Here is a 56,870-nt window from a genome sequence, read left to right as displayed (position 1 = left end):
GCATCACCAATGTCGCGGTGCTGGAGAAGGGCTGGCTCGGCTCCGGCAATGTCGGTCGCAACACCACGGCGGTCCGTTCCAATTATCTCCTGCCGGCCAACACGCGCTTTTACGAGCATTCGATGAAGCTGTGGGAGAACCTGGCCCACGACCTCAACTACAACGTCATGTTCTCGCAGCGCGGCTGCCTGAATCTCGCCCACACACCTGCCCAGCTCGACGACTATGCCCGGCGCGGCAACGCCATGCGCCATCTCGGCGTCGACGCCGAACTGATGACTACGGCGGAGATCGCCCGCCTGGTGCCGGCACTGGACGTCTCGGCCACCGCGCGCTTCCCGATTGTCGGCGGCCTGATGCAGCGGCGCGCCGGCACCGCCCGCCACGACGCCGTCGCCTGGGGTTATGCGCGCGGTGCAGATCGTCGCGGCGTCGACATCATCGAAAACTGCGAGGTCACCGGCTTCCTGCGCGACGGCGACCGTATCACCGGCGTCGCGACGACGCGCGGCGAAATCCGCGCCAAGAAGGTAGCCGTCGCAGTGGCCGGCAGCACTGGGCAAGTCATGCGGCTCGCCGGCATCGAGACGATGCCGATCGAGAGCCACGTGCTGCAGGCCTTCGTCACGGAATCGCTAAAGCCGTTCATCGATACGGTCCTGACCTTCGGCATGGGCCATTTTTATATGTCGCAATCGGACAAGGGCGGCCTTGTCTATGGCGGCGATCTCGACGGCTACAACAGCTACGCCCAACGCGGCAGCCTGCCGATCGTCGATGAGGTGATGAGCGAGATGCTGGCGCTGTTCCCTGGGCTGGCCCGTGTCCGCATGCTGCGCTCATGGGGCGGCGTCTGCGACATGTCTATGGACGGTTCGCCAATCATCACCACCGGTCCGCTGCCGGGCATGTATCTCAACTGCGGCTGGTGCTATGGCGGCTTCAAGGCGACGCCGGCTTCCGGCTGGTGCTTTGCCTGGACCATTGCCAAGGACGAGCCACACGATCTCAACGCGGCCTTCACGCTCGACCGCTTCTACCGTGGCCTGGTGATCGACGACAAGGGCCAGGGCGCCACGCCCCGGCTGCATTAGGCCATGATCCCGAACCGCAGGTCCGCGTCAGCAAAAGGTGGAAACCGGTTTTCGGACAAGATCATGGTCAAACGAGAAGTTTAAGAGATCCATGCTCATCACCTGCCCCTATTGCGGCCCGCGCGACGTGATCGAATTCACCTATCAGGGCGACGGCAATCGCCAGCGCCCACAGCCCGCCTCGCAGAATCTCGACGCCTGGAACGCTTATGTCTACGACCGGCTGAACCCGGCCGGTGACCACAATGAGATCTGGCAGCATTCCGGCGGCTGCCGCGCCCATCTCAGGGTCGTGCGCAACACGCTGACGCACGAGATCTCCAGCACCGCGTTCGCGCGCGGCGATCACAATTCGGTTGCGCGGCACCGGGCCGAGGACAAGCCATGAGCCCGCGCCGTACCGAGGCCGGCGGCCTCATAGACCGGCTGCGGACCATTCGTTTCACCTTCGACGGCGCGCCCTATACCGGCCACGCCGGCGACACGCTGGCTTCGGCGCTGCTGGCCAACGGCGTCACCCTGTTCGGGCGTTCGTTCAAATATCACCGTCCCCGCGGCGTGCTGACCGCCGGCGTCGAGGAGCCTAACGCGCTGGTCACCGTGTTGCGGGGCGAGGTTCGCGAGCCGAACATTCCCGCCACCATGGTCGAGATCTATGACGGGCTGACCGCAATCAGCCAGAACCGTTTCCCCTCACTTGCCTGGGACGTCAGTGCCGTGAACCAGCTCGGCGGCACGCTTTTGTCGGCCGGCTTCTACTACAAGACCTTCATGGGACCGGTGATCGGTCCGCTGAAGGGCACGCGCTTCTGGATGTTCTGTGAGCATTTCATCCGCCGTGCCGCCGGCCTGGGCAAGGCAGGCACGGCTCCCGATACGGCGCGCTACGAACGCATGAATGCGTTTTGCGATGTGTTGGTAGTCGGCTCCGGCCCGGCCGGGCTGATGGCCGCCAGGGCTGCTTCCGATCAGGGTGCACGCGTCATCCTGGCCGAGCTCGAGCCGCATTTCGGCGGCTCGGCCAATTGGTCGGGCGAGACGATCGATGGCATGCCGGCCGCCGACTGGGCGGGGCGCGCCGCTGGCCAGCTCGAAGGCCGTGACAATGTCCGCCTGCTGCCGCGCACCACGGTCTGGGGCTATTATGACGGCAACACGCTTGCTGCGCTCGAACGCGTCACCGACCACAAGGAAACGCCCGGCAAGGGCGAACCCCGCCATCGCTACTGGACAATCCGCGCCAAGTCGGTGGTGCTGGCCACCGGCTCCCTGGAGCGTCCGCTGGTCTTTCCGGGCAATGATCGACCAGGCGTGATGCTGGCGCATGCGGCCGAGCGTTTTGCCAATGAATATGGCGTGCTGCCCGGCGACAGGATCGGGCTGTTCACCAACAATGACAGCGCCTATCGCGCGGCCCTGGCGCTGAAGAAGGCCGGCGCCGTGGTCGTCGCCATCGTCGACGTACGCCCTGAGCTTTCGAGCGAGATGGGCAAGCTGGCCGGCGAAACCGAGGCCGAGATCTTTTCTGGCCACGCGGTGATCGCCACCGAGGGCGGCAAGGCGCTGTCCGGCTTCAAGGTGCAGCGCTTCGATATGGCGAGTGGCGCGCTTTCCGGCGATGCGCGCAGCATCCACGCCGATTGCCTGCTTATGTCGGGCGGCTGGTCGCCGACCATCCATCTGGCCAGCCAGGCCGGCGCCAAGGCGGAATGGAACGAAACGTTGCAAGCGTTCCTGCCGCCGAAACCTACAACACGGCAATGGATCGGCGCCGGCGCCTTCACCGGCAGTTTGTCCACCGCCGAGGCGATCGCCGAAGGCCGCGCCGCCGGTTTTTCCGCGACGGGCGGAACCGGCGCGCCGGCGGCCTTGCCGGTTGTCGAAGCCGCACCCGGCGATCCCGATCCGGCGCCGGTGTTCGAGATCAGGGCCAGTGGAAAGAGCTTCGTCGATTTCCAGCATGATGTGACGGCCGACGACGTGCGGCTGGCGCATCGGGAAGGCTTCGTCTCGGTCGAGCATCTGAAGCGCTACACCACGCTCGGCATGGCGACCGACCAGGGCAAGAGTTCCAACATACCAGGCCTGGCCATAATGGCCGAGGCGCTGGGCAAGCCGATCCCGCAGGTCGGCACGACGCGCTTTCGCCCGCCCTTTTCGGCGGTATCGATCGGCTCGCTTGCCGCCGAACGCTTCGGCGATCTGAAGCCCGAGCGGCTGACGCCGATGCATGACTGGCACGTCGCCAACGGCGCCACCATGTATTCGGCCGGCCTCTGGTACCGGCCGATGATCTACGGCCATCCCGGCGAGACGATCGAGCAGGCCTATGTGCGCGAAGCGAGAGCCACGCGCGAGAGCGCCGGCATCGTCGACGTCTCGACACTGGGCAAGATCGCCGTGCAAGGCCCGGACGCGGCGGAATTCCTTGACCGCGTCTACACCAACATGTTTTCGACGCTGGCCGTCGGCAAGGCGCGCTACGGGCTGATGCTGCGAGAGGACGGTCTCGCCTTCGACGACGGCACAACATGGCGGCTCGGCGAGCAGGATTTCCTGATGACCACCACCACCGCCAATGCCGGCAAGGTGATGCAGCATCTGGAGTATTTCCTCGACGTGATCTGGCCGGAGCTGAAGGTCCACGTCACCTCGGTAACCGATCAATGGGCCGGTGCCGCCATCGGCGGGCCGAAGGCAAGGCAGATATTGGCTGCTTGCGTCAGCGGCACCGCCGTCGACAATGCCGCCCTGCCCTTCATGGGCATCGTCCACGGCGAAATCGCCGGCGTGCCGGTGATGGTCTGCCGACTGTCCTTCTCCGGCGAAATGGCCTTCGAGGTCTATTCCGGCGCCGGTTACGGCACCCATGTCTGGGAGGCGCTCATCGAAGCCGGCAAGCCGTTCGGGCTGGTGACCTACGGGCTGGAGGCGCTGGGCACCATGCGCATCGAGAAAGGCCACGTCACCGGTGCCGAGATCGACGGCCGCACCACGGCACGCGACCTGCATCTCGACTGGATGCTGTCGAAGAAGAAGCCGTTCATCGGCTCGGCGATGATGGATCGCGAGGGGCTGATCGCACCCGACCGCCTGGAACTCGTCGGTATTGTTTCGCTCGACAACCGGACGCTCAATGGGGGCGCACACATCGTCGAGGAGCTTGACGAAGCCAATCCCCACGGCTCGCTTGGCCACATCACCGCCTGCTGCTATTCGCCGGCGCTCGGCAAATATATCGCGCTTGCCCTGGTCAAGGGCGGCAAGGCGCGGCGCGGCTCGCGTGCCTACGTTTCCGACCCGTTGCGCAACCGGTTCGGGCCGGTCGAGATCGTCTCCAACCATTTCTTCGATCCGGACGGGAGCCGCATGCATGGTTGAACGCCAATCACCGCTTGAGCCGGTGCTGCATCCGGGCTCGCATGGCGATTTCGAGCACGGCGGCGAAATCATCCTCTCCGAAACCAGGCCGGGGTCGATTCTGCAGCTCGCCGCCTGGCCCGGCGAGGAGAAGACGTTGATGGCCGGCATCCATACGGTCACCGGCCTGACTTTGCCCGACGGCGCCGGCGGCGGTGTGACGAACGGCGCCAGGTCGGTGTTCGGCTTTGCGCCGGGAAAATTTACGGTTGTCGATGAAGCCGAGGGATTGGCGACGGCCTTTGCCGATGTCGTCACTCCGGCCATCGGTACGGTCACCGACCTTTCGCACGGCCGCACCGCGATCCGTATCGCCGGGCCGAAGGCCGAGTGGGTGCTGGCGAAGTTCTTCGCCATCGACTTCGCGCTGCCGGCCTTCCCGATCGGCGCCGGCCGCTCGACCATGCATCACGACGTCTTCGCGCAGATCCAGCGCACCGCGGCCGATCAGTTCGATATCTATGTGTTCCGCTCGTTCGCACGCTCGTTCTGGAAGGCACTCTGCCACGCCAGCGAGGAAGTCGGCTACGACGTGCAATAACTCAGGCGGCGCGTCGCCACGTTAGCTGGCGAACGTCACCCACTCTTCCAGCGGCGCGCGGTCGGTGCGGAATGCGTTTTCGGGCTTGGACGTGTCCTCATGGCCGAGCGCCATGCCGCAGACGACGATCTCCTCGTCGGGAATGTTGAGCACCGGCCTGATCTGCCGGTGATAGGGCGCGAAGGCAGCTTGCGGACAGGTGTGCAGGCCCCTGCCCCGCGCCGCGACCATGATGTTTTGGAGGAACATGCCGTAGTCGATCCACGACCCCTTGTTCAGCCGCCGGTCGACGGTGAAGATCATGCCGACCGGCGCATCGAAGAAGATGAAGTTGCGGTCGTGCTGCGCGCGCATCCTGTCGACCTCGCGCCGGCCGATGCCGAGCACGCCGTAGAGACCGAAGCCGTTGGCCCGCCGCCGCGTCAGATAGGGTTCGAAGAATTGGTCGGGATAATAGCGATATTCGTCCCACTCCGCCTTTTCGGCGCGGATGCCCGAGCTGAGGATGGCATCGGTGATGCGCTGCTTGACCTCGCCCTTGGTCACATAGACCTTCCAGGGCTGCATGTTGGTGCCTGAGGGCGCGCGCGCGGCAACGGCGAGAATATCGCGGATGGTCTCGTCGTCGATCATATCGGGCAAGAAGGCGCGTACCGATCGGCGCGAGGTGATCGCGTCATCGACGATCGCCGCCGCAATCCGGGAGTTGTTTTCCAGCATGGCCGTCCCTTTGCGTATGATCCCGAACCCGATTCTCCGGAAGGATCATGCGCCGACTAGAAGTGATGGAGCATCCTTGCGCGTCTTTTTGAACGCCCGATAAGCCTATCCGCCTCGACCGGACGCCCCACTCGCCGCTCGTGCGCCGAGCCTTTGCCCGAACCGTCAAAATGGCGCAAGTAAATCTTGTGGGCGCATGAAAATCCTCTTGATTTTTTCACAAACGTGCCGTCACATGAAATTTGCTGGGAATTTTTCACCGAAACAGGGACAGCTTTGCCCTCAACCGCGGCCAGATCGGAACAAGACAGCGGCGAACGGCTGCTGGCCGGCGACATCCGCGCGTTGCGCAAGGCGCGCGGACTGACGCTTGCCGAGACCGGCCTCAAGCTCGGCCGCTCCGTCGGCTGGGTCAGCCAGGTCGAGCGCGGCCTGTCGATCCCGTCGCTCGGCGACCTCAGAGCCTTCGCCGAATTGTTCGGCGTGCCGGTCAGCCTGTTCTTCAGCCATGACGTGCCTGTCGAGACCGAGCGCGGCGTGGTCGTGCGCGCCGGCAGCCGACGCGTGCTTGGCACAAGCGATTCCGGCCTGGTGGAGGAGCTGCTGTCGCCAGATCTCGGCGGTAGCTTCGAGATGCTGCGTTCGGCCTTCGCCCCGGGTGCCGAGATGAAGACCGAGGCGCGCCGGCCGACCGAGGAAGCCGGCTACGTCGCTTCCGGCAGCTTCGACATCGAAATTGCTGGCGTCTGGCACCGGCTTGGCGAAGGCGACTCCTTCCGCTTCGACGGCAAGCCGTTCCGCTGGCGCAATCCTGGAGCCGAGCCGGCTGTCGTCATCTGGGTGGTTTCGCCGCCTGTCTACTGAACGAATGCATGTCGCCCAAAAGTGCGTGGCGGTTTGGGACAACGACATGCATCAAAACAAATAGTCGGAGAAGAACATGGCCGGTTTGCCGACCACGGCACGCGTTGTGATCATCGGAGGCGGTGTCGTCGGCGCCTCCTCGCTCTATCATCTCGCCAAAGCGGGCTGGATCGACTGCGTGCTTCTGGAGAAGAACGAGCTGACTTCCGGCTCGACCTGGCATGCCGCCGGCAACGTGCCGACTTTCTCCTCGTCATGGTCGCTGATGAACATGCAGCGATATTCGACCGAACTCTATCGCCGGCTGGGCGACGAGGTCGGCTATCCAATGAACTACCACGTCACCGGCTCGCTCAGGCTAGCCCATAGCGCGGAGCGCATGCAGGAATTCCAGCGCGCCAAGGGCATGGGCCGCTACCAGGGCATGGACATCGATGTCGTCGGGCTCGACGAGATCAAGCGTCGTTACCCCTTCATCGAGACGCATGAGCTGAAAGGCGCGCTCTACGATCCGAATGACGGCGACATCGACCCGGCGCAATTGACCCAGGCGCTGGCTAAAGGTGCCCGCGACATGGGCGCGAAGATCATCCGCTTCTGCCCGGTCACCGGCGTGCGCCGAGAAAACGACGAGTGGGTGGTCGAGACGGCGCAAGGCGAGATCCGCTGCGAGATCGTCGTCAACGCCGCCGGATACCGCGCCGCCGAGATCGGCAGGATGTTCGGCCGCGAGGTGCCGATGATGGTGATGAGCCATCAATATATCCTGTTCGAGGAAATCCCCGAACTGGCGGCGTGGTCGAAGGAACAGGGCAAGAAGCTGCCGCTGCTGCGCGACGTCGATACGTCCTATTATCTGCGCCAGGAAAAGAACGGCATGAATCTCGGCCCTTATGAGCGCAATTGCCGCGCCCACTGGGTCGGCCACAACGACCCGATGCCCGACGACTTTTCGTTCCAGCTGTTTCCCGACGATCTCGATCGGCTGGAAGATTACCTGGCCGATGCTGTCGCCCGCGTTCCGATCCTCGGCACCGCCGGCCTATCCAAGGTCATCAACGGGCCGATCCCCTACGCTCCGGACGGCAACCCGCTGATCGGGCCGATGCCCGGCGTGCCCAATGCCTTCGAGGCCTGCGTCTTCACCTTCGGCATCGCCCAGGGCGGCGGCGCCGGCAAGGTGCTGGCCGAATGGGTGACCGAGGGCCAGACCGAATGGGATATGTGGTCCTGCGATCCGCGCCGTTTCACCGCCTTCGCCTCGGCTCCGGATTATTGCGTTGCCAAGGGCATGGAAATCTACGGCAACGAATACGCCATCCAGTTCCCGCGCCATGCCTGGCCGGCCGGACGCGACCGCAAGCTGTCGCCGCTCCACGGCCGCATCAAGGCACTCGGCGCCCAGTTCGATGCTTATAATGGCTGGGAACGCGCCACCTGGTATGCGCAGCCCGGCGACGACGTCGCCGAAGAATCCACGCTGACTTTCCGCCGCGACGGGCCGTGGCAGCATCGTGTGCGCCAAGAATGCCTCGCCGTCCGCGATGCCGCCGGCATTCTGGACCTGCCGGGCTTTTCCCGTTTCAATCTCGATGGTCCAGGTGCGGCCGAATGGCTCAGCCTCCAGGTCACAGGCCTGGTGCCGAAACCCGGCCGCATCGGCCTCGTCTATTTTGCCGACGACAAGGGCCGCATCGTCACCGAAATGTCGGTGGTCCGGCACGACGAGAACCTGATGACGCTGATCACCGCCGCGGTGGCTCAGTGGCATGATTTCGAATGGCTGAAATCGCGCATCCCAAAGGACGCCACATTCAAGCTGACCGACCGGACGGAGGAATACTCTACCCAGATCCTCGCCGGCCCCAACTCGCGAAAAATCCTGGCCGAACTCTGCGCGGCCGACCTCACCCTGCCCTGGCTGACGCATCAGGAGACCAGTATCGCCGGACGTTGGGCAAAGCTGGTGCGCGTGTCCTTCGCGGGCGAGCTCGGCTGGGAAATCCACAGCAAGATCGATGATACCGCAGCGATCTTCGACACCGTCTGGGCAGCTGGCCGGAAGCACGGCCTGAAACCGTTCGGCATGTACGCGCTGGATTCGCTGCGGCTCGAAAAAGGTTACCGCACCTGGAAGGGCGACCTGTCGACCGCCTATTCGATCCTGCAGGGCGGGCTGGAGCGCTTCGTCAAATGGGACAAGACTGACTTCCGCGGCAAGGCAGCGCTGCAGAACGAGAAGCAGCAGGGCGTCAAGAAACGCTTCGTCACGCTTGTCGTCGAAAACCCCGGTGACTGCGATGCGCCTTATATGTCGACGCTGTGGCGTGACGGCCGGATCGTCGGCGAGACGACGTCCGGCGGCTGGGGTCATCGTATCGACAAATCGATCGCGCTCGGCATGCTGCGCGCCGACCTGACCGAGCCGGGAACGGCGGTCGAGGTCGAGATCTTCGGCGAACGTTTTCGGGCGGTCGTGCAGGAGGATGAGCCGTTATGGGATCCAAAGAACGAGAGGCTCAGAGCATGAAGAAAGTGATCCTCACCGATGGCGGCATGGGCCAAGAGCTGGTCCGCCGCAGCAGCTCCGAGCCGACGCCGCTGTGGTCGGCCAGGGTGCTCATCGACGAACCGGATCTGGTGCGCGACCTGCATGCCGAATTTATCCGCGCCGGCGCCCGCGTCATCACCATCAACACTTATTCCGCAACGCCGGAGCGGCTGGCGCGCGAAGGCGCGGAAGAGCTGTTCAAGCCGTTGCAGAAGCTCGGCATAGAACTGGCAAGGCAAGCACGCGACCAGGCCGGCGACGCGGCGATCGCCGGCTGCCTGTCGCCGCTGTTCGGCAGCTATGCGCCAGCGCTGACGATATCCTTCCAGGATACGCTCGACGTCTATCGCCGTATCGTTGCCGAGCAGGCGGACGGCGTCGATCTGTTTCTGTGCGAAACCATGGCGTCGGCCGAAGAGGCGCGCGCCGCCGTCACCGCAGCGTCGGAAAGCGGCAAGCCTGTATGGGTGTCGTGGACGCTCGCCGACCACGGCGCACCGCGCCTGCGCAGCGGCGAAGCCATTGCGGCGGCGGCAAGCGCTCTCGACGGCCTGCCCGTCACGGCCCGGCTGATCAATTGCTGCCGGCCCGAGGCGATCGCTGCAGCGCTCCCCGAACTGATCGCCCTCGGCGGGCCGGTCGGCGCCTATGCCAACGGCTTCACCTCGGTCGAGGCACTCAAGCATGGCGGCACAGTGGAAGTGCTGCACGCCCGCCACGACCTCGATCCGGATGCCTATGCCGGCCAGGCGATCGGCTGGGTCGAGGCTGGCGCCGGCATCGTCGGCGGCTGCTGCGAAGTCGGACGGGCCCACATCGCCGCGCTGCGCGACCGGCTCGAACAGGCCGGCTACGAAATTTCGGGAGTAGCATAATGCCGAGGCCATCATCGCGCATTTCCGGCATCGTGCCTTCGGGCAAGGATGGCTGGGAGGTTCATTCCGCTGCCTGGGCGCGCAAGCAGGCTGGCGAGGACATCATCATGCTGTCGGTCGGCGACCATGATTTCGACACGCCGGGCGAGACGATCGAAGCCTGTGTGACGGCCGTCCGCGCCAGCAATCACCACTACACCCCGCTTGCCGGCGTTCCACGCCTGCGCAAGGCGATGGCGGCGGCCTCGACGCAGTGCACCGGGGTTGCGACCAGCCCCGACCAGGTCATCGCCACGCCGGGGGGGCAGGCCGCGCTTTACGCGGCAATTCAAGCGGTTCTCGACCAGGGCGACCATGCCATCGTCGTTGCGCCCTATTACGCCACCTATCCGAATACCTTCAGTGCGGCGGGCGCCGAGTTCAGCGTCGTCGAGACCCCCGCGGAAGACAGCTTTCAGCCGCGCGCCGCCGACATCCGCGCCGCCCTTCGGCCGAACACCCGCGCCATCCTGATCAACACGCCGAACAATCCCACGGGCGCCGTCTATTCGCGCGAGCGCCTGGAAGAGCTGGCGCAGATCTGCCGCGAGCATGACCTCTGGCTCCTGTCGGACGAGGTCTACTGGACGCTCGGCGGCGGCGAGCACGTCTCACCACGCTCGCTGCCTGGCATGACGGAACGCACGCTAGTCATCAATTCGATGTCCAAGAGCCACGGCATGACCGGCTGGCGCATGGGCTGGCTGACCGGGCCCGAGGAGATGATCTCGCTGCTGACCGACCTCAATCTGGTGATGACCTACGGCCTGCCAGCCTTCATCAGCCTCGCCTGCGCCGAGGCGCTCGAAAACGGCTACGGCGTCGAGGAGATCGCCGAGCGCTATGCCGCGAGGCGCGCCGTCGTTCTCGATGCCATGCGCGGGATGAACAACGTCACCGTGCGCGGCTCCGAAGGCGGCATGTATGTGATGCTCGACATATCGGCGATTGAGCCGGACGACGAAAAATTCGCCTGGGCTTTCCTCGACCAGGAGAAGGTCGGCGTCATGCCCGGCTCGAGCTTCGGCGCGGCCGCAGCAGGCCACATCCGCTTCAGCCTCTGCCAGCCTGAGCCGGTGCTGATGGAGGCTGCCACACGCCTGCGCCGCTTCGCATCCAGCTATCGCCGTGAGGCCGCATGAGCGCCCCGCCCACCAAAACCATTCCGACCAAGGCTATTCCTCCCAAAGCAAGGGCGGTTATCATCGGCGGCGGCGTCTCCGGTTGTTCGATCGCCTACCATCTGGCCAAACTCGGCTGGACCGATATCGTGCTGCTCGAGCGCAAGCAGCTGACGTCAGGCACGACATGGCACGCTGCCGGCCTGATCGGCCAATTGCGCGGCTCGCAGAATATGACGCGGCTGGCGAAATATTCGGCCGACCTCTACGTCAAGCTCGAGGCCGAGACCGATGTCGGCACCGGCATGCGCCAGGTCGGCTCGATCACCGTGGCGCTGACCGAGGAGCGCAAGCACGAGATCTATCGGCAGGCGTCTCTCGCCCGCGCCTTCGAAGTCGACGTGCGCGAGATTTCGCCACGTGAAGTCAAGCAGATGTACCCGCATCTCAATGTATCCGATGTGGTCGGCGCCGTGCATCTGCCGCTCGACGGCCAGTGCGACCCCGCCAACATCGCCATGGCCTTGGCCAAGGGCGCGCGCCAGCGTGGTGCGACGATCGTCGAGAATGTGAAGGTGACCAAGGTCCATACCAGGGCCGGCCGCGTCACCGGGGTGTCCTGGGCGCAGGGCGACGAGCAAGGCACGATCGATACCGACATCGTCGTCAACTGCGCCGGCATGTGGGCACGCGAGCTTGGCGCCCAGAACGGCGTCACCATCCCGCTGCACGCCTGCGAACATTTCTATCTCGTCACCGAGCCGATCGCCGGGCTTTCCCGCCTGCCGGTGCTGCGCGTCCCGGACGAGTGCGCCTACTACAAGGAAGATGCCGGCAAGATGATGCTCGGCGCCTTCGAACCGGTAGCCAAGCCGTGGGGCATGAACGGCATAAGCGAGGATTTCTGCTTCGACCAGTTGCCCGCGGACATGGATCACTTCGAGCCGATCCTCGAAATGGGCGTCAACCGCATGCCGATGCTGGCCACCGCCGGCATCCACACCTTCTTCAACGGCCCCGAAAGCTTCACGCCCGACGATCGCTACTATCTCGGCGAGGCGCCGGAGCTTTCCGGCTACTGGATGGCGACCGGCTACAATTCGATCGGCATCGTCTCCTCCGGTGGCGCCGGCATGGCGCTGGCGCAATGGATCAATGACGGCGAGGCGCCTTTCGATCTCTGGGAGGTCGACATCCGCCGCGCCCAGCCGTTCCAGAAGAACCGCCGGTATCTCAAGGAGCGCGTCTCCGAAACGCTCGGCCTGCTCTACGCCGATCATTTCCCCTACCGGCAGATGGCGACTTCGCGGAACATAAGGCGCTCGCCGCTGCATGAGCATCTGCAGGGGCGCGGTGCGGTGTTCGGCGAGGTCGCCGGCTGGGAGCGCGCCAACTGGTTCGCCAGGCCCGGCCAGGAGCGCGAATACCGCTATTCCTGGAAACGGCAGAACTGGTTCGACAACCAGCGCGAGGAGCATCTGGCAGTCAGGAACGGCGTCGGCCTGTTCGACATGACCTCGTTCGGCAAGATCCGCGTCGAAGGCCGCGACGCCTGCGCCTTCCTGCAAAGGCTCTGCGCCAACGACATGGATGTGGCGCCGGGCAAGATCGTCTATACCCAGATGCTCAACCAGCGCGGTGGCATCGAGAGCGACCTCACCGTCTCACGGCTGTCTGAAACAGCCTTCTTCCTCGTCGTGCCCGGTGCGACGCTGCAGCGCGATCTGGCCTGGCTGCGAAAACACCTTGCCGACGAGTTCGTCGTCATCACCGATGTGACCGCTGCCGAAGCCGTGCTCTGCCTGATGGGCCCGGATGCGAGAAAGCTGATTCAAAGGGTGAGCCCCAACGATTTTTCAAACGAAAACAACCCGTTCGGCACGTTTCAGGAGATCGAAATCGGCATGGGGCTGGCCCGCGCCCACCGCGTCACCTATGTCGGCGAGCTCGGCTGGGAGCTTTATGTCTCGACCGACCAGGCTGCCCACGTCTTCGAGGCGATAGAAGAAGCCGGCGCCGACGTCGGCCTGAAGCTATGCGGCCTGCACACATTGGATTCCTGCCGCATCGAAAAGGCCTTCAGGCATTTCGGCCACGACATCACCGACGAAGACAATGTGCTGGAGGCCGGCCTCGGCTTTGCCGTGAAGACGGCCAAGGGAGACTTCCTCGGCCGCGATGCGGTGCTGAAGAAGAAAGAAACCGGCCTGTCGCGCCGGCTGGTGCAGTTTCGCCTGAACGACACCGAGCCGCTGCTCTTCCATAACGAGGCGATCCTGCGCGACGGCAAGATCGTCGGCCCGATTACCTCGGGCAATTACGGCCATCATCTCGGCGGCGCTATCGGGCTTGGTTACGTGCCTTGCAAGGGCGAGAGCGAGGCGGATGTCCTGTCGTCGTCCTACGAGATCGAGATCGCGGGCGAGCGCTTTGCGGCGGAGGCGTCGCTTAAACCGATGTACGATCCGAAGGCGGAACGGGTGCGGATGTAGCGCACCTCAGAACGCGTCGATCCTGGCCGCGACTTTCGCCACGAACCTCGTCCGACTACCCTCGGTCGACAGGTTCATCGAGTAATGCGCAAGGTAGGAAACCGACCCGCCGGGCTTGATCGTCGCACGTAGCACCCGATTGACCAGCTTGCGCGGCGGGTCACCCATCAGCATGGCTCGGAACCGGCTGCCGCCATAGGTCGTGACCGCGACCACCTTGCGAATATTGTGCAGTGACGGCTGCACCTTGCCGGCGACCAGCTTGAACGACACGCCGGGCAGGAAGACGCGATCGAAAAAGCCCTTCAGAATGGCCGGATAGCCGAAGTTCCACACCGGAAACGACAGCACTAGCGCCTCGGCCCGCAGCAAGCGCTCGACATAAGGCGACGCCGGATCGCCGTCGCTGCGTTCGTCGTGATAGGACATCCGTTCGGCGCGCGTCAGCCTGGGATCGAAATTCTCGGCATAGAGGTCGCAGTCGTCGACCAGATGGCCGGCCGACTTCAGGCGCTCGACGATGGTCCGGTGCAGGCCGGCATTGAAGCTGGTCTCCACCGGATGAGCGTAGAGGACGAGGACGTTCAACCCGCGTTCTCCAGCCCCTTGAAAAGGAACGACTTGCCCGAGCGATAATCATAGTCCGGGTTTTCCCAGGCGATCATCTTGCCCGGATTGAGCAGCCCTTGCGGGTCGGTTTCGCGCTTGAAGGCGAGCTGCACCTCGTCGGTGCGCTTCATGCCGCCTTCTTCCAGCGTGTAGCGGTGCGGGTTGAAGATCCAGCAGCCATTGTCCTCGTGGATGCGGATGATCTCGTCGAGCCGCTCCGCCGTGGTGAAGCGCACCAGCGGCAGCCCTGCGATGCCGATGGCGCCGTCGAAGCGGATGAATTCGAGATGCGCCGGCACCTCGTCGCCGAAGCGATCGACCATCGCCTTGACGTGGCCGAGGTGGTCCGGCGACGGGTAGCGGGTCTGCAGGTAGGTGATCGTCGGATCGACCCGGATGGCACGCAGTGTCGTGTGGTTCCAGGTCAGCTCATAAGCTGGCGGCAACCCCTTGAGATCGGCCTCCTTGTCCGCGCGGAAGACGATCTCGCCCTTGCTGCGCGCCGTGAAGGCGAGGAAGGCATCCATCGCATGCGGTGCGATCATCAGGACGACGATGCTTTGGCCGCGCCGGAAAAACCGCTGGTGGCGCTTGAAATAATCGTAGGGGATCGGTGCTGCGATCGGCGTGATCAGTTTCGCCAGTATGCCGTCCTGGATGGCGAGGTCGTTGCCGAAGCCGGCCGCATCCATGAAATCGTCGAAGCCGACGATGACGTCGATCCAGTCATAGCTGGCGGTCAGCGGCATCTCGACTTCAGTGATGATGCCGTTGGTGCCGTAGGCATGCATCACCTTCAGCACGTCCTCGCCGGCGAGTTCCATGACACGCGGCTCAGCCTCCATCGTCACGGTCCTCAGCCGGATGACATTGCCGAGGTCGCGCAGTCCGCCCCAGCGGATCGAGCCGATACCGCCGGAGCCGCCGGCGACGAAGCCGCCGATCGATGCCGTGTTGTAGGTCGACGGCGACATGCGGAGCTCCTGGCCGGAATGCGCCCGCGTCGCTCTGTCGATGTCGGCGAGCACGGCGCCGGGGCCAGTGACGACACGGCCGGGGGCGATCGTCTTGACCGCGTTCATCTCGGCGAGATTGAGCACGACGCCGCCGGACAAGGGCATCGCTTGGCCGTAGTTCCCGGTACCGCTGCCGCGCGGCGTCACCGGCACGCCATGCCGGTGACAGGCGGCGAGAATGCGGACGACCTCGTCTTCGGTTTTCGGCGTCACGATCAGGTCGCCGGTGACGTGATCGAGCTGCTGCTTCAGCACCGGGCTGTACCAGTAGAAGTCGCGGCTCTTCTGCTGGACGATCGCCGGATGGTCGTCGATCTTCAAACCGTGCAGGTCGCGCTTGAGCGCTGCAATATCCATCATTCCACCATCAGATCATCGAGTTCGGCATAATCGGGCAACTGGCGCTCGATCGCCAGGCCGTCGCGTACAACGATGCGATCCGATTCGGGCCGTGACAGCAATTCCGTCCAGCTCCGCCCCTTGAAGACGACGAAATCGGCCGGCGCTCCGGCGGCAAGCGTGCCGAAACCGTCGAGCCGCATCACCTTGGCCGGCGTCGAAGTCACCGCTTGCGGCCAGTCGGCGACGGGATGGTCGAGATGCAGGATGCGCGTCGCCATCCGGTAAACCTCAAGCATGTCGAGATCGCCATAGGCGTAGAACGGGTCGCGCGTATTGTCGGAGGCGACGGCCACGGCAATGCCGCGCGCCTTCATCTCGTGCAGCAACGTCACCCCGCGCCAGCGCGGCGTGGTATTGTCGCCGCGCCGGTCCTGCAGATAGAGATTGCACATCGGCAGCGACACCACCGCCAAGCCGGCCTTGGCGACCTTGTCTAGCGTGTCGAGCACGTCGAGATCGGGCTGGCGCGCCAGCGAGCAGCAATGGCCGACCAGGATGTTCCCCTCGAAACCGTTCCAAAGGGCGGCTTCGGCGATTTTCTTCAACGAGATCGCCGCGATATCGTCGGTCTCGTCGGCATGGAAATCGAGGTCGAGGCCGTGCTTGATCGCCTGCGCAAATACCTGGTCGAGCAGTTCTTCGAGATCCGGTACCATATAGGTGACGACGCCGAGCACGCCGTTGGCCGCAGCCACTCGCTTGGCCAGCCTCTCGAACCATTTCCTGTCGCGCACGCCCTCGATGCCGAGCAGGCAGGCCGCCTGCAGCTCGATGCGGCCGCGCCATTCATCCCGCATCGTCTCGAACACCGGCCAGGAGATCTCTTCCTGCGGCGCAACGCTGTCGAGATGCGTGCGCAGTGCCCTGGTACCATGCGCATAGGCCGAGCGCAGCGAAAAATCCATGCGGCGGGCGACGTCGTCGGCGCTCCAGCGCGCCGCCCGGTCGGCGCCCGTTGCGTTCAGCGCGCCCATGAAGGTGCCGTCCGGGTTGGGCTTTCGAGGCCAGATATGGCCCTTGTCGATATGGGTGTGGCAGTCGACGAAGCAGGGCAAGACGATCCGGCCGCCGAGGTCGATGGCGCCTGCCGGTGCATTGGATCGCTGATGTGCTGCAATGCTGGAGATTTTTCCGTTGGCGACGGCGATATCCGCAAGCGCAAAGCCGTCGGCATCGAATGCTGCGGCCAGTCTTGGCGTCAGCGACTGATGAACACGAACGTTTGCAAGATGATAAGGACCAGAGGCTGGTATCAAGCCGCACTCCCCTCTGTCCTGCTGGACATCTCCCACTCAAGGGGGGAGATCGGCAGCTTCAACCGGGGCACACGCCTTGCCACGTCAGTAATTGGCGAAATCCGAAATGAGGTCCAATCTCTCCCCTTGGGGGGGAGATGTCCGGCAGGACAGAGGGGGGTAACGGCGCCAACCATGCCTACCGCTCCTGCCTCAGCGCGCTCTCGTGCCAGCGCCGCAAAATGAGATGCGAAACCAGCGACAGCACCAGGAAGATCAGGATGCCGGTGAGCGAGATCAGGATCAGCGCGGCGAACAGCCTTGGCGCGTTGAGCCGGTAGCCGGCCTCGATGATGCGCGAGGCGAGGCCGGACGACTGGCCGGTGGCGCCGGCGACGAACTCGGCCACCACCGCGCCGATCAGCGACAGCCCGCCGGCGATCTTCAGCCCGCCGAGGAAATAAGGCATCGCCGCCGGCAGCCGCAGGTAGCGCAACTGCTGCCAGCGGGTCGCACCGTTGAGCTTGAACATGTCGCGCAGATTGCGGTCGACCGAATTGAGGCCGAGCGTGGTGTTGGAGAGGATTGGGAAGAAGGCGACGATCCAGGCGCAAAGCAAAAGCTTTGTCGTCTGGTTGTCGACATAGATGTTGATCAGCGGAAAGATCGCGACGATCGGCGTCACCTGCAGCACGATGGCGAACGGAAAGAACGACATCTCCACCCATTTCGACTGAGCGAACAGCACCGCCAGCCCGACGCCGCCGATGACGGCGAGAAGCAGGCTCAAGAAGGTGATCCTGAGTGTCACCAGCAGCGAGGAGAACAGCAGCCCGGCATCGTCATGCAACGTCTGCAGCACCACGCCGGGACGCGGCAGGATGTATTTCGGGATGTCGTTCCAGACGCAGACACGGTCCCACAGCCAGATCGCCAGGATCATGATGGCCAGCGGCAGCAGCCATCTGCCGATGCGCTCGAAGCGCTCCTGGCGGACGCGGCGCGCCTCCTCCGGGTCGAGCGCCAGGACTGGTTCTTCAATGGCCGTCATGATGCGGTCCGGCAGTTGAGTTGATGGCGCCGATCAGCACGTCGGATGCCTGGCGGCAGAGCGCGGCATAGTCGGGCGAGGTGCGAAACGCCTCGTCGCGCGGATAGGGCGCGTCGACGGCAAGCTCCGCGAACACTCGGCCCGGCCGCGCCGCCATGACGACGACGCGGTTGGAGAGGAAAACGCTTTCGAAGACGCTGTGGGTGACGAAAACGACGGTGAAACGCTGATCCTGCCATAGCTCCAGAAGGTCATTGTTGAGCTTGAAGCGGGTGATCTCGTCGAGTGCCGCGAACGGCTCGTCCATCAACAGAATCCGCGGCTTGGTCACCATGGCGCGGGCGATCGAGACGCGCATCTTCATGCCGCCCGACAGTTCGCGCGGCACCGCCTTCTCGAAGCCGGTCAGGTGAACCCGCGCCAGCATCTCCATCACCGTCGGTGCCGCCTTGGCCCGCGACACGCCCCTCAGCCGCAGCGGCAGCCAGACATTGTCGAAGACGTCGGCCCAGGGCAGCAGCGTCGGCTCCTGGAAGACGAAGCCGATATTCGAGCGGTCGCCGATATTCGAACGATCGCGGGCGCCGCTGCCGCGCCAGTCGAGCAGGCCCGAGGTCGGCGTCGACAGGCCGGCAATCAGCCGCAGCGCCGTCGATTTGCCGCAGCCGGACGGCCCGAGCAGGCTGAGGAAATCGCCTTCCCGGATCGTCAGCTCGACATTGCTGAGCGCGGTGACGCCGTTGGAAAAAACCTTGCCGACGCCACGCAGCGCCAACAGCGTCGGCCCCGGTACACTTCCTGGCTGTTGCGCCACTTTCTCCAGCTTCACGGTCTACTTCTTCAGGTCGAGCCCGACGCCCTTGTTGACGAAGGAAAGCGTGTAGGCCTTCTTGATGTCGATGCCCGCCGGCGCGACTTTGGCCTTGACCATCTTGTCGTAAAAACTCTGGATGCGCGCGTCGGTCATGGCGCCGATGCCGAGCTTTTCGCTGTCGCCGGAATCGACGACGCCGAACTTCTTCAACTGCTCGATCGAGAAGGCGATCTGCTCATCCGTCATGTCCGGATTTTCCTTCTTGATCATTTCGTTGGCGGCCTTGTTGTCGCCGTAGAGATAATTGTACCAGCCCTTGGCCGAACCATCGACGAAGCACTGGACCACCTCGGGCCGCTTGTCGATCGTCTCCTGCATGGTCTCGACCGTCGTTGCATATGTGTCCCAGCCATAGTCGGCCAGCAGGAACTGGTTCGGCGTGAAACCGCCCTGCTTTTGAACGGCGAATGGCTCCGAGGTGACGTAACCCTGCTGGATCGACTTCTTGTTGGCGATGAACGGCGCAGGGTTGAAGGTGTATGGCACGCGCTTGGCGGCATCGAAGCCAAGGTCGGTGACCATCCACTGGAAGAAGGTCTGCGCACCTTCGTCGCCGAGGATGTACTGGTCGGCGTTCTTCAGGTCTTCCCATTTGTCCAGCCCCTGGCCGGGATGGGACATGATGACCTGCGGGTCCTTCTGGAAGTCGGCGGCGACGACGCGCATCGGTATGCCTTGCTGCACGGCATCGAAGGCCGACAGCAAATTGCCGCCCATGTAGAAATCGATCTTGCCGGCCAGCAGCAGCGGCCGGCCGCTGACCTGTGGGCCGCCCTGCATGATCGTCACGTCGATGCCGCAGGCCGCATAGGTGCCATCCGCCACCGCCTGGTAGTAACCGCCATGCTCCGGCTCGGCCAGCCAATTGGTGCCGAAGGTGACTTTTTCGTTCGCTGCCGCAGCAAGCGTGCCTGCGCCAAGCAGCACGATCGCGCCGGCCGAAATCTTCAGTTTTCCGTACATCCACACCACCCTTTGTTCGCTCCGGCGCGTCACGCGGCGGGCTCGACACCGTTGTTTCAAGAAGCAAGACACATGCCACCGGCGCGTTACGCCGGGACCGCCCGCTTGTGCAATGCCCGCCTGTGCAATGGCGGCGCGAAGGCCGGACGGGTCATGCTGTACGAAAGGCATCGTGCCTATTTTTTGATCGCCTGTCCACAATCGCCCTCGTGACATGCACCGCCATCTTGATGCCCGCATCGATCCCGCATTAGAGCGACGTGCGTCCACTTGGACGCACAAAGTACGTTCTAAACTTCGTATCCTGTCGCATCGTGCTTTCCGAAAATCGATCTCGATTTTCGGGCCGATGCGATAGGCTGCCGTGAACGGAGATTGCCATGTTCAAATTTCTCACGCCGAAGTCGATCAAGCCGCCCTTCGCCCGCTACAGCCACGGCGTCGAGCTGCCGCCCGGCAAGCGGCTGGTGCTGTGTTCGGGCCAGGTTGCGATCACAGCGGACGACCAGATCCCGGAAGACGCCGGCGCACAGGCCGAGCTCTGTTTCCAGAACATATCGGCGATTCTCGGCGAGGCCGGGCTCAGCCTGTCCGACATCGTCCGCATCAACGCCTACGTCACCGACCGCGCCTTCCTGCGCCCCTATATGGAGGTTCGCGACCGGCTGTTCGCCAGCCCTGCGCCCGCCTCGACGCTGATGATCGTTTCAGGTTTTGCCCGGCCAGAATTCAAGGTCGAGATCGAGGTTATCGCGGCGGGTTGAGCAGCGCTGGCCAGCGGCTGGAATCGACAGGCCGATGATCTCAAGTTACACGACAAAGGTTGGCGCTGCCCCTCATCCGCGTGCCGGCACCTTCTCCCCGTGTAGTGACGGGGAGAAGAGCGAGCCGGAAGGCTGGCGATCCCCCTCCCCCGTCCTTCACGGGGAGAGGCTAAGGGTGAGGGGCAGCGCAAACGCCCATTCAGTCTCTTCGAGGTTCAAAATGGCCGGAACAAAAAAGCGCGTATGGTGGGGTGACTACCGGACCACCGAATACGCGACCATTGATCCTGAGGCGACCATTGCCGTTCTGCCGCTGGCAGCGATCGAGCAGCACGGGCCGCATCTGCCGGTTTCGACCGACACCTCGATCATGAACGGCATGCTGGAAACGGTGATCGCCCGCCTGCCCGGCGATCTCGACATCCGCATCCTGCCGGTGCAGGCGGTAGGCAAGTCGAACGAGCACCTGCATGCGCCCGGCACCCTCACCCTGCCGGCGACGACCTTGGTCGAGGCATGGACCGAACTCGGCCTGTCGGTCGCGCGCGCCGGCGTCCGAAAACTGATTGTCGTCAACTCGCATGGCGGCAATGAAGAGATCATGGGCATCATCACCCGCGAATTGCGCGTGCGGGCAAAGATGCTGGCGGTAAAGACCAGCTGGCAGCGCTTTGGCCGGCCGGCCGGTATGTACACCGATCTCGAAGACCGCCTCGGCATTCATGGCGGCGACGTCGAGACCTCGCTGATGCTGCATTTCCGGTCCGACCTCGTCGATATGGCCAAGGCCGACAATTTCGTGTCCAAGGTTGCCCGGGCCGAAAAGGAATTTTCGCTGCTGCGCCACACCGGAACGCACGCCTTCGCCTGGGTCGCCAGCGATCTCAACCCGAATGGCGTGGTCGGCGACGCCAGCATTGCCACCGCCGAAAAAGGCCGGCTCACCGCCGAGCATCAGGCCGACGGCTTCATCGGCTTGGTGAGGGACATGCGCAAGGCCAAGCTGGCGGATTGGCTGGCGTAGGTGTTCGATCCCACCAGCTCAGGCCTCCTCACGAGGGGCGATTCCATTCGCGCGAGGATCCTCACTTCCCCTCTTGAAGCGGCGACACCGTGTAGATTTCGTCCAGTATCTTCACCATCAAGGTGTTGGCGGTCGCCTGGCCGTCGAGCGCGAGAGTCAGGTTGGTCCATATGACCAGGGTGACGTCATTGGCCGGATCGTAGCCCATGAAGGACTGGTAACCGGGCATCTCGCCTTCGTGATAGTAGATTACGTTAGGCCCGAAGGTCAGCGTTAGGATGCCATAGCCGTATTTTTGCATGGCGGGTTCGCCCGGCTCCGGCGCCACAGGGCTTGCAAGCCACTGCCGCTGGAAGTCGGCATTGAAGAGCTTGCCCCCGACCAGCGCGCGCATCCAGGTCGCGAGGTCATCGGCGGTGGAGATGACTCCGCCAGCCGCAAAGTAGGCGGACGGGTTCTGCCATGTGTCGTCGTTGGGCTTGAGCGTTCCGGCCCTGGCCGCGGCCTGGAGGTCGTCCGGATAGGGCGCATCAGCCAGGGCGTACGAAGTACTGCCGTAGAGGTAACCGTTTGAGTATGGCTCGGGGATGGCGTTCGACGTGCTCGGCGGCAACGCCGTGTTCTTCATCCCGAGCGGCCCGAAAAGGCGGTCCCGGAAGATGGTCGAGAGCGGCTTGCCGTCGATCTTCTCGGCAACAAGGCCGAGCAGGTAGTAGTTGGTGTTGTTGTACTCGAATTCGGCACCCGGCGCGAAGTCCGGCGGCCGTTTGAACGCCATGCCGAGTACTTCATCGGCGGTCCATACCCTGTAAGGATACTTGTCCAGGCTTTCGGCAAGTTCCGGCGCATTTGTGAAGTTTGGGAGGCCGCTCCGCATCGTTATGAGCTGCCGAATGGTTATCTCGTCGCCGTTGGGAACGCGCTGGACGTATTTCGAGATCAGATCGGCGAAGCTCAGTTTCCCTTCCTGCACGAGTTGCACGATAACAGCGGCGGTCATCGTCTTGGTGTTCGAGGCCGCACGGAAGTGGGTATCGGCGCGCGGCGGGTTCGTGGCACCCAGTTCAGTCGTACCGTAGCCGAAGACGAGGTTGCCTCGCGGAGTCTTGAGCAAAACCATAGCACCGGGCAGCATAAGTTCCTTGGCCAAACCCTCGACAGAGGCCTGGAGCGCTGCCGGGTCGATCGACTTGAGAGCCGGCATGGAGGCGGCCATGGCGCTGCCTGTCGTGCAGACCACGCCAACAACGATGGCCAAAATTCTCCCGATCATCATTCGCGCCTTGGCCGTGTCCTAGAACTCCTGCGCACTTTCCTGGAACTTGTTTTTAGGCTCAGATTTTCAATTCGAACGGTGTGCCTTCGAAAGCATCCGCGCCGCGCCCGATCGCCTGGATCGCTTCGATCATCCGGCCCCTGCGATCGAGCAGCGTGTCGGCGATCGCGATCAGCCGCGGATTGGGTGTCGCCGTCGGCGACAGCCTGCGCAGAGTCTCGGCCAACTCGGCCTCGTCGCGCTTCGGCGCCAGCGCTGCCGCGATGATATAGGCCGAGGCGGTCGAGCGGCTGATGCCGGCATAGCAATGCACCACCAGCGGCCGCGAGCGGTCCCATTGGCGGGCGAAATCGAGCAGGGTCACAACGTGCTCCTCGCCCGGCATGGTCATGCCCTCCTGCGCCACCGCAATGTCGTGCATGACCAGATGCAGATGGTTTTCCCTGGTGATCGAGGCCGGTCGCACCACCTCCGTTCCGGCGGCGAGCAGCGAAAGCAGCCGCCCGGCGCCGGTCTTCGTTACCGTTTCCTCGACTTTGGACAGCGAGCAGACATGGATCATTGGGTCGTTTCTCCCTTGGCATCATCGTCGCGCCGCGAGGCCCAGCCGGCAAGCGCCGATTCGAGCCGCCGCCATTCTTCGTCGGCTCCCGGCAGGCCGGCGCGCAGCACATCCGGCCGGCCGGCGAAATGCCGAAGCAGGATGCCGCGCTGGCCGAGCACCGAAAACAGGCCGGCGGCGCCCGCCAGCCTGAGATAACGGAACAGCGTGGTGCCACCGGCGACAGGCACGCCGAAGCGGCCGAACAGCGTGTCGAGCCGTGCGGCGTCCTCGGCCAGACGGCGCCGCATCCCGGCCTGCCAGCCGGTGTCGGCAAGCGCCCTTATGCCATATTCGAGCGCCGGCCCGGCAACTGCCCATGGCCCGAATTGCGCCTCCAGCCGCTCGACCATCAGCGCGTCGGCCAATCCAAACCCAAGCCGCAGGCCGGCCAGGCCGAAGAACTTGCCGAACGAGCGCAGCACGACGATGCCGCCCTGGTCGACGTCGCCGGCCAGGCTCTCGCTGCGCGGGCCGACATCCATGAAGGCCTCGTCGACGACCAGCAGCCCGCCTCTGGCGCGTAATGCCCCGGCAAGTCGAAGCAATCTTTCGCGCTCGACGACGCGCCCGTCCGGGTTGTTTGGATTGACGACGATCGCAAGGTTGGCCGCCGCCAGGGCTTCGAAATCATCGACTTCAGCCGCCGCGTGGCCGGCGATCGCTGCTGCCCGCCGATGCTCGGCATAAGTCGGCCCGAGCACCAGCGCCTTGCCCGGGCTGACCAGCGAAGCGACGCGCGGCAACAGGATTTGCGTGCCGGGCGCCGCCACGACGTTCGCCGCCGACGGCGCGCCATAGGCGCTTGCCGCGAGTTCAGCCAAGTCGCGGCTGCGCGCCGTTTCCGGCAATCGCGACAAGGCGGTGGCGGGCAAATCGAAAAGCGGGTAGGAGTGCGGATTGATCCCGGTCGAGAGGTCGACGAAAGGCAGCGGCGCGTGAGGGAAAAGCGCCCTCGCCCGGCCAAGGCTTCCGCCGTGGTCCACCGCCGCCGTCACTCCATCAAGAGACTTCATGTCGATCCTGATCACTTCCCTGTCGCTGGCCATCGAACTTGTACTCGGCTACCCGGCCCGGCTCTTCGATGCCATTGGCCATCCCGTCACCTGGTTCGGCAGGCTGATATCCTTTCTCGACCGCAGGCTCAACCGCGCCACTGATTCCGACGCCGACCGTCGCCGCTGGGGCGTCGTCGCGCTGCTGGTGATCGTGCTGGTGCCGGCCGGCCTCGCCTTCTGGATCGAAGCCATGCTTTGGAGCATTCCCTTCGGCTTGTTGGTCACCGCAATCCTGGCGACGTCGCTGCTGTCGCAGAAGAGCCTGGCCGAGCACGTCGAAGCGGTGGCCGACGCACTCGACAGCGGCGGACTGGACATGGGCCGCATTGCCGTCTCCAGGATCGTCGGCCGCGATCCGGAAAAGCTCGACAGGGCCGCTGTCTGCCGCGCAGCGATCGAAAGTCTTGCCGAGAATTTCTCCGACGGTGTCGTCGCGCCGGCCTTCTGGATCGGTATTGGCGGGCTCGCCGGCGGCGTCGCCTACAAGGCCGCAAACACCGCCGATTCGATGATCGGCCACCGCACGCCGCGCCACGAAGCCTTCGGCTGGGCGGCTGCGCGCTTCGACGACTGGATCAACCTGCCGGCGTCGCGACTGACGGCGCTGCTGATCGTGCTTGCGGCTTTCCTGGTAAAGGGCGCCGACGCCAAAGCCGCCTGGCACGCCGTGCGGCGCGATGCGAAAAAACACCGCTCGCCCAATGCCGGCTGGCCGGAGGCAGCGATGGCCGGCGCGCTCGGCCTGGCGCTCGCCGGCCCCCGTTCCTACGACGGCGTGATGGTCGAAGACGCGTTGATGGGCGAGGGCGGCCGCCGCGACGATGTCGAGAGCACCGACGTCCGACGGGCGCTGAAACTCTACCAGGTCGCCGACTTGCTGCTGATTGCGCTGTTCGGGGTGGTCGCAGTGGTTGTTATCTTGGCGTGACCTGCGCTCGAGATCGAGCGCAAACAAAAAACCCGCCAAGCGGCGGGTCGTTGGAGCCAATTAGCACCATAGCGGAATTAGTAGCATAGCTGCCGGCACAAAGCAAGAACAAAATAGGGCAACGCCTCAAATAATCGGTTCAGGTCGGCGCTGCCCCTCAGCCTTACCTCCCCGTGAAAAGACAGGGAGAGGGAGATCGCCAGCGTTGCGGCTAGCTCCTTCTCCCCGTCCTTCACGGGGAGAAGTCGCCGGCAGGCGATGAGGGGCAGCGCTGACCTTGACAAACCAGCAACACCCCTCAGAACTCAATCCCCTGCTGCGCCTTCACGCCGGCGGAGAAGTGGTGCTTGGTCACGGCCATCTCGGTGACCAGGTCGGCCGCCTCGACCAGTGCCGGCTTGGCGTTGCGGCCGGTGACGATGATATGCAGGCCTTCGCGGCGTGACTTCAGCGCCGCGACCACCTTTTCGAGGTCGAGATAGTCGTAACGCAGCGCGATGTTCAACTCGTCGAGCACCACCAGGCTGATCGACGGCTCGGCCATCAGCTCGAGCGCCTTCGCCCAGGCGGCCTCGGCCGCCGCGATGTCGCGTTTCAGGTCCTGCGTCTCCCACGTAAAGCCCTCGCCCATGGCGTGCCAGAGGACACGGTCGCCGAAGGCGGCAAAGGCGTCCTTCTCGCCGGTGTGCCATTTGCCCTTGATGAACTGGACGACGCCGACACGCTTGCCGTAGCCGAGCATCCTGAGCGCCAGACCGAAGGCGGCCGTGGTCTTGCCCTTGCCCGGCCCGGTGTTGACGATCAACAGCCCCTTCTCGACCGTCTTGGCTGCAACCTCGGCGTCCTGCACCGCCTTGCGCTTGGCCATCTTGGCGCGGTGGCGTTCCTCGTCCCCCTGTTCAATGGTCTTGGGATCGATAGTATCAGCCATGTCATTTCACCTTGAGCGGCAGCCCCGCCACCATCAAAAGCACGGTGCCGGCGACCGCCGCGACGTCCTGGTTCAGCCGGCCGGCGGCATCGCGAAACCGTCTTGCCAGCGCATTGTCCGGCACGATGCCCTGGCCGACCTCGTTGGACACCACGAACCACGGGCCGCGCGGCCGCGACAGCACATCGGCCAGCCTTCGGCATTCGGCCTCGACATCATGGTCGGCCAGCATATGGTTGGTCAGCCACAGCGTCAGGCAGTCGATCAGCACCGGCTGGCCGTCGGGCAGTGCCTCGATCGCGCCGGTAAGGTCGAGCGGCGCCTCGATGGTCGTCCAGCCATCGCCTCGCCGCGAGCGGTGCAGCGCGATGCGCTGACGCATCTCCTCGTCATAGGCTTGCGCTGTGGCGATATAGCTCCACGGCGCCGGACAGGCGCTCACCAGCCTCTCGGCATGCGCGCTCTTGCCGGAGCGCGCACCGCCGATGACCAGGGTCAGCGCCCCGGCAGCGCGGTCAGGCAAAGCTGTCGCGCAGGCTGGTTGCCGCGCCGGTGAAGCGTCCGCGCACCAGCCCGACGACCATACCGAGCACCAGCCAGAACACCAGATTGGTCAGCGTCACCGCCACCACGAACTGATGATGCAGGCCTTCCGGGATCGCCGTCTCGAAACTGTCGGGCTGCGGCGCGCCGACAATATGCGGCGCAACGATCAACGCCACGGCAAGGATCGCCAGCGGCAGCGATCTGCGGAAGGCGATAAGGCCGAGACCGGCCGCTGTCGCCACCACTGTTGCCCACCACCAGATCTGGCGTTGGACAAGGTCGGCCGCCGGCATCGCCGGCAGTTCCGGCGGCAGGCCGAGGCCGGGCGCCAGCGTGAACACGGCAAAGCCGGCCAGCCCCCAGAACAGGCCCTGGCGCCAATTGCCGATGCCGCCGGCGAACTCCGAAACCGCGACCAGGACCAGTGCGAAGCCAATGCCGGTGACGATATTGGCAACGACGCTGAAGCCAAAGCGCTCGAAGCCGTCGGCCGGCGCCCAGCCTTCGTCTTCAGCCGGAGCCATTGCTTCAGCCGGTGCCGGCGCGGCGCTGCTCATAGCCATCGTGCCCGCTGCGTTTTCGGCCGGTGCCGCAGGTGCCGCGGCATGGTCATGGCCGCCGCCGGCCTGTTCGTAGACTTCCGCTTTCAGGATGAGCGGCACGGTGGCGTAGGCCTGCATGCAGGCGAGAACGACGCCGGCCACAAGCCCTGCGATCGCCGCGATGAACACGACGTTGCGAAACAGTGTCATGATGTCAGCCCCTTGTCAGTGGCAGGGAAAGCCCATCGAGTGGCGATAGTCGTGCGCGGCATTGTGGACCGCATCGATATGCGAAAAGCCGACAAAGCCCATGACGAAAATGCCGAGGAATGCAGCAAGCGCCAGCTGCATGAGACGCGACTGCGAGGAGGCGGAAGCGCCGAGCGAAACGGAAGCGGTATTCATGTCTTGTCCTTTCGCCCTCCACCCGAGGGCATAGAAGTCAGTTTCCTGTCGCCGGCAGGTCTCCTGGCTCGCGGATCAGCACCCTTCCCCACCTTCCCGAAGGCGAACCTTCAGTGGCATATGGAGAGGACTACCGCACACAGTTGCGGGGGCAGCCACGGCATTGGGCAAACAATTTCGCCCGCACCGCATTCCCTCTTGGTTCCAAACGGAACCGACGACATCAGCGACTATAGGCAGAATCGCCGCGCCCGGCAAACCAAATTCCGCCGGATCGTGTGGCGAATGCGCCGCCTCGCCAAACCGGAGAACTGGCGCCGCAGACGTCGCGATCTGCGCGGTCGAACAGAACGGCCTGCGTTCGATGCGGCACTGCACCGCTTCCACAATTGGGGTGCGCGAGCGCCATGTGGCGCTCGAACATCAAAGCGATTTGGGCAGATAGCGCCAGGTGCCGAAGCCGCAGATCGCCGCCAGCAGGCCGAGTGTCGCGAAAACCGCGCCCAGGCCGAAGAACGCCAGCACCACGGAATAGACCAGAGGCGGCGTCAGCTCGGAAAAGTCGAGATAGGTGCGGTAGACCGCCGCCATCTGTGCCCGCTCATACGAGCGCACCGAGCGCATGAAGGCGGTCGAGCCCAGCGCATCCAGCGCGATGGTGAAGAAAGCACCGCAAAGCAGCAAGGCGCCGGTGATGAGCGGCGCGGCCTCGCCGACGGCGCCGGCCGCCAGCAGCGTTGCCGACATCGCGAAATAGGCGAACGTCATGGTGCGCCGGCCGCCGAAACGCTTTCCTGCCCTGCCCCAGAAGATTGCCATGAACAAAAGCGCATTGCCGGCCGAAACCAAGAGGCCGCCGGCGAGCTTGCCCTCGCCGGTGATCACCATGAACAGCGGCCCGTAGACGAAGAACGTCGTCCAGAAGCAGGAGCGGCCGAAGGCGATCAGCCAGGCCAGCCTCAGCCTTGGCTGCGCGACGAAGCGGCCGATATTGGCCAGCGGATTGACCGGCCGCGTCTTGCCGGGGCGGATCGACGGGTTATCGCCAAGCCGGTAAGTCCAGAACAGCGCCAGCAAAGCCATGGCGAAGACGGCCACCGCGCCATGCGCGGCATAGATGCCGAAACGCGTGTAGAGGTAAATTCCGAGGGTCGGCCCGGCGGTCCAGGCAAGCATCGACCACGCCATGCGCAGCGACTCGGCCTGCATGAAATCGGTCTTGCGGATATGGTCCATGATGTAGAGGTTGAGCGTGATCGCCAGCGCCCCGGCGCCGACGACGCGGCAGAGCATGCCCACCACCTGGCCGTATGGGTGACGAAGAACAGCGAGCCGACGGCCAGCAGGCAGGCGCCGGCGGTATAGACCCAGCGCCGGGCAAAGCGGGCGATCAGCATCGGCATGAACAGCGTCGCCGACAGGCCGAGCATCGCCACGATCGTGTAGAGGATCGAAACGATCTGCTCGTTGTGCAGTATCTCATAGGCCTGGATCGGGATGACGCTGGACACGGTGGCGCGCGCGAAGGATTCGACCGCATAGAGCGAGGCGAAGGTGCGGGCATCCGCCGGCCGCAAGGCCGCAAGCCAGATCGGATGGCGCACATGGGTAGCCATTGTGTTCCCCGAAGCCGAATCGCCCGAAGCAGGGTTGGAGCACAAATCTGCCGCGGCGATTCCTGGCCGGGTAACAGGAAACCGACGCCTTCACGGCAAAAAGCGAAGCCGGCCAAAGGCTTTCCGGCTCTGGCCTAAAGCAGCCCTGATGCCGACCGTCACCAACGCGACGCAAGGCCCTGCTTCTTTTGACGGTGGCAACCGTGATAGTCGTCTTGCCGGGGCTGGAACCAAGACAGCGAGACCAATGAGCATCGACACGCCGAGCGCAGCCGTTCAGGATCAACCGAAGTCGAAGCGCATCGCCGCTATCGACATTGCACGCGGCATCGCATTGCTTGCCATGGCGAGCTATCATTTCACCTGGGACCTCGAATTCTTCGGCTACACCGATCCCGGCCTCACCGCCTTCGGCTGGTGGAAAATCTACGCGCGCTGCATCGCCTCGAGCTTCCTGTTCCTGGTCGGCATCAGCCTCTATCTCGCCCATGGCAAAAAAATCCGCTGGACCGGCTTCTGGAAGCGCTTCGCCATGGTTGCCGGGGCAGCGCTCTCAATATCGCTGGTCACCCGCATCGCCACGCCCGACGGCTTCATCTTCTTCGGCATATTGCACGAGATCGCGCTCGCCAGCTTGCTCGGCCTGGCGTTCCTGCGGCTGCCGGCGCTGCTGACGCTTGCCGTGGCGGCCCTCGTTATCGCCGCGCCTTTCTACTTGCGATCCGAGCTTTTCGATCATCCGGCTTTGTGGTGGGTCGGCCTGTCGGCGACCAACCCGCGCTCCAATGACTACGTTCCGCTGCTGCCCTGGTTCGGCGCCGTGCTTGCCGGCATCGCGGTTACCAAGCGCGCCGCCACCTCTGGCGCACTGACGCGGCTGTCGGCCTTGGCGCCCGGCCGCTGGGCAAACCCGCTGGTCTTCATCGGCCGGCACAGCCTTGCCTTCTATTTGATCCATCAGCCGGTGCTGATCGGCTCGGTCTGGCTGTTTTCGCAATTCATGCCGGCGCAGGCCGAAACCAGGGAGGTGAGTTTTCTGAAGTCCTGCCAGATATCCTGCGAGCAGGCACGCGACACCGAGTTCTGCTCCAGCTATTGTGCCTGCATGCTGGACACTCTCCAGGGCGAAGCCTCGCTTGACCGGCTCTACAGCAACGACCAGTCCCTGGAGTGGAAGGCGCATATTGGCGAGCTCGCCGGCACCTGCACCGCCCAAACCGAGGCGGCGGAACCGGGAACGCGCTAATCGAGGGAGGACAATAATGAGCGACAGTCACCCGAAACCCGTGCAGCAAAATCCTGGGCAGCCGAAGCTGGGGCACATCCCATGGCCGCCGCTGATCTATATCGCCGCCATCATCGTCAGCGTCGCGCTAGGGCTGTTCTATCCGCTGCCGTGGATCGGCGATCTTCTCGGCGACATCCTGTTCGCCGCCGGCCTTGTGGGGTTGGTGGCGGTTGCGGCGCTCTGGTTCACGGCAATCCGCACCATGATCCGCGCCAAGACGACGCTCAACCCGAACGGCGTGCCTGACCATCTGGTCACCACCGGACCCTTCGCCGTCAGCCGCAACCCGATCTACCTCGCCAACACATTGCTGCTGGTCAGCCTCGCCTTTGTCACGGGGATCGCCTGGTTCCTGCCGCTGGCGGTCATCGCGGCGTTCCTGACGCAGAAGCTGACGATCGAGAGCGAGGAGAAGGTGCTGACCGCCAAATTTGGCAAAAAGTACCGGGACTACGCCAAAAGGGTGCGGCGCTGGGTTTGAGCCGAGGCTGACACCGCGCCTATGTGGTGACGCCGAGTTCCACCAGCCGCTCGACGCAGGATTCCTCGGCCTGGTCGAGTTCGGCCAGGGTCTCTTCGAGGTCGCGGCGTTTCTGGCGCAAATGCTCCCGCTTTTCCTCGATTCGCTTGATCATCAATTTGAGTTGGCCGACCTCGCCGGGCGGCTCCCTGTACATCTGGATGATTTCGCGGATCTCGTTGATCGAGAAGCCGAGCCTCTTTCCCCGCATGATCTGGCGGATCAGATGCCGGTCCGACGGGCGGAACAGCCGGGTGCGGCCGCGCCGTACCGGCTGCACCAGCCCTTCGTCCTCGTAGAAGCGCAACGTCCGCGTCGACACGTCGAATTCGCGGGTCAGTTCCGTGATCGAATAATATTCCCGCATCGTCACTCCAATGCCCCGGCCACGCCGCGAGTTCCAACTGGCCGGCGCAGCCGGCGCCCAGGCGCGTAACCAGAATCGGCGGACAAGGCACCTTCCAAAGCCTCGCACGGCATTTACGTAAAAGTCAATTGAGGTGCCGTTCAGCGCACGCCGAACCACCATGTGGCGAGCCCGAGAAAGGCAAAGAAACCGACGACATCGGTGACCGTGGTGACGAAAACCGCCGAAGCCACAGCCGGGTCGATCTTGAAGCGGTCGAGCAGCAGCGGGATAAGGATGCCCGCCAGAGCCGCCACGAACATGTTGATGATCATCGCAGCCGCGATGATGCCGCCGAGATTGCGATCGTGGAACCAGGCAGCAGCCACCAGGCCGATCAGTATGGCGAAAATGATGCCGTTGATGAAGCCCACCCCGATCTCGCGGCGGATGATGCGGCCGGCATTGTAGATGTCGAGGTCCCTGGTCGCCAGCGCCCGCACCGTGACGGTCATGGTCTGCGAGCCGGCGTTGCCGCCCATGCCGGCGACGATCGGCATCAGCACCGCCAGCGCCACGATATGCTCGATGGTGCGGTCGAACAGGCCGATCACCGAAGCCGCCAGGAAAGCCGTCAAAAGATTGACCAGCAGCCAGGGCACGCGCGAGCGCGAGGTCGAAAAGATGCTGTCCGAGAGTTCTTCGTCGCCGACGCCGCCCATGCGCAGCAGATCTTCCTCGGCCTCCTGCTGGATGACGTCGACGACATCGTCGATGGTCAGCACGCCGACCAGCCGCTCGTTCTCGTCGACGACGGCGGCGGACAGAAGATCGTATTGTTCGAATTCGCGCGCCGCCTCCTCCTGGTCCATGGTGGCCGGGATGGCATGCCTGGTCTCATGCATGACCTCTTCGACCTTGACCGAGCGCTTGGTACGCAGGATCTGGTCGAGGTCGATGGCGCCGAGCAGCTTGAAGCTCGGATCGATGACGAAGATCTGGCTGAAACGGTCGGGAAGATTGTTGTCCTCGCGCATGTAGTCGATCGTCTGGCCGATCGTCCAGAAGGGCGGCACCGCGACGAACTCCGTCTGCATGCGGCGGCCGGCGGTCTCTTCGGGATAATCGAGCGAGCGCCGCAGCCTGATCCGCTCGGTGAACGGCAGTTGCGACAGGATCTCGTCCTGGTCCTCCTGGTCGAGGTCTTCGAGAATGTAGACGGCATCGTCGGAATCGAGATCCTGCACCGCCTGGGCGATCTGCGCATTGGGCAGACTGTCGACGATGTCGCGGCGGATCGCCTCGTCGACCTCGGTCAGCGCGGAAAAATCGAAATCCTTGCCCAGCAATTCGACCAGCGCGCGGCGCTGTTCCGGATGCAGCGCCTCGAGCAGGTGGCCGAGTTCCGACTGGTGCAGATCGTCGACTTCACGCTTCAGCGTCAGCGTATCGCGATCGGCGATCGCGGCCCCGATCTGGGCGAGGAACGACGACAGGATGACGCCGTCCTCGTCATAGATGTCGGCGCGGCGCTCCTCGACGGCCCTGGCGCCGGTCATCTGTTCGTCCTGGCCTTCCACCAGCGCCTCCCGCCATCGGATTTCCGGATAAGGTGCCTGTCAGGTCTAACGCATGACCCTGACAATCGGAATCGATTTTGCGAAAGGACCATGCGCAACGGCAAATTGCTACAGCGCCGTTCGCGCGTCCAAACGACGCAACGCATACCGGATGGTAGGAGAAGAGGACGTTCTACAAACCTGCGGCGCTGCAAACCTTCGCGGCGGCAGGTAAAGGGCAGCGTATCTCCCCGCCCCGGTCAACCAGATGGGGAGATCGACACTGATTCAAAACGGCGAGGCCGACAGTGCGAGGGCCTCGCTGGTATTGGAATGGAAGGCTTCCCGATCAGGCGGCGTGGCGCTTCGCCTCGGCCGCATAGCGGTCCAGGAGACCGCTCCAGCCACCCTCGGATTCGAAGGCCTCGCGCATCGCCTCTGCGGTTTCGCCCATGTTCTCCAGAAGTCTGTGCTCGAGTTCCACACGCGTCGCGTTCTCGCCGAGCGCGACAAAGCGGATCTCGACTTCGGTCAGCAGTGCCGGATCGTAGCGCCAGCCGGCTCCAATGCGCCAGGCGAGCGTCAGCCTGGACGGCGGATCCCAGGCGAGAACCTCGCCCCAATCGCATTGTGACCCATCCTCGCCAATCTCGTACCAGCGGCCGCCGGCTTTCGGTTCGATCACCGCGGTCGTCAGGGCGGATTTGCCGATCGAGTGCGAAGTCGGCCACCAGCGCCCGAATCCTGTGGTGAACACATCGAATGCCTTGTCGAGCGGCACCTCCACGGTCACCGACTTCCTGACCGGCGCGGGCTTGATCATGGTCGTCATTTCCTCTTCTCCTTGCTGTTGTCGACTTCCCGTTTGAAGGCGTCGAGCGCATCGCCCCATATGCGGTCGAGCCAGGCGCGCATCTCGCCAAGTCCATGCGGGTCGAGATGATAGATGTTGCTGGCACCTTTCGGCTCTGCGCGGACCAGCCGGGCTTCCTTCAAAACCTTGAGGTGCTGCGATACCGCCGGCTGCGAGACCGGAAGCACTCGCGTCAGATCGATGACCGAGCGTGGCCGATCGGCGATGAGCTCGAACACCTTGCGGCGTGTCGGATCGGCCAAGGCCACCATGCCTGCGTAATCATAAATCATGACTTATGATAAGCTAAAACTTATGATACGTCAACAGGAGGCGGCAGGCCGCGTTAAGCACCGGCCAGTTCGGTTTCCAGCCCCCGGGGCAATCCCTTCACGCAGGGGCTTGGACAGCAAATGCTGACGCAAGATTACAGGGAAACAATCCGCCGCATGCGAGCCGGCGGCAAATGTCGACCACCGGGGAAAAGTAAACCTGGCGGCAAGGTTTTTACCTTATCGGTGTATGTGTCTCTCCGGCGAAACGTTAAGAACGGGTAAATTGGTTTGGCTCTAACCACGGAAGCCTCTCGCTACAGGCCCTCCGCCATATGGCAATTGCGCCTCTCCTTGTTCATGGCGACATATGTTTTAGGCGCATCCGCACTATACCCAGAAGTATTCTATACGTCGGCCTTAATCTATTCTCACAAGTTTCTTGTTGGCATCCCGGTATTGTTTATCGGTGGCGTCTGCTGTGCCGCGCTAATCCATGGCCGGCGGCAACCGGTTCGCTACGCGCTGGATTTGGCTCAAGGGCGCTGGCGTGGTTGTCTGCTGGTGCTGCTGTTCTTCTTTGCCAGCTTGACCGCGTTCTCTACCTACAAGATCGCCATCCCGTCCGTCGTCCCATACTATGCCGACAACTGGTTGGCCGACGCTGATGAATGGCTGCACGGGATGCCGCCATGGGAGATCGTCCATAAGCTCGACAGCAACAATTGGTCGTCCGTCGTCTTCAACAGCTATGAAGTCATTTGGTTTTACCAGTGGTTCGGCACCATCCTTTTCGTGTCGCTCTGGTCGGACGAGATTGCCCGCATCCGCTATCTCTGCGCAGCAGCGCTGACGTTGTCCGTCCTCGGAACGGTCTTGGCCCTGGCGCTGGCATCGGTCGGACCGGTTTACTACCACCACTTCGTCGGCGTGGATCGCTTCCACGGATTGAATGCGGCCCTGGACAGGCTGGACCATAGTTACATGGTGAGGGAACCCGCGGCATATCTCCTGAAGGCTTACCAGAGCGGCCGGCCAAGTCTTGGCGGCGGCATCTCGGCCATGCCAAGCATGCATGTCGCCTTTGCCGTATTGAACGCCTATTTGCTGTCATCGATCAATCGCTGGCTTGGCGTTCTGGGTTGGACCTTTGCAGCCTTGATCCTGTACGGATCGGTGTTCACTGGCTGGCACTATGCCGTGGACGGCTACGCATCGATCGTTGTTGTATCGGTGATCTGGTGGACAACCGGACGCCTGGTGCGCGAATAGTTATGTGCGCTTGTCGATAGATGGCCAGTGCCCGCCGATGGCCACTTCGCATAAGCCAAACTCGCGACCGCAGTCAGGCAAAAAGCACGTGCCCCGACAAGGACGCTCCCTGCCGTGCTCGAATTCGACGAGCAAGAGATTCCGCTTTCGAATTTAATGGTGCGGTCGAGATGCAGCGCCGCAACGCCTGCCGCGTTGATTTTAAAGCATTTCTCTACGATTCCGCGGCGATTTGTATTGAGGGCGGTTCGGCAGCGGCAGAGCATGTAGTTCCAGCCAGCCACCGTCGGCGGGCAATTGGCCGCCCTGGCAGCGCATCCTCCTCCTGACGAACACCTAGTGCGGTCAACCCTTAGGCGCCGCGCCGCGCCGCTCGAGCGCGGTTTTGCGAATGATTTCTGCGATCTCCGGGCTGCTGCTGCACAGCATCTGGAAATCCGCCGAGTGTAGCGACAGGAGTGAGACCACCGTTGTGGCGCTGACGGTCGCCGAGCGCGGTTCGCCGGTGATCAGCGCCATCTCGCCGAAGAAGGCGCCAGGGCCCAGATCCACCGGGTTCGGCGTCGCGACGCTGACGCGCCCCTCCACGACGAAGAACATCTGATCACCGGTCTCGCCCTTGCGGCAGATCACAGCGCCTGCCGGCACGGTGCGAGGTCGTAATGCGCGCACGATCTCGACTAGTGTGGCCGGGCCGAGCTTCTGAAACAACGGCACGGCGGCGACCAATTGCCAATTGCGGACGAAATCCTCGCGACGGACTTCTTGATAAAAGCCGGTGGCAAGAATGCCAGCCCAGAGCGCGAAGATGCCGATGCCACTCATCATGACCGCCCCGGCAAGGACGCGGCCGGCGAAGCTTTCCGGAATAGCGTCGCCATAGCCGGTGGTGGACAGCGTGACCACCGCCCACCACATTGCCTGGGGGATGCTGCCGAACTTTTGCGGTTGGACGTCGCGCTCGATCACATAGGCTGCGAGCGCAACACCGAACAGAACGATGCCGAAGACCGTGGCGACGCCGATCAGGTTGCGCGCTTCGTTGGTCAGGATTCTGCCCAGCAGCGGGAAGAAAGTTGAATCGCGCAGCGGTTTCAGCAGCCAGACAGCGCAGTAGAGGCTCCGGTCGGGCGTGCCGACGAGCAGAAATGCGGCGAGTGGAACCAAAACCGCGAGCACATCAATGGCGATTGCCGGCGTCCTGTCCCGAAGGTCTCCCGCCCGGCGCTTGAGCAGTTTCTCGGCCAATTCCAGGAGATAGATGCCCCAAATGACCGCGAGCACGGCAGCCAAAGCCAGTCTGCTTCGCCCGGACATGTCCGGTGTCGTGAGCGCAGCCACCGCCACAAGCCCAGTCGCAGCCAGCACCGCGTTGAGCGGCGCGTAAATTCTTAAGAAAGGCAGTACCGACATTCTATGCCCACGAGCGGATGCTACCCTCCAGAATAGGATGCCTTCAAGGCAAGCGCAAAGGTGCTTGCTTTCGCTGCGATGCCCATCACCAACCGTGAACTCAGATGTCCGGGAAAGTGAACAGACGGCATAGGACGCGAATTAACAAATTACGGTGACAGTGCACTTTTTGCCGTATTTGCACGGCTGTGCGACAAGCCTGAAAAGTCGCAATAACTTCCACAGCCAAAAGACTGATTGGTGCGGTCGAGAAGACTCGAACTTCCACGGGTTGCCCCACAGCGACCTCAACGCTGCGCGTCTACCAATTCCGCCACGACCGCACGTGGTAGGAGCCGGAACCAACCGGCCCGCGGCGTGTAGCAAATCGTTTCCGGTGAAACAAGTGCGCGGCTAGCAATAATCGGCCGGACATCTGCACAACTCTTCAAGGGGCCGAACGTGCCGGAACTGGACGTTTGTAACGATTGCCGCCATATGAGTGGCGAGACGAGATATCATGACAGAACGCAGCCAGATCGCCACGTCGTTCCTGCCCTTGCCCGGCTCGGCGCCGGTCGAATGGCGCATCGAGCCTGGGCTCACCGCCTATCCCGATGCGCTCGCCGTGATGGAGGCGCGCGCCGAGGCAATCCGCAGCGGCGCCGCCGGCGAGATGGTCTGGCTGGTCGAGCACCCGCCGCTCTACACCGCCGGCACCAGCGCCCGCGTCGAGGACCTGATCGAGCCGGACCGCTTCCCGGTCTTTGCCGCCGGGCGTGGCGGCGAATACACCTATCATGGGCCGGGCCAGCGGGTCGCCTACGTCATGCTCGACCTGAAGCGGCGGCGCGAGGATGTCCGCGCCTTCGTCGCCGCTCTCGAACAATGGATCATCGGCTCGCTGGCCGCCTTCAACGTACGCGGCGAACGCCGCGAGGACCGCGTCGGCGTCTGGGTGGTTCGGCCGGACCGCCCCGCTTTGCCCGACGGCTCGGCGGCCGAGGACAAGATCGCCGCCATCGGCATAAGGCTGAGGCGCTGGGTGAGCTTTCACGGCATCGCCATCAATGTCGAGCCGGACCTTAGCCATTTCAGCGGCATCGTACCGTGCGGCGTCCAGGATCACGGCGTTACCAGCCTTGTCGATCTCGGCCTTCCCGTGACCATGGCCGACCTCGACCTGGCGCTGAAATCCGCTTTCGAGGACGTGTTCGGGCCCGCCGCGGTGTCGCCTGTCGAAGTGTCCCGCAAGGCCGGCTGAAACACTCGCCCAATGCCTGCGCCAATATGCGAAGGCGGCCCTCGCTCATCAGCATCGAGCCCGCCTTGAGCTCAAGCCTCACATCGCGCCGATCCAGATTGCCATGGAAATGAGGAACGTGCTCATGCACACCAGCGAAACGACATCCTGAACAAGATCGGTCATAACTCTCTCCTGTTGTTAGTATGTTCGTATTTTGTTCTAATTTTGTTCGAATGTCAACGATCGCAGTCCGGGCGTCACCGGAATTGCGCTCGGTCATTTCGACAGGGTTAAGAAAGGGTTGAGAGGGAGATGCCAAGCGTTTCGGGCCAACAGGCGCGCGAAAGCGGCGGTACGGCGCACGGCAGCTCGCAGGCCGGCATCGCCTCAATAGCAGCGCACCCCTAAAGCGGCACGACCTTGCCGTCGGCCAGCGTCACGCGGCGATCCATGCGCGAGGCGAGCTCATGATTATGAGTGGCGATCAGCGCCGCCAGGCCCGATTGCCGGACCAGCGCTGCCAGCGCCTCGAACACATAGGAAGCAGTCACCGGGTCGAGATTGCCGGTCGGCTCGTCGGCCAAAAGCACCAGCGGCGCATTGGCGACGGCACGCGCAATGGCGACCCGCTGCTGCTCGCCGCCGGAGAGCTCGGAGGGGCGATGCTGTGCCCGCTTGCCGATCTGCATATAGTCGAGCAATTGCGCCGCCCGCTCGGCCGCCTCCTTGCGCGGCAGCCCTTTTATCAGCTGCGGCATCATGATGTTTTCCAGCGCCGAGAATTCAGGCAGCAAATGATGGAACTGATAGACGAAGCCGACGTCGTTGCGGCGGATCGCCGTGCGCTCGTCGTCGGAAAGCCGGCCGCAGGCGCGCCCCGCAAGGATCACGTCGCCGGCGTCCGGTCGCTCCAGCAGCCCGGCGGTGTGTAGCAGCGTCGACTTGCCGGTGCCCGACGGCGCCACAAGCGCCACCATCTCGCCACGCTTCAGCGAAAAATCGGCGCCGTTCAGGATGGTCAGCTTGCGCGGTCCCTGCACATAGTGCCGTTCGACGCTCTTCAGCTCGATAATGGCTTCGGCCATCACTCGTACCTCAGCGCTTCGACCGGATCGAGCCTGGCCGCGCGCCACGCTGGAAACAGCGTCGCCAGGAACGACAGCGCCAGCGCCATGAGAACGACGGAGATCGTCTCGCCGGCATCCATGCGGGCCGGCAATTGGCTCAGGAAATAAAGCTCGGGATTGAACAGCCGCTCGTTGGCCAGCCAGGAGAAGAACTGGCGGATGCGCTCGACGTTGAGGCAGATCACGATGCCGAGCAGCACGCCGGCGATGGTGCCGACAACGCCGATCGCAGCCCCGGTCATCAGGAAGATGCGCAGGATCGCGCTGCGCGTCGCGCCCATGGTGCGCAGGATGGCGATGTCGTGGCCCTTGTCCTTGACCAGCATGATCAGGCCCGAAATGATGTTGAGCGCCGCCACCAGCACGATCAGGGTCAGGATCATGAACATGACGTTGCGTTCGACCTGCAGCGCGTCGAAGAACGTCTTGTTGCGTTGCCGCCAATCGACAAGGCTGATCGGCCGCTGCGCTGCCTCTTCGACCTTCGGCTTCAGCGCGTCGATATTGTCGGGATTGTCGGCATAGATCTCGATCGTCTGCGCCCGGCCGTCCATGTTGAAATAAAGCTGCGCTTCCGAAAACGGCATGTAGACGATGGAACTGTCATATTCCGACATGCCGACCTCGAAGATCGCGGTGACCGGATAGCCTTTCATGCGCGGCGTCGTGCCAAGCGGCGTGATGTCGCCCTCGGGCGAAATCAGCGTGATCGTATCGCCAAGCACTAGGCCGAGATTCTCGGCCATGCGGCTGCCGATGGCGACGCCTTCGCCGGTGTCGAAGCCGACGATCGAGCCCTCCTTGATATTGTTGGCGACGATGGTGATCTTGCCGAGATCCTCGCCGCTTATGCCGCGCACCAGCGCGCCGGTGCCGCCGCCGACATTGCCTTGCGCCAGCACCTGCCCGTCGATCAGCGGGATGGCGTATTTGACGCCGGGCACGCCGTTGATGCGGCCGGCGACCTGGGCATAGTCCTCCAGCGGCATGTCGAGCGGCTGCACGATCAGGTGCCCGTTGACGCCTAGGATGCGCGTCAGCAGTTCGGCGCGAAAGCCGTTCATCACCGCCATGACGACGATCAGCGTGGCGACGCCCAGCATGATGCCGAGGAAGGAGATCGAGGCGATGACCGAGATCACCGTCTCCTTGCGACGCGACCGCAGATAGCGCCACGCCACCATGCGCTCGAAGCCGGAAAAAGGCCCGGCGCCCGATGGTCTTGCTGCCGCCGCTTTGTTCATGCGGCGGCACCGAAACGCTGCTTCACGTCCGCGATCGGCAGCGTCTCGCGCTCGCCGGTCCTGCGGTTCTTGATTTCGACCTCGCCGGCGGCGATGCCGCGCGGCCCGACGATCACCTGCCACGGCAGCCCGATCAGATCGGCGGTGGCGAACTTGCCGCCCGGCCGCTGGTCGGTGTCGTCGTAGAGCACCTCCTTGCCCGCGGCGGCAAAGGCGGCATTCAGCTCGCCGCAGACGCGGTCGCATTCGGCATCGCCGGCCTTCATGTTGATTAGGCCGACATCGAACGGCGCCACCGCCTCCGGCCAGATGATGCCGTTATCGTCATGGCTGGCTTCGATGATCGCCGCGACCAGCCTGGACGGGCCGATGCCGTAGGAACCGCCAGAAACGAAATGATCCTTGCCGTCCGGGCCGGTCACCTTGGCGCCCATCGGCTTGGAATATTTGTCGCCGAAATGGAAGATATGCCCAACCTCGATGCCGCGCGCCGAGACCCGGTCGCTCGCGGGCACCTTCTCCCATGCCGCCTCGTCATGCATCTCGTCGGTGGCGGCATAGGGCGTCGTCCATGTCTTGACGATGGCGCCGATCTCGGCGTCGTTCGAAAAATCCGTGTCTGCGCCGGGCACTGCCAGCGAAAGATAATCGCGGTGGCAAAACACCTGGCTCTCGCCGGTGTCGGCCAGGATGATGAACTCATGGCTGAGGTCGCCGCCGATCGGCCCGGTGTCGGCGCGCATCGGGATAGCCTGAAGCCCCATGCGCGTAAACGTCCTGAGATAGGACACGAACATGCGGTTATAGGCGGCCTTGGCGCCTTCATAATCGAGGTCGAAGGAATAGGCGTCCTTCATCAGGAACTCGCGCGAACGCATGACACCGAAGCGCGGGCGCACCTCGTCGCGAAACTTCCACTGGATGTGATAGAGGTTGAGCGGCAGGTCCTTGTAGGACTTGACATAGGAGCGGAAGATCTCGGTGACCATCTCCTCGTTGGTCGGCCCGTAGAGCATATCGCGGTCTTGCCGGTCCTTGATGCGCAGCATCTCCTTGCCGTAATCTTCATAGCGGCCACTTTCGCGCCACAGCTCGGCCGATTGGATGGTCGGCATCAGGATTTCGAGCGCGCCGGCGCGATTCTGCTCCTCGCGGATAATCCGGCAGACCTTGTCCAGCACCCGCTTGCCGAGCGGCAGCCAGGAAAAGCTGCCCTGCCCCTGCTGGCGGATCATGCCGGCACGCAGCATCAGCCGATGCGAGACAATCTCGGCCTCGCGCGGGTTTTCTTTGAGGATGGGCAGGAAATAGCGCGACAAACGCATGAACTGGTCCGTGAGAGAGGATGGCGGCGCCGGAATCGGCGCGGCACAGGCTTGCTTGCCCCGGCTTCATAGCCATTTCATGGCGGAATGGAAACCCGGCCCAGGCGCTGCACAGGCGCCGCAATTGCCGCACACGGCTTGCTGGCCGTTTCGCAAGCAACGCCTGCCGTACTATTGTGCACTGCAGCACGAGATTGCCTGTTTCCGGGCAAAATTCTTCGTGACATTTTCACCCGCCTTAGGCTAGTGTGCCCACATAACCGAGAGGGTAGAGAAAAATCTGCCCTCCTACGCGGTCAAAGTCTTGGGAGGATGCGATCTAGGCGCGGTAACTCGCTGCCGCCGGACACCGGAAACAGATCGGACGCGTTTAAATTGCAAGGCCTCGCGCCTTGCATTTTTTTTGTGCAATCATTTGGTTAGCACGACAGATTACCAAACTACATGACGTTGCGTCAGCCCAAGCCCGCCCCGGGGCTTTACTTGGGTTGACCTTGCTGGCTCAGCTTGATTTCAGGGCGTCGGCTAGGCTGGGATAGCCGGACACGGTAGGTAGCCGGCTAATGCGCTGGGCTCTGGTTGAAATCTGGTACGATGTGCGGGATGTCATCGATGCCGAGGCCAAGCCCTCTCGTGATGCCGTAGAAGATACCCATGAGGACCAGCGTGGCGATTGTCGTGCGCAGCGCCGCGCGCAGCATATGCGGTCCGCGCGGTGCGCTCGGAACCGTGCCAAGCGTCACGTCCCGGTCCTCGTCCTGTGTCCGCATGCTGAACGGCAGCACGGCGAACAACACCACCCACCATGTGGCGAAGAACAGGGCGACAAACGAAACCCAACTCATGCTTGCTCCAGTTCGACCAGCGTGCCGAAGAAATCCTTGGGGTGCAGAAACAATACCGGTTTGCCATGCGCGCCGGTCTTCGGCTTGCCGTCGCCCAGCACGCGCGCGCCGCTGGCCTTGAGACGGTCGCGCGCCGCAACAATGTCGTCCACCTCGTAGCAGAGATGGTGCATGCCGCCGGACGGATTCTTCTCGAGGAATGCGGCGATCGGCGAAGCTTCGCCTAGCGGCTCGAGCAACTCGATCCTGGTGTTGCCGACGTCGACGAACACCACCGTAACGCCATGCTCCGGCAGCGCCTGCGGCGCGGTTACGCGCGCGCCAAGCGTATCACGATAGACCGCCGCAGCCGCGGCCAGATCCGGCACCGCAAGCGCGACATGGTTGAGGCGTCCGAGCATAGAGTGCTCCCGGTTAGGGGAGTAGGGGAATAGGGGAGTACGGGAGTAGGGAAAACAAGTTTGGAGAGTGCAAGCTACCTGTTCTTCCCTACTCCCCTACTGCCCTACTCCCCTACTCCCTCATCTTGTGACGAACACTGTCACCAGCGGCTTCTTGCCCCAGGCTTCGTTGGCCGCGCCGCGCACCGCGCGCCGCACCGCCTCCTGGACCAGGTCGAGGTCTTTTCGGCGCTGGCGGGGGATGGAGTCCACGGCGCCGATTGCCGCATCGATCATCAGGTCTTCCAGGCTCTCGCCGCTGCCGTCGGCCTCGGCGACGCCGATGGCGACGAGATCGGGATCGCCGGCAAGCTCGTATTTGTCGTCGAGCACCACGTTGACGGCGACATGGCCGGCAAAGGACAGCCTGCGGCGGTCGCGAATGCCCATCGCCTGATCGCTGCCGATCAGCCTTCCGTCCTTGTAGATGCGGCCGAACGGAACCTGGTCGATGATGGCGGCGGCACCCGGATACAGCCTGAGCATGTCGCCGTCGCGCACCTGCGCCACCTGGCCGATGCCGGACATCGACATCAGCGAGCCCTGCGCCACCAGATGCGCTGCCTCGCCATGTACGGGAACGCCGATCTGCGGCCGCACCCATTCATACATCTTGCGCAATTCGCTGCGGCGTGGATGGCCGGAGACATGCACCAGCGCATCGCCGTCCTCGATGATCTTGATGCCGAGATCGATAAGGCGGTTCTTGATTTCGAGGATCGCCTTCTCGTTGCCGGGAATGGTGCGCGAGGAAAACACCACCGTGTCGCCGGCCGTCAGCGCCACCGACTTCATCTCGTCGCGCGACAGCTTGGCAAGTGCGGCAAGCGGCTCGCCTTGGCTTCCGGTGCAGATGATGACGAGGTTTTCGCGCGGGATGAAGCCGTAATCCTCCTCGGCGATGAATTCCGGCAACCCGTCCATATAACCGAGTTCATCAGCCACATCGATGACGCGCTTCATCGAGCGGCCAAGCACCAGGCATTGGCGGCCGGCATCCCGCGCTGCCTTGGCGATCGAGACGATGCGGCCGACATTGGAGGAGAAGCTGCTGACGGCGACACGGCCCTTGGCATTCTGGATGACACCCTTGAGGCCCTCGCCTACCGCCACTTCCGACGGTGATTCCCCTTCCCGCAGCGCGTTGGTGGAATCGCAGATCAACGCCAGCACGCCCTTGTCGCCATAGGCACGAAAGCGTGCCTCGTCGGTCATCGGCCCCACCGTCGGCGCCGGATCGATCTTCCAGTCGCCGGTATGGATGACGACGCCGGCCGGCGTGGTGATCGCCAGCGACATCGGTTCGGGAATGGAGTGCGCGACGGGGATGGCCTCGATCTCGAACGGACCGACGGTGAATTTCTCGCCAGCCCGGTAGATCGTCACCGGGATCTTCGGCGCCCCTTGCTCGCCCTGCCGCTTGGCTTCCAGCAGGCCGGCGCCGAACGGCGTCATCCAGACCGGCGCCTTGAGCTTCGGCCAGATGTCGTGCAGCGCGCCGTAGTGGTCCTCATGTGCATGGGTAATGACGATGCCGCGCAGATTGGCGACATTCTCCTCGATGAAGCGGGTGTCGGGCAGTACCAGGTCGACGCCGGGCAGGGTTGCATCGGGAAAAGTAACGCCGACGTCGACGACGATCCATTCGCGCGCATTGGCCGGCCCATAGCCGTAGAGGGCGAAGTTCATGCCGATCTCGCCGACACCGCCGAGCGGCACGAAGACAAGTTCGGCATTTTCCGCTGTCGCCATGGTCTTTCCTTCCTTGCCGGTCAAATTGTGGGCCGGTCAAATTGTGGGCCGGTCAAAATTGTCGGCCAATCAAAATTGTCGGCCGGTCAAATTCAAGCTGGTCAAATACCTGGCCAGTCAAACGTATTGGCCAGTCAACCGACGGCCGATGCGACCGCGCCGAAATGCACGTCGCCGGCGGCGATCGTCAGAACCGAGCCTTCATCGTCGCGGATCACGAAACGGCAGTCTTCGTCAATGGTCTCGAAGGTGCCGCGCACCACATTACCGTCAATTCTGACAGCAACCTGCCCGCCAAGCCCCGCCGCGCGCGCCAGCCAGCGCCGCCTGACGGCGGCAAGCCCACGCCCTTCGTTCCACAGCCGGGCATTCTCGCTCCACGCATCCGACAGCGCCAGAAACAGTGTCTCGGCATCGCAAGCCGACCCCAGCGCGTTGAGCGACGTCGCTGGATAGGGCAAATCATTGGGATAAGCCACCACATTGACGCCGATGCCAACAGCCACCGCCGAACGGTCGCCGTCCAGCATCGCCGATTCCAGCAGGATGCCGGCGAGCTTGGCGCCCGAGGCAAGCACGTCGTTCGGCCATTTCAACTCGAAGCGGTTCTTGCCCTGGCTCGCACCATCGAGGCCGATCGCAATCCTGCCTTTCGGCACGACGGCGTCGAGCGCGTCGGCCAGCGCCAGTCCGGCAACGAAGCCGAGCGTCGCGGCAAGTCGAAGCTCGGTGTTGGTGATCACCAGCAGCGTCGCCGCCAGATTGCCCTCGGGCGTCGCCCAGGCGCGGCCGCGGCGGCCACGTCCCGCTTCCTGCTTTTTTGAGACGACCCAGAGTTTGCCCGGATCGCCGGCCCGCGCGTGCTCCAGCGCCAACGCATTGGTGGAGCCGACCGTATCGTGCGCCTCGAGCCGGAACCCTTCCGAAGCCGCGGTTGGAGCCAGCCTGAACGTCATTCCGTTAGAAGAAGGTCTTGGCCGCGGCGGCTGCGTAGGTTCCGATCGGGCCGCCGATCAGCACGTAGAACAGCACGAAAGCGCCGCAGGCGCCGAGCACGACGCGCAGTTCGGTCGCCATCGGCACGAAGCCGCCGACCGGTTCGTCGAACCACATGATCTTGATGATGCGCAGATAATAATAGGCGCCCACCACAGAGGCCAGCACGCCGATGATCGCCAGCGCGTAGAGGTTGGCATTGATGGCGGCGAGGAACACGTACCATTTCCCCCAGAAGCCGGCGAGCGGCGGGATACCGGCCAGCGAGAACATCATGATGGTGAGGATCGTCGCCATGATTGGGTTGGTCGCCGACAGGCCGGCGAGATCGCTGATCTGCTCGACATTGCCCTCCTTGCGCCGCATGGCCAGGATGAAGGCGAAGGTGCCGAGCGTCATCACCAGATAGATCAGCATGTAGATGGCGACGCCGCGCACGCCGTCCTGGCTGTTGGCGGCAAGGCCGACCAGAGCATAACCCATATGGCCGATGGAGGAATAGGCCATCAGCCGCTTGATGTTGGTCTGGCCGATGGCAGCGAAGGCGCCGAGCGCCATCGAGGCGATCGAGATGAAGACGATGATCTGCTGCCAGTCGGTGGCGATCGGCTTGAAGGCGCCCATGGTGACGCGCACCATCAGCGCCATCGCCGCCATTTTGGGTGCCGCCGCCAGAAAGGCCGTCACCGGCGTCGGCGCGCCCTCATAGACGTCGGGCGTCCACATATGGAACGGCACCGCCGAGATCTTGAAGGCAAGGCCGGCCAGCACAAAGACCAAGCCGAAGACGAGGCCGAGCTGGCGCTCGCCGCCGCTGAGCGCCGCGGCGATCTCCTGGAAGCCCGTGTTGCCCGTGTAGCCGTAGACCAGCGAGATGCCGTAAAGCAGCATGCCCGACGACAGCGCGCCAAGGACGAAGTACTTCAGCCCGGCCTCGGTCGAGCGCAGATTATCGCGGTTGATCGCCGCCAGCACGTAGATCGCCAGCGACTGCAGCTCGAGGCCGAGATAGAGCCCGATCATGCCGTTGGCCGAGATCATCAGCATCATGCCGAGCGTGCAGAGCAGGATCAGCACCGGATATTCGAACTTGTCGAAACGCTCCGCCTGGGCAAAGCGAACCGACATGACCAGCGTCACCGCCGAGCCGATCAGCGCCAACATCTTCATGAAGCGGGCGAATGGGTCCTGGATGAAGGCTTCGCCATAGGCGTTGCCCTGCCCCGGGGAAAAGATCAGCCAGGCGCCGGCGATCACCAGCACGGCAACAGCAAGGCCGCTCACCGTGACGGCGGTGTTGGCGCGAGAATAGGCGCCGAGCATCAACAGCGCCAAGGCGCCGATGGCGAGGATCAGCTCTGGCGTCGAGAGCGACAGGCTGGAGAGAAGGTCCGGCGTCATGGTTCGCAAACCCCCAGTCAGTTCGCCGCCGCGGTCTGCGCGGCGCCGATGGATGCGGTGACATTGGTAACGAGCGCCTTGACCGATTCGGCCGTCGCGTCGAAGATCGGCGCCGGATAGACGCCGAAGAAGATGACCAGCGCGACCAGTGGATAGATGATCACCTTTTCGCGCGTCGACAGGTCGAGCAAACCTTTCAGGCTTTCCTTGGTCAGTGCGCCGAAGATCACCTTGCGGTAGAGCCAGAGCGCATAGGCCGCCGACAGTATGACGCCGGTGGCGGCGAAGAACGCCACCCAGGTGTTGACCCGGAACACGCCGAGCATGGTCAGGAACTCGCCGACGAAGCCGCTGGTGCCGGGCAGGCCGACATTGGCCATGGTGAAGATCATGAACACGGTTGCATATTTCGGCATGTTGTTGACCAACCCGCCATAGGCGTCAATGTCGCGCGTGTGCATGCGGTCGTAAACGACGCCGACGCAGAGGAACAGCGCGCCGGAGACCAGCCCGTGCGACAGCATCTGGAAGATCGAGCCCTGGACGCCTTCCTGGTTCATCGCGAAGATGCCCATGGTAACGAAGCCCATGTGAGCGACCGACGAATAGGCGATCAGCTTCTTCATGTCCTCCTGCATCAGCGCCACCAGCGAGGTGTAGATGATGGCGACAACGGAAAGCGTGAAGATCAGCGGCGCGAACATTTCGGATGCGATCGGAAACATCGGCAGCGAAAAACGCAGGAAGCCGTACCCGCCCATCTTGAGCAGGATGGCGGCCAGAATCACCGAGCCGGCCGTCGGCGCTTCGACATGCGCGTCCGGCAGCCAGGTATGCACCGGCCACATTGGCATCTTCACCGCAAAGGACGCGAAGAAGGCAAGCCATAGCCAGGTCTGCATATTGGCCGGGAAATTATGCGTCAGAAGCGTCGGGATATCGGTGGTGCCGGACTGGAAGAACATCGCCATGATGGCGAGCAGCATCAGCACCGAGCCGGCCAGGGTGTAGAGGAAGAACTTGAACGAGGCATAGACGCGCCGCTTGCCGCCCCACACGCCGATGATGATGAACATCGGGATCAGGCCGGCTTCGAAGAAGACGTAGAACAAGACGATGTCCAGCGCACAGAACACGCCGATCATCAGCGTCTCGAGCAGCAGGAAGGCGATCATATAGGCTTTGACGCGCTTCTCGATCGATTCCCACGAGGCGAGAATGCAAAGCGGCATCAGGAAGGTGGTCAGGATGACGAACAGCATGGAGATGCCGTCTACGCCCATATGGTAGGAGATGCCGGAATCCAGCCAGGCAAACTTCTCGACGAACTGGAAGCCAGGTTGCGAATTGTCGAAGCCGGTCCAGATAAACAGCGAAATCACAAACGTGAACGCAGTCGTGAAAAGCGCGATGGCGCGGATGTTGCGGCGCGCGTTCTCGCTGTCATCACGCACGAAAAGGATGAGCAGCACACCAACCAGCGGCAGGAAGGTGACCAGCGATAGGATCGGCCAGGCGGTCATCAGAGCATCATCCAGGTGACGAGTGCGGCAACGCCGATCAGCATGGCGAAGGCATAGTGGTAGAGATAGCCGGTCTGCAGCTTGACGACCCGGTTGGTGACGTCGACGACGCGCGCCGAAATGCCGTCCGGCCCGAGCCCGTCGATGACGGTGCCGTCGCCGGTCTTCCACAGGAAGCTGCCGAGGCGCTTTGCCGGCCGCACGAACAGGAAGTCGTAGAGCTCGTCGAAATACCATTTGTTGAGCAGGAAGGCGTAGAGCAGGCGATGGTTGGCGGCGACGCTCCGAGGCATTTCCGGCGCGCGAATATAGAACTGCCAGGCTATCGCAAAGCCGATCAGCATGGCGATGAACGGCGACAGCTCGACCCATAATGGCACTTCGTGGATTTCGTGCAGGATATGGTTGTCCGGGAGCGTGAACAGCGACGCCTTCCAGAATTCGGCATAGCCCTCGCCGATGAAGGCGCCGTGGAAGATCACCCCCGCGAACAGCGCGCCCGCGGCCAGGATGAACAGCGGCACCAGCATGACCGGCGGCGATTCATGGACATGGTGCATGACCTCGTGGCTGGCCCGCGGCTCGCCGTGGAAGGTCATGAAGATCAGCCGCCAGGAGTAGAAGGAGGTGAAGCAGGCAGCAATGACCAGCAATATGAAGGCAAACGCGGCGACCGCATTGTGGCCGGCGAAGGCCGCTTCGATGATGGCGTCCTTGGAAAAGAAGCCGGCCGTGCCGATGATCGTTACCGGAATGCCGACACCGGTCAGCGCAAGCGTGCCGATCACCATCATCCAGTAAGTCGTCGGGATCAGCGTCCTTAGGCCACCCATTTTGCGCATGTCCTGCTCGTCGGAGACGGCGTGGATGACCGAGCCCGAGCCGAGGAACAGCAGCGCCTTGAAGAAGGCGTGGGTGAACAGATGGAAAATCGCCGCGCCATAGGCGCCGACGCCGAGCGCCACGAACATGTAGCCGAGCTGCGAACAGGTCGAATAGGCGATGACGCGCTTGATGTCGTTCTGGACAAGACCGACTGTCGCCGCGAAGAAGGCGGTGAAGGCGCCGATGAAGGTGACCACCGTCAGTGCCGAATGCGACAGCTCGAATAGCGGCGACAGCCGCGCCAGCATGAACACGCCTGCCGTCACCATGGTGGCCGCATGGATCAGTGCGGAGACCGGCGTCGGGCCTTCCATGGCATCCGGCAGCCAGGTGTGCAGCGGCACCTGCGCCGACTTGCCCATCGCGCCCATGAACAGGAGCAGGCAGACGACCGTCATCGCGGCCTGCTTATCGAGCGCATAGCCGAGGAAGGTCAGTACGGCCGCGCCTTGCGGCGCGCCTTCGGCTGGAATGAACGTCGCCGCATTGGCGAAAATGGTGCCGAGATTGACCGAGCCGAACAGCACGAACACGCCGAATATGCCGAGCGCAAAACCGAAATCGCCGACGCGGTTGACGACGAAGGCCTTGATCGCAGCTGCATTGGCCGACGGCTTCTTGTACCAGAAGCCGATCAGCAGATAGGAGGCAAGGCCGACGCCTTCCCAGCCGAAGAACATCTGCACGAGGTTGTCGGCCGTCACCAGCATCAGCATGGCGAAGGTAAACAGCGACAGATAGGCGAAGAAGCGCGGCCGGTCCGGGTCGTGATGCATGTAGCCGATCGAGTAGACATGGACCAGCGCCGACACCGTATTGACGACGACCAGCATCACCACGGTCAGCGTATCGATCCGCAGCGCCCACGACGCTTCGAGGCCGCCTGACTGGATCCAGCGCAGTACCGGCACGGTGAACACCTCGCCGCCGCCGAAGCCGACCGAGAAGAAGGCAACCCACGACAGCACAGCGGCGATCACCAGGAAGCCGGAGGTGATGTATTCGGAAGCCTTGGCGCCGAGCGAAGTGCCGAACAGGCCGACGATCAGGAAGCCGAGCAGCGGAAGGAAGACGATGGCCTGATACATGGTGGTTTCCGTCAACCCTTCATCATGTTCACGTCTTCGACCGCGATCGAGCCGCGGTTGCGGAAGAAGACGACGAGAATGGCGAGGCCGATCGCCGCTTCGGCCGCCGCGACCGTCAGCACGAACAGTGCGAACACCTGGCCGACCAAATCGCCGAGCGCCGCCGAAAAGGCGACGAAATTGATGTTGACCGCAAGCAGGATCAGCTCGATCGACATCAGGATGACGATGACGTTCCTGCGGTTCAGGAAGATACCGAACACGCCGAGCGTGAACAGGATCGCCGATACGGTCAGGTAGTGCGCGATGCCGACGACCATCTCAGACTCCTTCGCCCGTCTTGACCTTGCGGATTTCCACTCCGGTTGCCGCCGTGCGGCCGACCTGGGCGGCGATCGACTGCCGCTTGACGCCCGGCTTGTGGCGCAGCGTCAGCACGATGGCGCCGATCATGGCGACCAGCAGCACCAGGCCAGCTACCTGGAAGTAATAGAGGTAATCCGTATAGAGGATGTCGCCGAGCGCTGCCGTATTGGAGCGCGCGGCCAGGTCCGGAATGGGCTTGGCGACCGTCGCCGCCAGTTTCGGCGCGAATGTATAGCCGCCGAGCACCACGATCAGCTCCGCCGCCAGGATCAGCCCGACCAGCGCGCCGATCGGTGCATATTGCAGGGCGCCTTCCTTCATCTCGGCGAAGTCGACATCGAGCATCATGACCACGAACAGGAACAGCACCAGCACCGCGCCGACATAGACGACGAGCAGGATCATCGCCAGGAACTCGGCGCCGGTCAGCATGAACAGGCCGGCGGCGTTGAAGAAGGTCAGGATCAGGAACAGCACCGAATGCACGGGATTGCGCGCCGAAATGACCATGAACGCCGATGCCACCGCGACAAAGGCGAAGAGGTAGAAAAAGGCCGCCTCTAGTCCACTCAGCATGGGTTCCCCCGGGTTTCCTGTCAGAACAGGACGTTCGTCCTGTTTTTTGCCACCGCCTCCGGTCGGCAAGTTGCGTGTTCCTATCGCATGTTCCGATCGGGTTGAAAGACCCGATCGAAAAGAAAACATGCGACACTCTTTCATTCCGGAGGATGATCTTGTCCGAAAAGTCTGCAACTTTTCGGGATCATCCTCTGAACGAGGCCCTCGCCCCGTCCATGCGTCAAATATCAGCGGTAAGGCGCATCCAGCGAGATGTTGCGCGCCAGCTCACGCTCCCAGCGGTCACCATTGGCCAGAAGCCTGTCCTTGTCGTAGTAAAGTTCCTCGCGCGTCTCCGTCGCGAACTCGAAATTCGGTCCCTCGACGATGGCGTCGACCGGGCATGCTTCCTGGCAGAAGCCGCAATAGATGCATTTCACCATGTCGATGTCGTAGCGCACGGTGCGCCGCGTGCCGTCATTGCGGCGTGGGCCGGCTTCGATGGTGATGGCCTGTGCCGGGCAGATCGCCTCGCACAATTTGCAGGCGATGCAGCGTTCCTCGCCGTTCGGGTAGCGGCGCAGCGCATGCTCGCCGCGGAAGCGCGGGCTGACCGGTCCCTTCTCATGCGGATAGTTGATCGTCTCCTTCGGCGCGAAGAACTGGCGCATCGACAGAAAGAAAGCGCCGACGAAATCCTGCAAAAGCAGTGACTTGGCGGCCTGGGATAATGCAGACATCAGGCAAACCCCGTGATCTTTAGGAAAGCGGCGGTGGCGACCACCATGAACAGCGAGATCGGCAGGAACACCTTCCAGCCGAGTCGCATCAGCTGGTCGTAGCGATAGCGCGGCACGAACGCCTTCACCATGGAGAACATGAAGAACACCAGGCAGACCTTGAGCACGAACCAGATCAGCCCCGGCACCCAGGTGAACGGCGCGAAGTTGAAGGGCGGCAGCCAGCCGCCAAGGAACAGGATGGTTGCCAACGCGCACATCAGGACGACGGCGACATATTCGCCGAGGAAGAACAATAGGAACGGCGTCGAGGAATATTCGACCATATGGCCGGCGACGAGTTCCGATTCGGCTTCCACGAGGTCGAAGGGCGGACGGTTGGTCTCGGCCAACGCCGAGATGAAGAAGACGATGAACATCGGGAACAGCGACAGCCAATGCCAGTCGAGGAAGGTGTTGGGCAGGCCGAGCCGCGTGCCCAGCCCGTCCTGCTGCGACAGGACGATGTCGGACAGGTTGAGCGAGCCGACGCAAAGCAGCACGGTGACGATGACAAAGCCGATCGAGACTTCGTAGGACACCATCTGCGCCGCCGAGCGCAGCGCGCCAAGGAACGGGTATTTCGAATTGGACGCCCAGCCGCCCATGATCACGCCATAGACCTCGAGCGAGGAGATGGCGAAGACATAGAGGATGCCGACATTGACGTTGGCGATCGCCCAGCCTTCATTGACCGGTATGACCGCCCATGCAGAGATCGCCAGCACCGCCGACACCAAGGGCGCCAGCAGGAAAACGCCCTTATTGGCGCCGGACGGGATCACCGGTTCCTTGAAGACGAATTTCAGCAGATCGGCGAAGGCCTGCAGCGTGCCCCACGGGCCGACGACGTTCGGTCCGCGGCGCAATTGCACCGCCGCCCAGATCTTGCGGTCTGCGTAAAGCACATAGGCGACGAAGATCAACAGAACGACGATCAGCACGACCGACTTCAAAAGGATCAGCAGCGCCGGCAGCACATAAAAGGAGAAGAAGGTGTCCATATCTACTCCGCCGCCTGCCTGAAGCCGTTTTTCGCCAAAGCCGAGCATTCGGCCATCACCGCGGAAGCCCGCGCGATCGGATTGGTCAGGTAGAAATCCTTGACCGGTGAGGTGAAGGTGCCCTTGTTCAGCCGACCGCCGAGCTTGGCCACCCTGGCGATGTCGGCCGGGTGGCCGGCCGCGACATGGTCGACGCGGGCAAGATGCGGGTATTGCGCATAGAGCTTTGCGCGCAGTTGCTGCAGCGAATCGAACGGCAGCTTCTTGCCGAGCACATCCGACAGAGCCCGAAGGATCGCCCAGTCCTCGCGCGCTTCGCCGGGCGCGAAGCCGGCACGGTTGGTCTGCTGCACGCGGCCTTCGGTGTTGACGAAGGTGCCCGACTTCTCGGTATAGGCGGCGCCCGGCAGGATGACGTTGGCGCGATGCGCGCCCTTGTCGCCATGCGTGCCGATATAGACGACGAAAGCGCCGCCGGTCTTGGCCATGTCGATTTCGTCGGCGCCGAGCAGGAACAGCACGTCGGTCTCGCCCAGCATGCCGGCGACATTCCTGCCGCCCTCGCCCGGTACGAAGCCGACATCGAGGCCGCCGACGCGTGCCGCGGCGGTGTGCAGCACGGCAAAGCCGTTCCAGTCGGCCCTTGCGGCATTGACGGCGACGGCGAGCTTCGCCGCCTGGCCAAGCACGGCCGCGCCGTCCGGACGCGCCAGCGCACCCTGTCCGACGATGATCAGCGGATGCGTCGCCTTCTTCAGCAGCTGGAAGAACTTGCCGTTGCCGTCGGCCAGATCCTTCAGCGATTCCGGCCCGGCGCCGAGCTGCTCGTAATCATAGCGGGTATCGCCGACATCGCCGATGACGCCGACCGGCAGATTGCCGGCCCGCCAGCGCTTGCGGATGCGGGCGTTGAGCAAGGATGCCTCGAAGCGCGGATTGGCGCCGACGATCAGCACCGCATCGGCCTGTTCGATGCCTTCGATGGTCGGGTTGAAGACATAGCTCGCCCGGCCGAGCGACGGATCGAGTGCGGCACCGTCCTGGCGGCAGTCGGTGTTCTTCGAGCCGAGCGAAGCCATCAGAAGCTTAAGCGCGTAGATCTCCTCGACGGCGGCAAGATCGCCGGCAATGGCACCGATCTTTTCGGGTGCGGCATTCGACACCGCTTCCTTGATCGCGGAAAAAGCCTCGGCCCAGCTTGCCGGTGCCAGTCTGCCGTCCTTGCGCACATAGGGGCGGTCGAGGCGCTGCGTGCGCAAGCCGTCCCAGATGAAGCGGGTCTTGTCGGAAATCCATTCCTCGTTCACCGCCTCGTTGGTACGCGGCAGGATGCGCATCACTTCGCGGCCCCGGCTATCGACGCGGATGGCCGAGCCGACGGCGTCCATCACGTCGATGGATTCTGTCTTGGTCAGTTCCCAAGGGCGTGCCTGGAAGGCGTAGGGTTTGGAGGTCAGCGCGCCGACGGGGCAAAGGTCGATGACATTGCCCTGCAGTTCCGAAGTCATCGCGCTTTCGAGATAGGTGGTGATCTCGGCATCCTCGCCGCGGCCGATCAGGCCGAGCTCGGATATGCCCGCAATCTCGGTGGTAAAGCGGACGCAGCGCGTGCAATGGATGCAGCGGTTCATGATCGTCTTGACCAGCGGCCCGATATACTTGTCTTCGACCGCCCGCTTGTTCTCGTGGTAGCGTGAGGAATCGACGCCGAACGCCATCGCCTGGTCCTGCAGGTCGCACTCGCCGCCCTGATCGCAGATCGGGCAATCCAGCGGATGGTTGATCAGCAGGAATTCCATCACGCCTTCGCGGGCCTTCTTGACCATCGGCGTGTTGGTGAAAATTTCCGGCGGCTCGCCATTTGGACCGGGGCGCAGGTCGCGCACGCCCATGGCGCAGGACGCCTGCGGCTTGGGCGGGCCGCCCTTCACCTCGATCAGGCACATGCGGCAATTGCCGGCGATCGACAGCCGCTCATGGAAGCAGAAGCGCGGCACTTCAGCACCTGCGTCCTCGGCCGCCTGCAGCAGCGTGTAGTGGTCGGGTACAGTGATCTCTTTCCCGTCGACCTTGAGCTTTGCCATTTCGCCTCAAACCCCTGCGGACGTTCCGCAATCTTTCCTTCCGGGCGCAGCCGACACCGCGCACGATATTGAATTCAATTTTTGGCCCCGGCCAATGCGGCGGCCTGACCGATCCAGCCGTCACGGCCGATACGGCCCTTCAACGACAGGTAATCTTCGACCCAGGCGATCTCTTGCGGCGTCCACGCGGCAATCTGGGCGTATGTCCAGATGCCAAGGCCGTTCAGCACCTTTTCCAGTTTCGGCCCGATACCCGATATTGCCTTGAGGTCGGCGGGCACGGCTGGCCGGTCCATCGGCTTGGGCTGCTTGAAATCTTCCGGCATCAGCCCGGCCGATGCGTCCGCTGCAACGGCGCTCGCATTCGCCACGCTCCGCGCCGCAGTGCTTGTCGCAATGTCGGTCACGTCATTGGCGAAGGACTGCGCCTCGGCAATCAGGGTTTTGGTGGCTGCGCGCGCCTTGGTCGAGGAGCTTTTGCCGGTCTCGGAAACGCGTTCGGTCCGGGCCTCGAAATCCTCGGTGACCGGCTGCCAAAGCCGCTGCGAGGTCTCGGCCACGCCTGAAAGCACGCCCATCCAGATGCCAAAGGCGTGGTTGGCAAGCCCGATGCCGAGTGCCGTCATCGCCGCCGCGCCGGCGACAGGATGCGCCAGGAGATTGACGGCGCTGGCCATCTCCTTCGGCATTGTCCTGGTTAGGTCCTGGTTCATCTTCAACAACGGGTCCACATCGGGCGTCAAATCGTCGGGTATCGAAAACAGCGACATAGGTGGTCTCCTGGTCGTTTCCGTCTGCCCCGCGCTCGTTTCCTCGTTTCGGGCATTCGCCCGCATTTTTTGAATTCTTCTATTCCGCCGCCGCCAGCACCGGTTCGGCGCGGTGTGCGTTGCGCGAAAACTCGTCGATGCGCCGCTCCACCTCGCCACGGAAATGCCGCATCAGACCCTGGATCGGCCATGCCGCCGCATCGCCCAGAGCGCAGATCGTGTGGCCCTCGACCTGCTTGGTCACGTCGAGCAGCATGTCGATCTCGCGCTTCTGCGCCTCGCCGCGCACCAGCCGTTCCATCACCCGCCACATCCAGCCCGTGCCCTCACGGCAGGGCGTGCACTGGCCGCAGCTCTCGTGCTTGTAGAAATAGGAC

At 63.5% G+C, this 56,870-nt stretch carries 52 protein-coding genes, 1 tRNA gene, 1 pseudogene and 1 riboswitch (2 of these 55 cut by a window edge); of the genes and pseudogenes, 16 read left to right on the top strand and 38 right to left on the bottom strand.

Features of this window, described 5'->3' with window-relative positions; translation table 11 throughout:
- The 4 genes from NKI79_RS02555 to NKI79_RS02540 all read left to right on the top strand — a co-directional run.
- Positions 1–1,094: the 3' portion of a sarcosine oxidase subunit beta gene (locus NKI79_RS02555; RefSeq protein WP_352799676.1), read on the top strand. 166 nt of this gene lie to the left of the window's left edge; only the last 1,094 of its 1,260 coding nucleotides appear in the window; its start codon lies off the left edge, out of view; the stop codon is at positions 1,092–1,094.
- A 91-nt stretch (positions 1,095–1,185) separates the two neighbouring features.
- Entirely contained in the window at positions 1,186–1,482 is a 297-nt protein-coding gene (locus NKI79_RS02550; RefSeq protein WP_023676536.1) for a sarcosine oxidase subunit delta, read from the top strand.
- Entirely contained in the window at positions 1,479–4,475 is a 2,997-nt protein-coding gene (locus NKI79_RS02545) for a sarcosine oxidase subunit alpha (RefSeq protein WP_352799675.1), read from the top strand. Before NKI79_RS02550 ends, NKI79_RS02545 begins: the two co-directional genes overlap by 4 nt.
- On the top strand, positions 4,468–5,055 hold the full coding sequence (locus tag NKI79_RS02540) for a sarcosine oxidase subunit gamma (protein ID WP_352799673.1): 588 nt from the start codon (positions 4,468–4,470) through the stop codon (positions 5,053–5,055). Before NKI79_RS02545 ends, NKI79_RS02540 begins: the two co-directional genes overlap by 8 nt.
- Positions 5,056–5,076: 21 nt before the next feature.
- On the opposite strand, the gene NKI79_RS02535 is transcribed toward NKI79_RS02540, so the two are convergent.
- A complete protein-coding gene (locus tag NKI79_RS02535; protein WP_352799671.1) occupies positions 5,077–5,775 on the bottom strand; it encodes a nitroreductase in 699 nt (232 codons plus the stop codon).
- 276 nt (positions 5,776–6,051) lie between these two features.
- On the opposite strand from NKI79_RS02535, the gene NKI79_RS02530 reads away from it, so the two are divergent.
- The 5 genes from NKI79_RS02530 to NKI79_RS02510 all read left to right on the top strand — a co-directional run bounded on the left by NKI79_RS02530 (position 6,052) and on the right by NKI79_RS02510 (position 13,717).
- Entirely contained in the window at positions 6,052–6,639 is a 588-nt protein-coding gene (locus tag NKI79_RS02530; RefSeq protein WP_352799670.1) for a helix-turn-helix domain-containing protein, read from the top strand.
- Positions 6,640–6,715: 76 nt separating this feature from the next.
- Positions 6,716–9,169 (top strand): GcvT family protein, encoded by a 2,454-nt coding sequence (locus NKI79_RS02525; RefSeq protein WP_352799668.1) that lies wholly within the window; start codon positions 6,716–6,718, stop codon positions 9,167–9,169.
- Entirely contained in the window at positions 9,166–10,065 is a 900-nt protein-coding gene (locus NKI79_RS02520) for a homocysteine S-methyltransferase family protein (RefSeq protein WP_352799667.1), read from the top strand. Before NKI79_RS02525 ends, NKI79_RS02520 begins: the two co-directional genes overlap by 4 nt.
- Positions 10,065–11,246 carry a pyridoxal phosphate-dependent aminotransferase gene (locus NKI79_RS02515; protein ID WP_352799665.1) on the top strand — a complete coding sequence of 394 codons (1,182 nt, stop codon included), beginning with the start codon at positions 10,065–10,067 and terminating at the stop codon, positions 11,244–11,246. Before NKI79_RS02520 ends, NKI79_RS02515 begins: the two co-directional genes overlap by 1 nt.
- Positions 11,243–13,717: a GcvT family protein gene (locus tag NKI79_RS02510; protein WP_352799664.1), complete on the top strand. Its 2,475-nt coding sequence runs from the start codon at positions 11,243–11,245 to the stop codon at positions 13,715–13,717. Before NKI79_RS02515 ends, NKI79_RS02510 begins: the two co-directional genes overlap by 4 nt.
- A gap of 6 nt (positions 13,718–13,723) precedes the next feature.
- Here NKI79_RS02510 and NKI79_RS02505 read toward each other — a convergent pair whose 3' ends face one another.
- The 6 genes from NKI79_RS02505 to NKI79_RS02480 all read right to left on the bottom strand — a co-directional run bounded on the left by NKI79_RS02505 (position 13,724) and on the right by NKI79_RS02480 (position 19,867).
- Entirely contained in the window at positions 13,724–14,305 is a 582-nt protein-coding gene (locus NKI79_RS02505; RefSeq protein ID WP_352799662.1) for an NAD(P)H-dependent oxidoreductase, read from the bottom strand.
- Positions 14,302–15,702 (bottom strand): FAD-binding oxidoreductase, encoded by a 1,401-nt coding sequence (locus NKI79_RS02500; RefSeq protein WP_502909783.1) that lies wholly within the window; start codon positions 15,700–15,702, stop codon positions 14,302–14,304. Before NKI79_RS02500 ends, NKI79_RS02505 begins: the two co-directional genes overlap by 4 nt.
- On the bottom strand, positions 15,699–17,000 hold the full coding sequence (locus NKI79_RS02495) for a cytosine deaminase (protein WP_352799661.1): 1,302 nt from the start codon (positions 16,998–17,000) through the stop codon (positions 15,699–15,701). Before NKI79_RS02495 ends, NKI79_RS02500 begins: the two co-directional genes overlap by 4 nt.
- A 178-nt stretch (positions 17,001–17,178) precedes the next feature.
- On the bottom strand, positions 17,179–18,030 hold the full coding sequence (locus NKI79_RS02490) for an ABC transporter permease (protein WP_254818144.1): 852 nt from the start codon (positions 18,028–18,030) through the stop codon (positions 17,179–17,181).
- Positions 18,017–18,859 carry an ABC transporter ATP-binding protein gene (locus tag NKI79_RS02485; RefSeq protein WP_352799659.1) on the bottom strand — a complete coding sequence of 281 codons (843 nt, stop codon included), beginning with the start codon at positions 18,857–18,859 and terminating at the stop codon, positions 18,017–18,019. The genes NKI79_RS02490 and NKI79_RS02485 overlap by 14 nt, the downstream gene beginning before the upstream one ends.
- Before the next feature lie 3 nt (positions 18,860–18,862).
- Positions 18,863–19,867 carry an ABC transporter substrate-binding protein gene (locus tag NKI79_RS02480; RefSeq protein ID WP_352477575.1) on the bottom strand — a complete coding sequence of 335 codons (1,005 nt, stop codon included), beginning with the start codon at positions 19,865–19,867 and terminating at the stop codon, positions 18,863–18,865.
- Between the two features lie 380 nt (positions 19,868–20,247).
- Between NKI79_RS02480 and NKI79_RS02475 the strand changes: the two genes are divergently transcribed.
- Together NKI79_RS02475 and NKI79_RS02470 are read left to right on the top strand one after the other, a co-directional pair.
- Complete coding sequence (locus NKI79_RS02475) at positions 20,248–20,631, top strand: RidA family protein (protein ID WP_352688143.1); 384 nt, start codon at positions 20,248–20,250, stop codon at positions 20,629–20,631.
- A gap of 220 nt (positions 20,632–20,851) precedes the next feature.
- On the top strand, positions 20,852–21,655 hold the full coding sequence (locus NKI79_RS02470) for a creatininase family protein (protein ID WP_352799657.1): 804 nt from the start codon (positions 20,852–20,854) through the stop codon (positions 21,653–21,655).
- Positions 21,656–21,716: 61 nt separating this feature from the next.
- Here NKI79_RS02470 and NKI79_RS02465 read toward each other — a convergent pair whose 3' ends face one another.
- From NKI79_RS02465 to cobD, 3 genes are all read right to left on the bottom strand, one after another.
- Positions 21,717–22,928, bottom strand: coding sequence for a serine hydrolase domain-containing protein (locus NKI79_RS02465; protein WP_352799656.1), 1,212 nt, complete (start codon positions 22,926–22,928; stop codon positions 21,717–21,719).
- 61 nt (positions 22,929–22,989) lie between these two features.
- Positions 22,990–23,493, bottom strand: a complete 504-nt coding sequence (locus tag NKI79_RS02460; RefSeq protein ID WP_352646973.1) for a tyrosine phosphatase family protein — start codon at positions 23,491–23,493, stop codon at positions 22,990–22,992.
- Complete coding sequence (gene cobD / locus NKI79_RS02455) at positions 23,490–24,548, bottom strand: threonine-phosphate decarboxylase CobD (RefSeq protein ID WP_352799655.1); 1,059 nt, start codon at positions 24,546–24,548, stop codon at positions 23,490–23,492. The genes NKI79_RS02460 and cobD overlap by 4 nt, the downstream gene beginning before the upstream one ends.
- Here cobD and cbiB point away from each other — a divergent pair.
- A complete protein-coding gene (gene cbiB / locus NKI79_RS02450; protein ID WP_352799654.1) occupies positions 24,547–25,518 on the top strand; it encodes an adenosylcobinamide-phosphate synthase CbiB in 972 nt (323 codons plus the stop codon). The genes cobD and cbiB overlap by 2 nt on opposite strands.
- 298 nt (positions 25,519–25,816) lie before the next feature.
- Here cbiB and cobO read toward each other — a convergent pair whose 3' ends face one another.
- The 5 genes and pseudogenes from cobO to NKI79_RS02425 form a co-directional block, all read right to left on the bottom strand.
- Positions 25,817–26,449, bottom strand: a complete 633-nt coding sequence (cobO, locus tag NKI79_RS02445) for a cob(I)yrinic acid a,c-diamide adenosyltransferase (RefSeq protein ID WP_352799653.1) — start codon at positions 26,447–26,449, stop codon at positions 25,817–25,819.
- A gap of 1 nt (position 26,450) precedes the next feature.
- A complete protein-coding gene (gene cobU / locus NKI79_RS02440; RefSeq protein ID WP_352799652.1) occupies positions 26,451–26,972 on the bottom strand; it encodes a bifunctional adenosylcobinamide kinase/adenosylcobinamide-phosphate guanylyltransferase in 522 nt (173 codons plus the stop codon).
- Positions 26,965–27,747 carry a CbtA family protein gene (locus NKI79_RS02435; RefSeq protein ID WP_352799650.1) on the bottom strand — a complete coding sequence of 261 codons (783 nt, stop codon included), beginning with the start codon at positions 27,745–27,747 and terminating at the stop codon, positions 26,965–26,967. Before NKI79_RS02435 ends, cobU begins: the two co-directional genes overlap by 8 nt.
- A 15-nt stretch (positions 27,748–27,762) precedes the next feature.
- Positions 27,763–27,942, bottom strand: coding sequence for a CbtB domain-containing protein (locus tag NKI79_RS02430; RefSeq protein ID WP_023676561.1), 180 nt, complete (start codon positions 27,940–27,942; stop codon positions 27,763–27,765).
- A gap of 36 nt (positions 27,943–27,978) precedes the next feature.
- Positions 27,979–28,176: riboswitch (cobalamin riboswitch) on the bottom strand.
- Between the two features lie 189 nt (positions 28,177–28,365).
- Positions 28,366–29,558: pseudogene (locus tag NKI79_RS02425) on the bottom strand (MFS transporter).
- Positions 29,559–29,805: 247 nt separating this feature from the next.
- Between NKI79_RS02425 and NKI79_RS02420 the strand changes: the two are divergent.
- Both NKI79_RS02420 and NKI79_RS02415 read left to right on the top strand, forming a co-directional pair.
- Positions 29,806–30,804 (top strand): heparan-alpha-glucosaminide N-acetyltransferase, encoded by a 999-nt coding sequence (locus NKI79_RS02420; protein WP_352799647.1) that lies wholly within the window; start codon positions 29,806–29,808, stop codon positions 30,802–30,804.
- Positions 30,805–30,820: 16 nt separating this feature from the next.
- Positions 30,821–31,327, top strand: coding sequence for a methyltransferase family protein (locus NKI79_RS02415; RefSeq protein WP_352799646.1), 507 nt, complete (start codon positions 30,821–30,823; stop codon positions 31,325–31,327).
- Positions 31,328–31,346: 19 nt separating this feature from the next.
- On the opposite strand, the gene NKI79_RS02410 is transcribed toward NKI79_RS02415, so the two are convergent.
- From NKI79_RS02410 to NKI79_RS02395, 4 genes are all read right to left on the bottom strand, one after another.
- Positions 31,347–31,733, bottom strand: a complete 387-nt coding sequence (locus NKI79_RS02410; protein WP_254818129.1) for a MerR family transcriptional regulator — start codon at positions 31,731–31,733, stop codon at positions 31,347–31,349.
- Between the two features lie 140 nt (positions 31,734–31,873).
- Positions 31,874–33,271: a magnesium transporter gene (gene mgtE, locus NKI79_RS02405; protein WP_302895619.1), complete on the bottom strand. Its 1,398-nt coding sequence runs from the start codon at positions 33,269–33,271 to the stop codon at positions 31,874–31,876.
- A gap of 349 nt (positions 33,272–33,620) precedes the next feature.
- On the bottom strand, positions 33,621–34,103 hold the full coding sequence (locus NKI79_RS02400) for an SRPBCC family protein (RefSeq protein ID WP_352799643.1): 483 nt from the start codon (positions 34,101–34,103) through the stop codon (positions 33,621–33,623).
- Complete coding sequence (locus NKI79_RS02395) at positions 34,100–34,417, bottom strand: ArsR/SmtB family transcription factor (protein WP_352685000.1); 318 nt, start codon at positions 34,415–34,417, stop codon at positions 34,100–34,102. Before NKI79_RS02395 ends, NKI79_RS02400 begins: the two co-directional genes overlap by 4 nt.
- Positions 34,418–34,756: 339 nt before the next feature.
- Between NKI79_RS02395 and NKI79_RS02390 the strand changes: the two genes are divergently transcribed.
- The gene (locus NKI79_RS02390; RefSeq protein WP_352799736.1) at positions 34,757–35,668 is read left to right on the top strand and encodes a phosphatase PAP2 family protein; all 912 of its coding nucleotides are present in this window, start codon (positions 34,757–34,759) and stop codon (positions 35,666–35,668) included.
- A gap of 345 nt (positions 35,669–36,013) precedes the next feature.
- Here the strand turns inward: NKI79_RS02390 and NKI79_RS02385 are convergent, their stop codons facing one another.
- Together NKI79_RS02385 and NKI79_RS02380 are read right to left on the bottom strand one after the other, a co-directional pair.
- Positions 36,014–37,081 carry a cyclic nucleotide-gated potassium channel gene (locus NKI79_RS02385; protein WP_352799640.1) on the bottom strand — a complete coding sequence of 356 codons (1,068 nt, stop codon included), beginning with the start codon at positions 37,079–37,081 and terminating at the stop codon, positions 36,014–36,016.
- A gap of 238 nt (positions 37,082–37,319) precedes the next feature.
- Positions 37,320–37,404: transfer RNA gene (locus tag NKI79_RS02380), tRNA-Leu, on the bottom strand.
- Positions 37,405–37,580: 176 nt separating this feature from the next.
- Between NKI79_RS02380 and lipB the strand changes: the two genes are divergently transcribed.
- Positions 37,581–38,324, top strand: a complete 744-nt coding sequence (gene lipB / locus NKI79_RS02375) for a lipoyl(octanoyl) transferase LipB (protein ID WP_352799639.1) — start codon at positions 37,581–37,583, stop codon at positions 38,322–38,324.
- A 386-nt stretch (positions 38,325–38,710) separates the two neighbouring features.
- On the opposite strand, the gene NKI79_RS02370 is transcribed toward lipB, so the two are convergent.
- The 17 genes from NKI79_RS02370 to nuoF form a co-directional block, all read right to left on the bottom strand.
- On the bottom strand, positions 38,711–39,394 hold the full coding sequence (locus tag NKI79_RS02370) for an ABC transporter ATP-binding protein (protein ID WP_254818120.1): 684 nt from the start codon (positions 39,392–39,394) through the stop codon (positions 38,711–38,713).
- Positions 39,391–40,677 carry a lipoprotein-releasing ABC transporter permease subunit gene (locus tag NKI79_RS02365; protein ID WP_352799637.1) on the bottom strand — a complete coding sequence of 429 codons (1,287 nt, stop codon included), beginning with the start codon at positions 40,675–40,677 and terminating at the stop codon, positions 39,391–39,393. Before NKI79_RS02365 ends, NKI79_RS02370 begins: the two co-directional genes overlap by 4 nt.
- The gene (gene proS, locus NKI79_RS02360; RefSeq protein WP_352477559.1) at positions 40,674–42,002 is read right to left on the bottom strand and encodes a proline--tRNA ligase; all 1,329 of its coding nucleotides are present in this window, start codon (positions 42,000–42,002) and stop codon (positions 40,674–40,676) included. The genes NKI79_RS02365 and proS overlap by 4 nt, the downstream gene beginning before the upstream one ends.
- A gap of 560 nt (positions 42,003–42,562) precedes the next feature.
- Positions 42,563–42,847, bottom strand: coding sequence for a DUF1467 family protein (locus NKI79_RS02355; RefSeq protein ID WP_254818117.1), 285 nt, complete (start codon positions 42,845–42,847; stop codon positions 42,563–42,565).
- Positions 42,844–43,248, bottom strand: a complete 405-nt coding sequence (gene mce / locus NKI79_RS02350; protein WP_352477558.1) for a methylmalonyl-CoA epimerase — start codon at positions 43,246–43,248, stop codon at positions 42,844–42,846. The genes NKI79_RS02355 and mce overlap by 4 nt, the downstream gene beginning before the upstream one ends.
- A 120-nt stretch (positions 43,249–43,368) precedes the next feature.
- Positions 43,369–45,039 carry a ribonuclease J gene (locus NKI79_RS02345; protein WP_352799634.1) on the bottom strand — a complete coding sequence of 557 codons (1,671 nt, stop codon included), beginning with the start codon at positions 45,037–45,039 and terminating at the stop codon, positions 43,369–43,371.
- Positions 45,040–45,173: 134 nt separating this feature from the next.
- Positions 45,174–45,995, bottom strand: coding sequence for a biotin--[acetyl-CoA-carboxylase] ligase (locus NKI79_RS02340; protein ID WP_352477556.1), 822 nt, complete (start codon positions 45,993–45,995; stop codon positions 45,174–45,176).
- 4 nt (positions 45,996–45,999) lie between these two features.
- Positions 46,000–47,436, bottom strand: coding sequence for an NADH-quinone oxidoreductase subunit NuoN (nuoN, locus tag NKI79_RS02335; RefSeq protein WP_352799631.1), 1,437 nt, complete (start codon positions 47,434–47,436; stop codon positions 46,000–46,002).
- Between the two features lie 17 nt (positions 47,437–47,453).
- On the bottom strand, positions 47,454–48,959 hold the full coding sequence (locus tag NKI79_RS02330; protein ID WP_352450009.1) for an NADH-quinone oxidoreductase subunit M: 1,506 nt from the start codon (positions 48,957–48,959) through the stop codon (positions 47,454–47,456).
- Positions 48,959–50,932 (bottom strand): NADH-quinone oxidoreductase subunit L, encoded by a 1,974-nt coding sequence (gene nuoL, locus NKI79_RS02325; protein WP_254818111.1) that lies wholly within the window; start codon positions 50,930–50,932, stop codon positions 48,959–48,961. The genes NKI79_RS02330 and nuoL overlap by 1 nt, the downstream gene beginning before the upstream one ends.
- Positions 50,933–50,943: 11 nt before the next feature.
- Positions 50,944–51,252: an NADH-quinone oxidoreductase subunit NuoK gene (gene nuoK / locus NKI79_RS02320; protein WP_023676620.1), complete on the bottom strand. Its 309-nt coding sequence runs from the start codon at positions 51,250–51,252 to the stop codon at positions 50,944–50,946.
- A 1-nt stretch (position 51,253) separates the two neighbouring features.
- A complete protein-coding gene (locus tag NKI79_RS02315) occupies positions 51,254–51,874 on the bottom strand; it encodes an NADH-quinone oxidoreductase subunit J (protein ID WP_023676621.1) in 621 nt (206 codons plus the stop codon).
- Between the two features lie 230 nt (positions 51,875–52,104).
- On the bottom strand, positions 52,105–52,596 hold the full coding sequence (nuoI, locus tag NKI79_RS02310; RefSeq protein ID WP_254818109.1) for an NADH-quinone oxidoreductase subunit NuoI: 492 nt from the start codon (positions 52,594–52,596) through the stop codon (positions 52,105–52,107).
- Positions 52,596–53,639, bottom strand: coding sequence for an NADH-quinone oxidoreductase subunit NuoH (nuoH, locus tag NKI79_RS02305; protein WP_292663045.1), 1,044 nt, complete (start codon positions 53,637–53,639; stop codon positions 52,596–52,598). Before nuoH ends, nuoI begins: the two co-directional genes overlap by 1 nt.
- Before the next feature lie 2 nt (positions 53,640–53,641).
- Positions 53,642–55,723 (bottom strand): NADH-quinone oxidoreductase subunit NuoG, encoded by a 2,082-nt coding sequence (nuoG, locus tag NKI79_RS02300; protein ID WP_352799629.1) that lies wholly within the window; start codon positions 55,721–55,723, stop codon positions 53,642–53,644.
- 74 nt (positions 55,724–55,797) lie between these two features.
- Positions 55,798–56,493, bottom strand: coding sequence for a helix-hairpin-helix domain-containing protein (locus NKI79_RS02295; protein WP_352799628.1), 696 nt, complete (start codon positions 56,491–56,493; stop codon positions 55,798–55,800).
- 79 nt (positions 56,494–56,572) lie between these two features.
- Positions 56,573–56,870 carry the 3' end of an NADH-quinone oxidoreductase subunit NuoF gene (nuoF, locus tag NKI79_RS02290; RefSeq protein ID WP_254818105.1) on the bottom strand. It continues 1,007 nt past the right edge of the window, so only the last 298 of its 1,305 coding nucleotides appear in the window; its start codon lies off the right edge, out of view — the gene reads right to left on this strand; the stop codon is at positions 56,573–56,575.

Source organism: Mesorhizobium sp. M0340, assembly GCF_040321535.1.
GTDB lineage: Bacteria > Pseudomonadota > Alphaproteobacteria > Rhizobiales > Rhizobiaceae > Mesorhizobium.
The sequence above is the reverse complement of the archived record's forward strand: the minus strand, read 5'-3'. Positions and strand labels throughout refer to the sequence as shown.

Bases quoted from the DNA above. Each gene is read 5' to 3' on its own strand.
- NKI79_RS02420 (WP_352799647.1), top strand. From the start codon at position 29,806: ATGAGCATCGACACGCCGAGCGCAGCCGTTCAGGATCAACCGAAGTCG.
- NKI79_RS02480 (WP_352477575.1), bottom strand. From the start codon at position 19,867: ATGTACGGAAAACTGAAGATTTCGGCCGGCGCGATCGTGCTGCTTGGC.
- NKI79_RS02395 (WP_352685000.1), bottom strand. From the start codon at position 34,417: ATGATTTATGATTACGCAGGCATGGTGGCCTTGGCCGATCCGACACGC.
- nuoN (WP_352799631.1), bottom strand. From the start codon at position 47,436: ATGACGCCGGACCTTCTCTCCAGCCTGTCGCTCTCGACGCCAGAGCTG.
- proS (WP_352477559.1), bottom strand. From the start codon at position 42,002: ATGCGTTTGTCGCGCTATTTCCTGCCCATCCTCAAAGAAAACCCGCGC.
- NKI79_RS02465 (WP_352799656.1), bottom strand. From the start codon at position 22,928: ATGATCGGGAGAATTTTGGCCATCGTTGTTGGCGTGGTCTGCACGACA.
- nuoG (WP_352799629.1), bottom strand. From the start codon at position 55,723: ATGGCAAAGCTCAAGGTCGACGGGAAAGAGATCACTGTACCCGACCAC.
- NKI79_RS02475 (WP_352688143.1), top strand. From the start codon at position 20,248: ATGTTCAAATTTCTCACGCCGAAGTCGATCAAGCCGCCCTTCGCCCGC.
- NKI79_RS02470 (WP_352799657.1), top strand. From the start codon at position 20,852: ATGGCCGGAACAAAAAAGCGCGTATGGTGGGGTGACTACCGGACCACC.
- NKI79_RS02500 (WP_502909783.1), bottom strand. From the start codon at position 15,702: ATGATGGATATTGCAGCGCTCAAGCGCGACCTGCACGGTTTGAAGATC.
- NKI79_RS02490 (WP_254818144.1), bottom strand. From the start codon at position 18,030: ATGACGGCCATTGAAGAACCAGTCCTGGCGCTCGACCCGGAGGAGGCG.
- NKI79_RS02510 (WP_352799664.1), top strand. From the start codon at position 11,243: ATGAGCGCCCCGCCCACCAAAACCATTCCGACCAAGGCTATTCCTCCC.
- NKI79_RS02430 (WP_023676561.1), bottom strand. From the start codon at position 27,942: ATGAATACCGCTTCCGTTTCGCTCGGCGCTTCCGCCTCCTCGCAGTCG.
- nuoH (WP_292663045.1), bottom strand. From the start codon at position 53,639: ATGGACACCTTCTTCTCCTTTTATGTGCTGCCGGCGCTGCTGATCCTT.
- NKI79_RS02550 (WP_023676536.1), top strand. From the start codon at position 1,186: ATGCTCATCACCTGCCCCTATTGCGGCCCGCGCGACGTGATCGAATTC.
- cobD (WP_352799655.1), bottom strand. From the start codon at position 24,548: ATGAAGTCTCTTGATGGAGTGACGGCGGCGGTGGACCACGGCGGAAGC.
- NKI79_RS02390 (WP_352799736.1), top strand. From the start codon at position 34,757: ATGGCGACATATGTTTTAGGCGCATCCGCACTATACCCAGAAGTATTC.
- NKI79_RS02460 (WP_352646973.1), bottom strand. From the start codon at position 23,493: ATGATCCATGTCTGCTCGCTGTCCAAAGTCGAGGAAACGGTAACGAAG.
- NKI79_RS02355 (WP_254818117.1), bottom strand. From the start codon at position 42,847: ATGAGTTGGGTTTCGTTTGTCGCCCTGTTCTTCGCCACATGGTGGGTG.
- NKI79_RS02520 (WP_352799667.1), top strand. From the start codon at position 9,166: ATGAAGAAAGTGATCCTCACCGATGGCGGCATGGGCCAAGAGCTGGTC.
- NKI79_RS02540 (WP_352799673.1), top strand. From the start codon at position 4,468: ATGGTTGAACGCCAATCACCGCTTGAGCCGGTGCTGCATCCGGGCTCG.
- NKI79_RS02385 (WP_352799640.1), bottom strand. From the start codon at position 37,081: ATGTCGGTACTGCCTTTCTTAAGAATTTACGCGCCGCTCAACGCGGTG.
- NKI79_RS02365 (WP_352799637.1), bottom strand. From the start codon at position 40,677: ATGAACAAAGCGGCGGCAGCAAGACCATCGGGCGCCGGGCCTTTTTCC.
- NKI79_RS02315 (WP_023676621.1), bottom strand. From the start codon at position 51,874: ATGCTGAGTGGACTAGAGGCGGCCTTTTTCTACCTCTTCGCCTTTGTC.
- cbiB (WP_352799654.1), top strand. From the start codon at position 24,547: ATGTCGATCCTGATCACTTCCCTGTCGCTGGCCATCGAACTTGTACTC.
- NKI79_RS02340 (WP_352477556.1), bottom strand. From the start codon at position 45,995: ATGACGTTCAGGCTGGCTCCAACCGCGGCTTCGGAAGGGTTCCGGCTC.
- NKI79_RS02410 (WP_254818129.1), bottom strand. From the start codon at position 31,733: ATGCGGGAATATTATTCGATCACGGAACTGACCCGCGAATTCGACGTG.
- NKI79_RS02415 (WP_352799646.1), top strand. From the start codon at position 30,821: ATGAGCGACAGTCACCCGAAACCCGTGCAGCAAAATCCTGGGCAGCCG.
- nuoI (WP_254818109.1), bottom strand. From the start codon at position 52,596: ATGTCTGCATTATCCCAGGCCGCCAAGTCACTGCTTTTGCAGGATTTC.
- cobO (WP_352799653.1), bottom strand. From the start codon at position 26,449: ATGGCTGATACTATCGATCCCAAGACCATTGAACAGGGGGACGAGGAA.
- NKI79_RS02535 (WP_352799671.1), bottom strand. From the start codon at position 5,775: ATGCTGGAAAACAACTCCCGGATTGCGGCGGCGATCGTCGATGACGCG.
- NKI79_RS02295 (WP_352799628.1), bottom strand. From the start codon at position 56,493: ATGTCGCTGTTTTCGATACCCGACGATTTGACGCCCGATGTGGACCCG.
- nuoL (WP_254818111.1), bottom strand. From the start codon at position 50,932: ATGTATCAGGCCATCGTCTTCCTTCCGCTGCTCGGCTTCCTGATCGTC.
- NKI79_RS02435 (WP_352799650.1), bottom strand. From the start codon at position 27,747: ATGACACTGTTTCGCAACGTCGTGTTCATCGCGGCGATCGCAGGGCTT.
- mgtE (WP_302895619.1), bottom strand. From the start codon at position 33,271: ATGACCGGCGCCAGGGCCGTCGAGGAGCGCCGCGCCGACATCTATGAC.
- nuoK (WP_023676620.1), bottom strand. From the start codon at position 51,252: ATGGTCGTCGGCATCGCGCACTACCTGACCGTATCGGCGATCCTGTTC.
- NKI79_RS02400 (WP_352799643.1), bottom strand. From the start codon at position 34,103: ATGACGACCATGATCAAGCCCGCGCCGGTCAGGAAGTCGGTGACCGTG.
- lipB (WP_352799639.1), top strand. From the start codon at position 37,581: ATGACAGAACGCAGCCAGATCGCCACGTCGTTCCTGCCCTTGCCCGGC.
- NKI79_RS02525 (WP_352799668.1), top strand. From the start codon at position 6,716: ATGGCCGGTTTGCCGACCACGGCACGCGTTGTGATCATCGGAGGCGGT.
- NKI79_RS02515 (WP_352799665.1), top strand. From the start codon at position 10,065: ATGCCGAGGCCATCATCGCGCATTTCCGGCATCGTGCCTTCGGGCAAG.
- NKI79_RS02330 (WP_352450009.1), bottom strand. From the start codon at position 48,959: ATGACCGCCTGGCCGATCCTATCGCTGGTCACCTTCCTGCCGCTGGTT.
- NKI79_RS02345 (WP_352799634.1), bottom strand. From the start codon at position 45,039: ATGGCGACAGCGGAAAATGCCGAACTTGTCTTCGTGCCGCTCGGCGGT.
- mce (WP_352477558.1), bottom strand. From the start codon at position 43,248: ATGCTCGGACGCCTCAACCATGTCGCGCTTGCGGTGCCGGATCTGGCC.
- NKI79_RS02545 (WP_352799675.1), top strand. From the start codon at position 1,479: ATGAGCCCGCGCCGTACCGAGGCCGGCGGCCTCATAGACCGGCTGCGG.